Genomic DNA, 57671 nt, shown 5'->3' with positions numbered 1-57671 from the left:
GACCCCATGATTGCCGCGCGGCGCACCTTTCAAGGGGCATTGGCGGTCAGGCAGAACCTGATGGAAATGAGGCGCCGGCCAGATTGCGCGCGTAGCTTGCCGCCTCATGCGGGTTGATGTCGGCGGCACGGATCAGATTGTCGAAGTGCCGGGTCAGCGCCTGGACCGGCTGGGTGGCGTTCAGCACCACATACATGTCGCCGACATAGATGGCGGCGCGATAGGGACCGAAGATGGTCAGCGGGATCGAATAGCGCATGCGGCCATCATAGAGAAACAGCCGGAAGGTCGGATAGAGATCGTCAAGCAGCGTCGCCATATGGGCGAGCTGCTGCCGCCGGTCTGCTTCTGGAAAACGGTCCCAGACGCCCAGGCCGCGGGCAAAAATCTCCAGCGTGTGGCGCGGCATGCAGACCTCCATATCGGTCTCCGGGCGCCGGTTGTACTCAATGCGGTACTGGGTCTCGCTGGCCTGCGCCAGACGGCTGCGGTTGGTGATGTTGGCTTCGTAGTCGACCAGTTGGTGCGTGCGCAGAAGATCGGGAATGCCGGCCGGCACGTAGCGGATCTTGGTGCCCGCGGCTTCCGCGAACCATTTGGCGAGCAGCGTGCGGTCGAAACCGTCGGGCGCCTCCTCGATCTCAAGGCTTTCGCGGATTTCGCCAGTGACGCCTTCGTCCTGGGAGAGGCCAAGCAGCCAGTCCAGCGAGACCTTGAACTCGGCGGCGATGTTGAGCAGCGTTTCGGCGCGCGGCAGCCGCGTCGAGGCGCCCGACATCAGTTGCGACAGAGCCGATCGATCGATGCCGACTGCTGACGCGAAGGCCGACTGGTTAAGGTCGGACCGTGTCAGGAGCAGCTTGAGACGCTCCCGAAAGATGGCTGACAGATCCCGTTTGTCCACTGTTCGTCCTCCGCGCTCTTAGAGGAAAAATTTGCGCCAGAGCCGTCGAATCAGCGCTCCAGGCGTAAATGAATCCCTAAGGTTGTTTACAATGTGTAACATGTGCGGTCAAAAATGCGCAATCGCAACATTTTGTACACTTTGTCTCGTTGAGTGGAATCACGTCTCCTGACACAATGCTGTCAGGAATCAATTGGGGTTCCGGCGACTGAGGGACAGTGGTCGATAGCATGGCAGGCAAGAGCATCAAGCGACGCAACGCAGCGACCATCGAATGGCCGACCGTAGTCCTCGCCATCTTCTGTTACGGAACGTGGCTTGCCACCGGGCTCCTGCTCTGGCCCTCTTACCCGACCCTGGCTCTCGCTCTCCTCGGCTTTATCCTGGCTTTGCAGTCGTCGATCATGCACGAAGTGCTGCATGGCCATCCGACGCGCAGCGCGCTGATAAACGAAGCCTTCGTCTTCCTGCCGATCGGCCTGGTCTGGCCGTTCCGCCGTTTCAAGACGCTTCACCTGCGCCACCATGCCGATGAGCGGCTGACCGATCCGCTCGACGATCCGGAGAGCTACTACAAGGCGCTGTGGCACCATGACGATCTGCCGCCGGCGATGAAATTCCTGCTCAAGATCAACAACACCATGGCCGGCCGTTTCTTCCTCGGCCCCTGGCTGTCCTGCATCGGCTTCTTCATCGACGATGCCAAGCATGTCATTGCCGGCGACAAGGCGATCCGCAAGGGGTGGCTGTTGCACGCAGCCGGCCTCGCCATCGTGCTGCCGGTCGTACAGTTCGGCTTCGGCATCCCCGTATGGCTCTACATTCTGGGGCCGGTCTGGCTCGGTCAGTCGCTGATCGCGGTCCGCACCTTCGCCGAACATCAGTGGTCCGAGCACCCTGAAGGACGAACGGTAATCATCGAGCGCTCGCCGCTGTCGCTCCTGTTCCTCAACAACAATCTGCACTTCGTCCACCACAAGACCCCGACGGTGGCCTGGTACAAGCTGCCGAAGCTGTTTGCCGACCGCCGCGACGAGTGGCTGAAGATGAACAACGGCTATGCCTACCCGAACTATTTCGCGCTGATCAAAGCCTACGCCTTCAAGGCCAAGGAGCCGATCGTGCACCCGGTGTTGCGGCGCCAGGCCGAGCCGGGCAGGGCGTTCAAGCCGCGCATAAGGGCGCGTAGCGTCAGCGGGCTTGGCAGCGCGCCGGTTCCCGCCGAGCCGCCCAAGGAATAATTTCGCGCATCTGGGGACCCGTGTCGGCCAATTCTGATTGGACGCCGCGTTTGTGCGATCCATTCTTGAGACATGATGATTGAGTGTCGGCATGAGTGAATTGGTTGCGGCTTTGCCGATGTATGACTGGCCCGAAGCGCGCGGCGAGGTCGACGCGCAATGGGCAGCATTGCGCGATGCCTTCCGGCAAAAAGGCATCGACGCGCCGAGAACGATCGTGCGCCGCAATGGTGAGCTGCCAGCGGTGCCGGGCGGCATCCGTGATGCCGAGGGCAAGCTGATCACGCCCGACCCGGCGACGCTGCCGCCGAACGAACTCGATTTCCATAAGATCTGGCTGCATCCGGCGCTGTTGTTCGCGCAGACCTGTTGGGGGCCAATGGAGCTTGGCCTCTCCAGCCATGTGCAGGTGGTCGGCCAGCCAAGCTATGACGCCTATGAGGGCGGGCATGGCGAACTCTATTCGAGCGCGCTGGTGATGCGGGCAGGCGAGGGGCCACAGGTTCGCTCGCCAGCGGACGGCAAAGCCGTCCTGCCGCTCGATCTGATCCGCGGCAAGCGGTTCACCTATAATAGCCTCGATTCGATGTCGGGCATCATCGCGCTGACACGCGATCTGGAATCGGCAGGCGAAAGCCTCGATATCTTTTCCTCGCGCAGCGAAAGCGGTGGCCATCGCGGCTCGATCGTCACGGTCGCAGAGGGCCGCGCGGATGTCGCCGCAATCGACTGCGAGAGCTGGGCGCTGGCGCAGCGTTTCGAGCCAGCGGCGCGCAAGGTGGCTGTCGTCGGCTGGACGGCCCGGCGCAAAGGCCTGCCCTACATCACTGCCAGCACGACGCCGGAGTCCGTCAGGCTGATCATGGCCGACGTGGTAGCCTCTGACCTGTCATACACACCGTTCGCTAACTTTGCCCGTCGATAGACCCGAGGCCAATCTTTACGCGACCGTCATGATCTCCGTGCAGCCTGTGCCCAACGTCGCCGGGACAGCGCATATGACCCTTGCAACCGCGCAGAGATCGACATTTCGACTCTTGTTGTTGGCCTTCGGGCTGGCAACCATCCCATGCCTGCTTTTCCCACAGCTCGCGATCGTTGCGGCGATGAGCATCGTCGGCATCCCGTTTGCCATACTGATGGCGCTGATCCCGCCGGTCTTCCTGTTCCTGCTATTGACCGCGACAGTCAGCCTTGGCCTCCCAACCCAGCTGGCCTGGCTGACCAGCCCCTTGATTGCGGCGGCGCTGCTGGCCGTGCCACCTTTCCTGATCAACAGATCGATGGACCAGACCGCGGCTGCGCTGGTGTCCGGCGACCGCGACCAGGTCATACGACCTTTCAAGACTGGGACACTGGCGGTTCGCTCCGATCAATCTGTCTTCTGGACGAAAACCCAGACGCATTGCGACGATTTCTGCATGCGGGTGCTGCTGACCGGAAGTGCCCAGCGCATCATGGTCCTCGACTACGACAAGGAAATGCCTGAGGTCGATTTTTCGGCCACTGCCAGGACCTTCCGTATGGAGCGTCGAGCTTCCTGTCCGCCGGCCGAGCTCATCGATGCGCGTCCTCTCGATCTCGGCGGCCCCCAGAATTTCAATGCGCCGAAAGCCTCGGAGCGCATGCGGATCGAGATTGCCAGGGGCAATTGCCTGATCGAGGCCGAGGCGCCGCTTTCGGACGCCGATGCAGTGATCAGCACAGGACAGATCAAGCGTGGGCTGAGCGATTACGGGGCAGGGCTCGATCCGATGGCCGATACGGTGTCGGTCTATCGCATTTCCATGCAAGGCAAGCGCGGTGGTGTCTCCTCCGAGATCTATCGATCGACCGGTGTTGCTTCCCACCGGCTGTTGCCATTGCTTTTGCCGAGTTACGTGACCGGCTACCAATTCGACATTCGCATCGGGTTCCCGAGAACGCTCCGGCTGACGAATCTCGACCGGTTCGCCGCGCGACCGGATTGGAGCAGATTCGTCGTCAAGACGCTCGGCATGAAGCTTGCTCTGCCGGCTGGTTCGGAGGATGCCGCTGTTGTCCTGGCTGCGAAGCTCGGTCAGCCCCAGCCGATCGACGCCGTCACCAATTCCCTCGCCGAGGATTTCTTCAGCAGGCTGGGAGACAAGCGGACTGCGTCGCAGGCCGATATTGATCTCGCCGTAGCCGTGCTCAACGACCGGCGGTTGGACATCCCAAGGCATGTCTACTCGGCCGCGAGGCATGCGAAGGACGTGACGCCGCAGAGCATGGCGCGTCTTGCCGACGTGCTCTTCGCGAGGCTGTTCGAGCTGGACATCAAGGTCGGTAAATTCGGCAACATCGATGCACCGCTAGCCAGCGAGCTGGCTCTCGCTATCCAATACCTGCCCGACGACGTGATTCCAACGCATCGTGCCGATCTCGAAAAGTTGGCGAGGGATATCCCCCGGCGGGTGGCCGCCTATCGTGCCTTGACGAGGTTCTCGGCGCTTGGTGCCGGTGCCATCCCAACGATGCTCTATCTGATCGACGACGCTGTGCTGCAGCCACGCGACAAAGGCAATTTCTGGCAGCATTCGTATCTGGCTGGCGTGCTGGGCCTTTGCCAACTTGGAGAGCGGGGCGCTCCCGCCGTGCAGCCATTTCTGGAGCGCATCCGGTCGGGAACCATCCCGCTTTATGCCGGCTATGGCGATCTGGCGATCAACACGCTTGCCGGCTTGGGCGCCGACAAGGAGCGGACTTGGCAGGCTGTCTCGGCCAAGGACCAGACCATCAGTCGGGGGCGGTTCGATAGCGTCTTCGACCGGGCAAAGCGCAAGATCGATTGCCATTACTGAGAGCTCTGCCGTCAGTCGGCCAACAGCCTCGCATCCAACGGGTAGGTTGAAAGCTGCTCGTTGCCGGTTTCGGTGATCAGGATCTGGTCCTCGATCTTGACACCCTCGTGCCCGCCTAGCCTTCCGACATAGCTTTCAACGCACAGCACCATGCCCGGCTCCAGCACACCGTCCGGCGTGTCCGGCGTCCAGTCGCTGGCATGCGGCAGGGTCGGATATTCGTCGGCCAGACCGACGCCATGATAGAGCACGCCGTAGCGGGTCGGGAAGCAGTCTCCTGGCGGCACCACGGAGCGCTCGACCAGGTCGCGGAACGAGGTGCCCGGCTGCATCAATGCGGTGTTGTGAGCGATCTGGTCGGCGGCGATGCGGAAGAGATCGCGCTGTTCGTTCGACGGCCTTGCATCGCCGCACAGCCAGGTGCGCGACAGGTCGGCGCAGAAGCCGTAGGGACCGATCAGGTCGGTGTCGAAGGCGACGAGGTCGCCTTCCTCGATGACACGCGACGAGCATTCCTGGAACCACGGATTGGTGCGCGGCCCTGACGCCAGCAGCCGGGTTTCGATCCATTCGCCGCCGCGCGCAATATTGCCGCGGTGCAGTTCGGCCCACAATTCGTTTTCGGAGATGCCCGGCTTCAGCGCCTTCTCCATCTCGCCCATTGCCGCTTCGCAAGCGACGATGGCGCGGCGCATGGCGAGGATTTCGTCGGCCGACTTGATCAGCCGCGCATTTTCCATCACCGCTTCGCCATTGCCGATGGCAATACCGAGCCGGGCGAATTCCTCGACGCCTTCCGGGTTGATGTGGTCGATGGCGATGCGGCTGTTGCCGCCGCCATGTTCCCTGACCAGATCGGCGATGCCGGCAGCCCAGCGGCGGACCTTCTGTTCGGTCAGTTCGCCGCTATAGAGATACATCCACGATACTGCCGGCCGCACCTCGTCGACGACGCCGGAATGGTCGGACAGATGTTCGCAGGAGAAATAGTCGAACAGCACCACCGGTCCCTCGGTGGCGACGAAGCAGTGGCGGGTCGGATTATGCGCGACCCAGAGCTGCATGTTGGTCGAATCGGTGGCGTAGCGGATGTTGACCGGGTCGTAGAGCAGGGCGCCGGCATAGCCGCGGCGCTTCAGCTCGGCGCGGATGCGCTCGAGCCGGTATTTGCGCATTGCTGGAAGGTCGGGCGCGGCGATGCCTGCTGCTTGCCATTCGCTTTCAGCTTGCGCGCCGTAACCCAGCACATGCTGATTCAGCGACGCCGCCTTCTGGCGCGAGGCGTCGCGCAAGGCCTCGACCGAGCCCGGCTCGAACGGCATGATCTTGCGGTGATGACCGAACCCTTGCTTTTCCACCCGAGGCCTCCCTGCCGATGCTATTGTGGGGCTGCGCCTGCGGCCACTTTCTTCAGCCGCGTGACCGTCACTATGCGGGTGGGCGGGTCGCTGCCGAACAGCTGCGGCACAGCAAGCTGCTGCGGCGGGCCGTCCGCCACATAGCCAGCCTGATCCAGCAGCTCGAGGACGGCCTCGACATCCTCCATGTCGTTCGTCGTGACGAGCACCGCCGGCTCTTTCAGCAACTGGCTGAAGTCCGGCAACTCTTCATCGAGGACGATGAGATCGGGATCGATGACACGCAGATTGCCTAACCAGTGCCAGCTCGATACCGTTGTGCGGACTGGTCCGTTTGCCGTCAGCTGGGCGTAAAGAGCCTTGTAGTCCATGCGCACCATGCTGCCTCGGCTCGTGCCGCCATAAAGGTGCGCGTACCAGGTCACCGGCAGCACCAGGATGGCAAGCGTTGCGCCGACAAAGACGATGATGTCCTGCCACTTCCGTCCCCTGTCGCCCCGGGCGTCCATTCGCACGGCCAATGCAACCGGCAGCAGCACAAGCACGGGAAGCATCCAGCGGTCGCGAAACTGCGTTGCGCCGCTCGCCAGGACCAGCACGATGGTGATGGCGAGGGCAAAAGCGATGGTGCGCCACACCAGTTTTTCGGGCCACGGCGTCGGTTGCGGACTCGGCGCGGGCCTCTTCCATGCGATGAGGAAAGCCACCGCGAATATGCCGACCGGCAGCACCGCGAAATACAGCATCGCTTTACCCAGTCCGCGCATGCCGTTGAATGCCGTTGCTATCACGCCGCTTTCCCTGGTCATGCCGAAGCCGCGGGCGTGCGACAACAACTGGTCGGTGTGCGTCAGGCTCCAGTAGAGCGTCGGCAGGCAAAGCAGCAGCGCCACCGCCACGCTGATCACAAACCGGGGGGCCAAGATCACGTTACGTGTTTCGCGCAGCGACAGTGTGGACAGGATCAGCGCTGCGAAAAAAATCACATTGTTGTATTTCGACAGGATCGCGGCGGCGATGGCCACGCCGAAAAGCACATAAGCGGCGAGCGACCGCCGTTGCACCAGTTCGACGAGCGCAAGAAACAGCACCACTGAAAAACAGAAGGCGGCAATGGAGTGGGTGAGGGCATGCTGCATCTCCCACACCATCTGCGGAAACAACAGCAGGCCGAACATGGTGGCGGCGCCAGCCCGCGTGGAATAGCCGAGACGGCGGACAGCGGTGAAAGCCGACGCCAGCGCCACTCCGATCAGAAGATACTTCACGATCTTGAGCGCGAGGATATTCGTTCCGACCACGGCGGCGACGAGACGGGCAAGCCATGTGTAAAGCGGTGGCTGCGACCCGCCGTAGCCGGCCCAGAGATAGCGCATGTACATCAGCTGTTCGGAATCGTCGACGCCGACACCGGTTCCGACGATATGGGATGACAGCGTCATCACCGCGATCTGGACGAGGCAGTAGACCGCGAGACAGAAGAGCGCAGCGTTGAAGGGACCGACCTTGCCGTTGCAGAGCCAGTCCGTCCATTTCTCTAGATAGTGCAAGGGGATCGTCTTCTCATCGGGGGAAAAGCCTGCGGCCAGCTGCCGAAGGCCCCTTACATGATCTCTCGCGCGCTGTCGTCTTTTTAGGTCCGCATCTTCTCGCCGCTCGGATCGAATGGCGCCTCGACATTGATGCGGGCCGGGCGCCTGTGTCCGAGGATTTCGATCTCGAACAGGCCGGCGCTTTCATCCTCGGCGAGTGCAGCCGGCACGTAGCCCTGCGCCATCGACTTCCGCACATGATGCGCATAGCCGCCCGACGTGACCCAGCCGACCACGCGCCAGTCGCCATCGACGATGCCACGTACGGCCGAAGCCCCTTCCGCGGCTTTCGAACCGCGGACTTCCGTGCCCGCCGTGTCGAAACGCGGCGCGCCATAGCCATGCGGCTTTTCGACCGTGCCGTAATCCTTGCTGACCTTGGCCCAGATCGGCTCGTCGCCCATCACGTCGGCATCGGTCGCATCGACGATGAAAGAGACACGGCGCAGCTTTGGGCCTTCCGCCTGTTCCTTGGCGGCAGCTTCACGGCCGATGAAGTCGTTCTTCTCGAGCTTGATGAAGCGGTCCATCGAGCCTTCGAACGGCCCGTAGATCGGCCGCAGCTCGCGGAACCAGGTAGGGAAGTTCTTTTCCAGGCGCATCGACAGCAGGGCGCGCATGCCGAAATCGACCAGGCCGAACTCTTCCCCGGCGTCCTTGATCGCCCTGTAGACCAGGCGCTGATAGGCAGGCGCCATCCAGATCTCATAGCCGAGATCGCCGGTGTAGGTGATGCGGTTGACCATGCAGGGCGCGCCGCCGACCGCCATTTCGCGAAAATCCATGAAGCGGAAGGCTTTGGTCGAGATGTCGAAATCGACCAGCTTCTGCAAGAGGTCGCGCGATTTCGGACCGGCGATAGAGAGACCGACAAGCGTCTGGTCGAAGCGGTGGATGCGCACCGAGCCGTCCTTTGGCAGGTGCTTTTCGAACCAGCGCATGTGGTATTTCTGCGCGGCCGACGAACCCCAGATAATGAAGCGGTCTTCGCCGGCCTTGGCGATGGTGAAGTCGCCGATCAGCTTGCCGAATTCGTTGATCATCGGCGTCAGCACGATGCGGCCGATCTTCGGCATGCGGTTGGTCATCAGGCGGTTGAGGAAATCCTCAGCCGCAGGTCCCGACACTTCGTATTTGGCAAAGTTGGCGATCTCGGTAACGCCGACGCGTTCGCGCGTGGCCCGCACTTCCTCGCCGATCGGGCCGAAATCGTTGGAACGGTGGAAGGAGACGATGTCCTTCGGCTCCTTGCCCTTCGGCGCGAACCACAGCGGCGTTTCCAGACCCCAGCTGTCGCCCATGACGGCGTTGTTGGCGAGCATGGTGTCGTAGAGCGGCGTGGTCTGCGCCGGGCGTGCGGCCGGCAATTCCTCATTGGGGAAGCGAATGGAGAAGCGGCGCGAATAGTTTTCGCGCACCTTGGCGTTGGTGTAACGCAGGCCGGCCCACTCGCCGAAGCGGGCGACATCCATGCCCCAGACGTCGAAGCCCGGGTCGCCATGCACCATCCAGTTGGACAGTGCGAGACCGACGCCGCCGCCCTGGCTGAAGCCGGCCATGACGGCGCAGGCGCACCAGAAATTGGTCAGGCCCTGCACCGGTCCGACCAGCGGGTTGCCGTCGAGCGCGAAGGTGAACGGGCCGTTGATGATCTGCTTGATGCCGGCCTTCTCGATGCCGGGGAAGTGCTTGAAGCCGATCTCCAGCGACGGTGCGATACGGTCGAGGTCCGGCGGCAAGAGTTCATGGCCGAAATCCCACGGCGTGTTGACCGGCGACCACGGCTTGCAGGCCTTTTCATAAGTGCCGAGGAGGATGCCGTTGCGCTCCTGGCGGGTGTAGATCTCGCCCTTGAAGTCGAGCACGCCGATCATCTCGCGGCCGGTCGACTTGTTGAACTCCTCGACCTCCGGCATCGGCTCGGTGAGCAGGTACATATGCTCCATGGCCAGCACCGGCAGTTCGACGCCGACCATGCGGCCTATCTCGCGCGCCCACAGGCCGCCGCAATTGACGACATGCTCGGCATGGACCGTGCCCTGTTCGGTGACGACATTCCAGGTGCCGTCGGGCTGCTGCGTCAGGTCGACGACGCGGTTGCGCAGCACGATCTCGGCGCCGAGTTTCTTGGCCGCTTTGGAGTAGGCGATGGTGGTGCCGGACGGGTCGAGATGGCCTTCGACCGGATCCCACATGGCGCCGACGAAATTCGTCTCGTCCATCAGGGGAAACATCGCCTTGGCTTCGGAGGGCGTGATCAGCTCGGTGTCCATGCCGAGATAGCGGCCCTTGGCGTGGGCCAGGCGAAGAAAATCCATGCGCTCGGGCGTATCGGCCATCATCACGCCACCGGTCAAATGCAGCGAGCAGGATTGGCCGGAGATCTCCTCGATCTCCTTGTACAGCTGGACTGTGTAGGCCTGCAGCTTGGCGACGTTCGGGTCGCCGTTCAGCGTGTGGAAGCCACCGGCGGCATGCCAGGACGAGCCGGAGGTGAGCTCCGAGCGCTCGATCAGCATGATGTCGGTCCAGCCGGCCTTGGCCAGATGGTAGAGCACCGAACAGCCGACGACGCCGCCACCGATGACAACCGCTTTTACGTGAGATTTCATAAAGGTAGATCCGTTTTTGGGTAAATTGAATCAGGTGTTGGCCAGCGGCGTGACGAACGCTGCGCTCTGTGTCGTTCAGAAATCGGTCGGTGCGCCGCCTTCGGACGTGCGCTTTTCGACAAAGTCGTTGAGCTCTTCGCGGATCGCCGGGTCCATATAGGGTTCTTCGTAGGACGCCAGCCGTTCCTTCCAGACCTTGTTGGCCTTTTCCAGCGCGGTCGGCGAGCCGGCTTCCGCCCAGGTCTCGAAATTGCGCCAGTCGGAGAGGATGGGCGAGTAGAAGGCGGTTTTGTAGCGGTCCTGCGTGTGCTGGGTGCCGAAGAAATGGCCGCCGGGGCCGACCGACTGGATGGCGTCGAAGCCGAGCGCCTCGTCGGAGAGGTCGAGCGGGGTCAGGAATTCTGCCACCATCTGCAACAGGTCGATGTCCAGGATGGTCTTTTCGTAGGAGCAGCGCAGGCCGCCTTCCAGCCAGCCGGCGCCGTGCATCATCAGATTGCCGCCGCCCTGGATGGCGCCCCACAACGAGAACACGCTTTCATAGGCGGCCTGGGCGTCCACCGTGTTGGCTGCGCAGGTGTTGGAGGTGCGGTAGGGGATCTTGTAGCGGCGGGCAAGCTGGCCGCCGACCAGCTGTGCCTTCATGTATTCGGGCGTGCCGAAGGCCGGCGAACCGGACTTCATGTCGACATTGGAGGTGAAGCCGCCATAGCCGACCGGCGCGCCTTTTTTCACCATCTGCGCAAAGGCTATGCCCGACAGCGCCTCGGCATTCTGCTGCACCAGCGCGCCGGCAATGGTCACCGGCGCCATGGCGCCGGACAGGGTGAAGGGCGTGACGACGACGACCTGGCCCTTGCTCGACATCTGGATGATGCCTTCCATCATCGGCACGTCGAGCTTCAGCGGTGAATTGGTGTTGATGATGGTGAAGACGGACGGCTCTTCCAGCATCTGCTCGTGGCTGATGCCGCGCGCGATCCTGGCGATCTCGATGCCGTCGACATTGCGTTCCTTGCCGAGCGAATAGATGTGGAACACCTTGTCGGTCAGCGTGGCGAGGTCGCGGATGCATTCGAGATGGCGCACCGACGGGTGGATGTCGGTCGGCTCGACCGGATAGCCGCCGGTGCAGTTCAGAATGTTGTGCATCTGCGCCAGGCGCAGGAAGTTGCGGTAGTCGGCCTGGTTGCCCGGGCGGCGGCCGCGGTCGAGGTCGGAGCAGTTCGGCGCCGAGGCCATCATAGACAGGATCACATTGTTGCCGCCGAAGCGGACATTGTGCGCCGGGTTGCGGGCATGCAGCGTGAATTCCGAGGGGCAGTTCGAGATCAGATCGAGGATCATGTCGCTGTCGAAGCGCACCCGCTCGCTGCCCGCGGTCACGTCGGCGCCATGTTGCTTCATGATGCGGCGGGCTTCGTCGTGCAGCACGTCGACGCCGATTTCCCTTAAGACCCGCAGCGAGGCGAGATGGATCGATTCCAGCTCGTCGTCGGAGACCAGCTTGGTCGGCGTCAGCGGGTTCCTCAGTTGGCGGAAGGCCGGCTGCTCGAAGGCGGCCGAGCCGCCGGCGCGCTTGCCCGCGCGGCCACCGCGACGGGCGCGGTCGGTTGCCAAAGGCGGTTCGGCTGGGTGCAGGGCAGCGGTCATGGTGGTCCTCGTACAATGCTTGTAGCGGGCGGCATAATGGACCGGCTGACATCCGGCTATTGCGGAGGCGGCGACCACTAGGACGAGGGAAGCGACATGATCGAAGGGCAGTTCGGGACAGCTGACAAGCCTGAGGGAACAGGCTGACAGGACGCGCCCACCGAGCCGCTTGGCGCAAGGGGATTTGGTCCGCGGCTCTTCCTTTCCCTGAAACGAACCGCTAGCTCAGTGGTTTGCCGCTGGTGGGTCGGCAATTTACTGGAAAGGCAGCATGGCCGCGACCGAGTCGAGCGAGGGCGAAGCGGCGACGCAATGGGCGGCGCTTGCCGGCGTCACCGCGGCCCTTGCCATGTTCGGCGCCGCGCAAGGCTTGAGCTATCCGCTGTTCACGCTGTTGATGCAGCGCCAAGGCATGTCGCCGGCTTTGATTGGCCTTTCCGCCGCTATGATGCCGGTCGGCCTGATCCTGTCGGCGTCCTTCGTGCCGGCGGCCGTGCGGTTGTTCGGCGCCCGCAACCTCGCTGTCGGCTGTTCGCTGATCGGGGCGCTGTGCTTTCTGGGCATCGGCTATTTGCAGGACTGGGTCGCCTGGTTCGTCATCCGCTTTCTCGTCGGTGTGGTCATCAACCCGCTCTATGTGCTTGGCGAAGTGTGGGCGCTGTCGCTGGCGCCGCCATCGCGCCGCGGGCGGGTGATGGGCGTGTTCAATGCGCTGATGGGCGCCGGCTACGCGGCGGGGCCGCTCATCCTGATCACCGTCGGCGCCTCGGGATGGCCGCCCTTCATTGCCGCGATAGCAGGCTTTGGGCTCTGCGCGCTGATCCTGCGCGCGGTGTCGTCGAAGCTGACCGGCTTCGAGGATGACGGTCAGCCCGCCAGCGGCCTTTTCGGCTTTGCCAGGTTGGCGCCGGCACTGCTGCTGGCGGTGCTGGTTTCGGCGGCGGTGCAGCAGAGCACCTATGCGCTGATCCCGGTCTTCGGCGCCGGCTATTCGCTTCCCGAGGCAAAGCTCGCGGCGCTGGTGACGGCGCTGTCGGCCGGCAACATCCTTCTGCAGATTCCGCTCGGGCTGATGGCCGAACGCTTCGGCGGCCGGGCGATGATCGTCTTTTGCGCACTGGCAACGGCGGCGTGTGCGTTGTCGCTGCCGATGCTGATCACCACGCCGCTGGTATGGCCGGTGCTGGTGGTGATGGGCGCGGTCGGCTACGGCGTCTACACGATGGCGCTGGTCGAACTCGGCAGCCGCTTCAAGGGAACGGTGCTGGTCGCCGGCAACGCCGCCTTCGCGCTGATGTGGGGCGCCGGCGGCATTGTCGGCCCACCTGGTGCCGGTGCGTTGATGCAGGTCATCGGTCCGCTCGGCCTGCCGGTCGTCATCGCCGGCCTCGACGCGCTGCTGGTGAGCTTTGCGCTCTACCGATCCTTCAAGCGCCAAAACGCCTGACAGGCTTTTCCAGAGACAGGGCTTACTCCCGTCGGTGCTAATGACCTTACGTCACCATCTTGAATAAAACCGCCTGGGACGCGATGTAGGCAGGGCCGCCCGCCAATAGCTTGGAGACCATGCGTGACCCAATCGACGACAAGACGCCAGACGGATGCCGCTGCGGACGACAATTTCCTCTGGCTGGAGGACCGCACCGGCAAGGAGTCGCTCGACTGGGTGCACCGCCAGAACGAGCTGACGGTCGGCGAGTTGCAGGGCGACCCGTCCTACCAGGCAGCGTTCGAGACCGCGCTCGACCTGATGACGGCCGAAGACAACATCGCGGTCGGTGCTGCGCTCAACGGCCATGTCTACAATTTCTGGCAGGACAAGACCAATGTGCTCGGCCTCTGGCGCCGCACGACGGTCGCCTCCTACAAGACCGAGAAGCCGGACTGGGAAACGATCATCGACTTCGACGTGCTGTCGGCCAGGGAGGGTGTGAAGTGGGTGTTCAGCGGCGCCAGCCGCCTCTATCCCGATTTCAACCTTTGCCTGGTGGCGATGTCGCCGGATGGCGGCGATGCCAGCGAAATGCGCGAATTCGACATTGAGGCCAGATCCTTTGTCGAGGGCGGCTTCCGCGCTCCCGCCTCCAAATCCGGCTTTTCCTGGCTGGACAAGGACACGGTCCTTGTCTCCGCCGCCTTCGAGGAAGAGGACAAGACCCAGTCCGGCTATCCGCGCGTCGTCAAGCTGTGGAAACGCGGCACCCGCCTGGAAGACGCGACGCCGATCTTCGAGGCGGAGAAGCAGGATCTCGCGGCCGGTGTCGGGGTCGAATATGACGGCGACAGACAGTATTTGTTTCTGGCCCGCGCGATCGCCTTCTTTTCTTCGCACAGCTTCCTGCGCCTGCCATCGGGCGAGAACCGGCGCATCCCGCTGCCGGACGATGTTACCGACACCGCACTGTTCAAGGGCCGGTTTGTGTTCAGCGTGCGCAGCCCGTGGACCGCACCCGACGGCACCGAGTGCCAGCCTGACGGGCTCTATTCCCTGGATTTCGAACGCTGGATCGAGACCGGTGAACTGGGACCTGTCGAAACCATGCTCGAGCCGGCGCATCGCGTATCCATCGCCGGCATTGCCCGCACGCAGGACCGGCTGTTCATCAACCTGATGGACAATGTGCGCGGCAAGGTCATTGTCGCCGAGCGGAATGGGGAAGGCTGGTCGCTCAAGCCGGTGGCGCTACCTGAAAACGGCAATGTCGGGATCGCCCATGCCGAGCATTTCGGCTCCAGCGTTTCCTTCTCCTTCACCGATTTCCTGACGCCGAGCTCGATCATCTGGTCGGACGACGATGGCGAGACGCTGGCCACGGTGAAGTCGCAGCCGGCGCGTTTCGATGCAGCGCCGCTGATTTCCGAACAGTTCGAGGCGCGTTCGAAGGACGGCACGATGGTCCCGTATTTCGTCGTCAGGCGGCGGGACCAGAAAGGTCCGGTGCCGGCGCTGCTCTACGGCTATGGCGGCTTCGAAGTGCCGCTGCTGCCCGGCTATGCCGGCGTGCGTGGTAGGCTATGGCTGGAAAAGGGCAATGCCTATGTCCAGGCCTGCATCCGCGGCGGCGGTGAGTTCGGACCGGCCTGGCACCAGGCGGCGCTGAAGGGCAATCGCCAGAATGCCTTCGACGATTTCGCCGCGGTGGCGCAGGATGTCGTCAAGCGCGGCATCGCGACGGCCGGCTCGCTCGGCATCCAGGGCGGTTCGAATGGTGGTCTGCTGACCGGCGTGTCTCTGACCCAGCATCCCGAGCTGTTCGGCGCCGTCATCATCGAGGTGCCGCTGCTCGACATGTTGCGCTACACCGAACTACCGCCCGGCGCCTCGTGGATGGGCGAATATGGCGACCCGTCGAAGCCAGAAGAAGCCAAGTGGCTGGGCGCCTACTCGCCCTACCAGCATGTATCGGACGATGCCGCCTATCCGCCGGTGCTGTTGACGACGTCGACCGCGGACGATCGCGTCCATCCCGGCCATGCCCGCAAGATGGCGGCGCGATTGCAGGAAGCCGGCCACGGCAGGACGCTGTTCTTCGAGGAGACCGAGGGCGGCCATGGCGGGCGCGGCGATCGCCGGCCGCAGGCGGCGCAAACGGCGATGAAATACGTCTTCCTGCAAAGGGCGCTGTCCGCCAAAGCCTAGACGGATCCCCTCGTGGGCCAAGCAAAGGGTGGTTCACCTCGACCAGCCTTTGCTCTAAGATGCGGCCATGGCTCTTGTCAGGATCTTGGTCAGCGCCTTCGGGGCTCGCGTATTTCGGGTCGCGGTGACACCGTCACCGCGCACGCTGCGCGCCGAGCTTTTGCGGTTGTGCGCCCGCATCGGCTATTCGCCACCTGCCGTCCTCTGACGAATTCGCCCCGGCGCCGCCGGATTGATTTCAGAGGAAAGATCCAGACATGACCTATCAGAACTATTCGCTGAAGCAGCTTCAGCAGATCGACGCCGCGCATCATTTGCATCCCTTCACCGACCACAAGGAATTGCGCGAGACCGGCTCGCGTATCATCACCCATGCCAACGGCCCGTTCATCTACGATGCCGACGGCACCGAGATCCTCGACGGCATGGCCGGGCTGTGGTGCGTCAATGTCGGTTACGGCCGTGACGAGCTGGCCGACGCGGCCTACGCGCAGATGAAGGAATTGCCCTACTACAACTCATTCTTCAAATGCTCGACGCCGACGCCGGTGCTGTTGTCGAAGAAGCTGGCCGAGCTGGCGCCCAAGGGCATCGCCCAGGTGTTTTACGGCTCCTCCGGTTCGGAGGCCAACGACACGGCGCTGCGGCTCGTACGCCACTATTGGGCGCTGGAAGGCAAGCCCGAGAAGAACCGCATCATCTCGCGCAAGATGGGCTATCACGGTTCGACCATCGCCGGCACCTCGCTCGGTGGCATGGAACCGATGCACAAGCAGCTCGGCGGTGCTGTCCCCAACATCGTCCATGTGATGATGCCCTATGCCTATGAGCTGGCTCTGCCTGGCGAAAGCGACCATGATTTCGGCCTGCGCGCGGCAAAGGCCGTCGAAGACGCCATTCTCGAGGCCGGCGCCGACAAGGTCGCGGCCTTCATCGGCGAGCCGGTGATGGGGGCGGGCGGGGTGAAAATCCCGCCGATGAGCTACTGGCCGGAAGTGCAGCGCATCTGCCGCAAATACGATGTGCTCTTGATGCTGGACGAGGTCATCACCGGCTATGGCCGCACCGGCGAATGGTTCGCCGCGCAGACCTTCGGCATCGAGCCCGACACCATCACCACCGCCAAGGCGCTGACCTCAGGCTATCAGCCGCTTTCGGCCCTGCTGGTCGGCGACCGCATCACTGCGACGTTGGTCGAAAAAGGCGGCGAGTTCTACCACGGCTACACCTATTCCGGTCACCCGGTGGCCTGCGCGGTGGCGCTGAAGAACCTCGAGATCATGGAGCGCGAGGGCCTGGTCGGCCGGGTCAAGAACGACACCGGACCTTACTTCGCCCAGGCGCTGCAGGAGCGCATTGCCGGCCACGAGCTGGTCGGCGAGGTGCGTTCGATCGGGCTGATGGGGGCGATCGAGATTGTCAAGGACAAGGCGACCAAGGAGCGTTTCCTGCCGGCGGGTAGTGCTGCCGTCACCATTCGCGACCACGCTATCGCCCAGGGCCTGATGCTGCGCGCCACCGGCGACACGATGATCCTGTCGCCACCGCTGATCTGGACACGCGTGACGATCGACACGGCTTGCGACCGCATCGCCAGGGCGCTGGATCTGGCGCAAGCGGATCTGCGCAAGAAGTAGACGGAACGATCGCCGGGCGCCCTGCAAATCCGGGCGCCCGGCCTCAAACGCAACTTCCGCGGCGATAAGAGGGAACGAATAGCCCTCGACGCGCGTAGTGTTGCGGGACCGGCCAAGACCGGCTGCATTGGGGTCAGGATTTTCATGACAAAGACGGGCAAGAGCCGGCGGGCGCTGGAAGCGGCCGGGATAGGCCAGGATTTGATGCTGGCGCCGCTGGTGGCGATGATGCGCCTGCCGCTGATGGCCGCGGACGCACAGAGCGGCCGGGGCTGGAGCCCTGAAACCGCCCGCGCAGTGCAGGAGAAAGCTACGGCTGTTGCCGAAGGCGCGTTTGCCGCGCAAATGGCTCTGTTCCAGTCGGCCGCGCGCTTCTGGCCCGAGGTCCTCTCCGGCCGCACGCCGTCGCTGTTCGACGGCACCGCGGCGGCGAATTCGGTCAGCGCTGCGCTGAAACCCGCCAGCCGCGCGGTGAAAGCGAATTTTCGCCGGCTGTCGTCGAAAGGCTGATTGAGGCTTCGGCCCACGCTCTGTCCGACCTTGGCGAGGGGGTGAAAGCCGGTTTCCAGTTTGGCCACGCCTGCGCTAGACTCCCGCTAGGCAGTCTTTGCCGATGGGGGACATGATGGCAGTACAACCGCTCAACCAGCCCGCCGACATTCCGCCAGAACTCGACCGCTGGAACTGGGGCGCGTTTTTCCTCAACTGGATCTGGGGCCTCGCCAACAACACCTTCATCGCGCTGCTGATGTTCGTCCCACTGGTCAACATCGTCATGCTCTTCGTGCTGGGGGCCAAGGGCAGCCGCTGGGCGTGGCAGAATGTATCCTGGCGCGATGCCGAGCATTTCCGAAGGGTGCAACGCAACTGGGCGATCGCCGGGTTCAGCCTGTTCGTCATCGGGCTTTTCAGTATTGCCGCCGTGATCGTCGTCGTCCCTCGCATGATGAAAAATAGCGACGCCTACCGGCTAACCATGGAGACGGTGCGCGCCGATGACCGTGTCAAGGCCGCGCTTGGTGAAGATATTGACGCCGGCTATTGGGTGGTCGGCAGCGTTCAGATCTTTGGAAACGGCTTGGGCGACGCCCAGCTCAGCATTCCTGTCCACGGCAGCCGTGGATGGGGCTGGGTGATGTCGCATGCCATGCGCAACGCGGGGAAATGGAACCTGCGCCTGCTTGTCATTATGGCCGGAGGGGCGCCAATCGTGCTGGTCGACGAGGATCACATCGGCAGTCCAGCTGCGGCAACCAAAATATAATCGGACAACGTAGCAATAGTTCCCAGAAACGCAAAAACCGCGTCCCATCGGGAACGCGGCTTTGCCAGATACGCATGGCGTTTCGCCAACAATACACTTGCGAAACTTACGGGCTCCGGTACGCGAGACCTGATCCGGAGCGCCGGGCGGATGCGATATGTCCGCCTCGCCATCCGTTGTATAGGCACATCGTTACCGTCGGGTTATCGAGAGCTTAAGCAAATCTAAATTTGCAAATTTCTCGTGAGAGAAAAATCGATAAAACCGCTGCAAAATTCGAAACTTATAGAGAATTGCCGCGCAGGAAATTTATGATACCTGAGAAATCGGCGCCGCCGTTTCCTTGCGCGTTGAACAGCGCATAGAGCTGGGCCGCTTCGGCCCCCATCGGCGTCACCGCGCCGGCACTTTGCGCGGCTTCCTGGGACAGTTTCAGGTCCTTCAGCATGAGTGCCGCGGCAAAGCCGGGCTTGTAATCCCTGTTGGCCGGAGATGCCGGCACCGGGCCGGGCACCGGGCAGTAGGTGGTCAGCGACCAGCACTGGCCGGACGAGGTAGAGGCCACGTCGAACAGCGCCTGATGCGAGAGGCCGAGCTTTTCGGCCAGCACGAACGCTTCGGCGACGCCGATCATTGAAATGCCGAGCATCATGTTGTTGCAGATCTTGGCCGCCTGGCCGGCGCCGTCATCGCCGCAATGGACAATGCGGCCGGCCATCGGCTTGAGGATCGGTTCGGCGGCAGCAAAAGCTTCGCCGGAGCCTCCGGCCATGAAGGTGAGGGTGCCGGCGGCAGCGCCGCCGGTGCCGCCGGAGACCGGTGCATCGATCGAATGCAGCCCGTGCTTCCTTGCAACGGCATGCGCCTTACGGGCCGACTCGACATCGATGGTCGAGGAATCGATGAACAGTGCGCCTTGCTTGGCCTTGGGCGCGATGTCTTCGTAGACCGAGAGCACATGCTTGCCGGCGGGAAGCATCGTAATCACCACATCGGCGTCTTTTACCGCGCCAACGGCATTGGCCATGACAATGACGCCGTGCTCCCGCGCAACCGTCAGATTCTCCGGCATCAGATCAAAGCCGTGCACCGTATGCCCCGCCTTGACCAAATTGGCGGCCATTGGATTGCCCATATTGCCGAGGCCGATGAAGGCGATCGTCGTCATTGTTCTCTCCCGGTATGCTGGCTTTAACGGCCGATCAGTGCCCGCGCTATGATCACGCGCATGATCTCGTTGGTGCCTTCGAGGATCTGATGGACGCGCAGGTCGCGGACCAGTTTTTCGATTCCGTAATCGTGCAGATAGCCATAGCCGCCATGCAGTTGCAGCGCCTCGTTGGCAACGTTGAAGCCGATATCGGTGACGAAGCGCTTGGCCATCGCCGACCATTTGCCGGCGTCCGCCGCCTTGCGGTCGAGTTTCGAGGCGGCGGCGTAAAGAAAGATGCGCGCCGCCTGCAGTTCCGTCTCCATGTCGGCCAGCCTGAACTGCAGCGCCTGGAAATGGTTGATCTTCGAGCCGAAGGCCTTGCGCTCTGCCGTATAAGCCAACGCCTTGTCGAGCGCGGATTGCGCGCCGCCGAGCGAGCAGGCGGCGATGTTGAGCCGGCCGCCATCGAGGCCGGCCATGGCGATGCCGAAACCCGCGCCTTCGCCCGACAGCAGGTTTTGCGCCGGCACCTTGCAGTCTTCAAAAATGACCTGGCGGGTCGACTGCATGTGCCAGCCCATCTTGTGCTCGTTGGCGCCGAAGGCGAGGCCGGGCGCGTCCTTGGTCACGACGAAGGTGGAAATGCCCTTCGGACCATCGGCGCCGGTGCGCGCCATGACGATATAGAGGTCGCTGTCGCCGGCGCCGGAAATGAACTGCTTGGCGCCGTTGAGCACATAGCCGTCGCCGTCCTTCACCGCGCGCGTCTTCAGCGCCGCGGCGTCGGAGCCGGAGCCCGGTTCGGTCAGGCAGTAGCTTGCCAGCCATTCCATCGAGGTCAGCTTCGGCAGGAAGCGCTGGCGCTGCTCGTCGCTGCCGAAGCGGTCGATCATCGACGCCGCCATGTTGTGGATCGAGATGAAGGAGGAGAAGGCCGGATCGGCGTGCGCCAGCGCCTCGAAGATCAGCACGGCGTCGAGCCGGCCGAGCGCGGAACCGCCGACATCGTCCCTGACATAGATGCCGCCGAGGCCGAGCGGACCGGTCTCGCGGATCACATCGGCGGGAAAGTGTTTTGCGCGGTCCCATTCGAGCGCATTCGGCGCGACGCGATCGGCGGCGAAGGCCTGGGCCATCTCCTGGATAGCGCGCTGCTCCTCGTTGAGTTCGAACTGGCTGGTGCTCGCATCGACCGCGGCGTCCATGGCGTGCTCCCTGTGTTTCCTGGGCGGAGTTGGCCTGCTGGCCTGTTGTTTTTGGCTTTGCGCGCCGCCCAATCTAGACCAATGATGCCGCCGCGCAACCCGGCCTGCTGCGCAGCGGCTGTGCATGAATGACCAACGGAGCAGAGAGTGCCGACATATTTCGATCAACTGCTCGACCGCTTCCATGTCTATCTCCGGGGTGTGGACAACGCACTCGTGCGGGACGCTGTCGCCCGGATCGCCTGGACAATGCCGGCTCGTCCGCTCGAACCGCATCCGCTGCCTTGCGTTGGTCTGCTCGACCGAATCGTCAAACTGGCGCCGCCGGACGCACAGCCGCTGGTGCAGCTGCTGGCGGACCGTCGGGGCGATCTGTGCTGGGGGCAGACCTACAATGCGGCGGATTTCGGCGAAGCGTTCCTGCAGAAATATGGCTGGCTGGAGGTCTTTGGGCTGCGCGGTCATTTCGCCAATGACGAGGCCGCGGCCGGATTGCTGATCCTGGGACCCGGCATTACCTATCCCGACCATCATCATATTGCAGAGGAAATCTACATTCCACTGACCGGCGGCACAGAATGGCGCACGGGCGATGGCGGCTTTACCGTCCGACAGGCGGGCGAGGTGATCCATCACGCCTCCAATGTCAGCCACGCCATGCGCACCGGCAGCGAGCCGCTGCTTGCGCTCTACATCTGGCGCGGTGGGCCGCTGGCGCAGAAGTCGACCATTCCCGGCGCGCAGGGCAGGGTCTGAGCCATGGCCAAGGCGATCATGCTGCAAGGCACGGGCTCGGATGTCGGCAAGACTGTCCTGGTGGCGGGGCTATGCCGCGCAGCCAGGAAGCGCGGGCTGAAGGTCAGGCCGTTCAAGCCACAGAACATGTCCAACAATGCCGCGGTGGCCGACATTCCCGGTGAGAGCGGCGGTGGCGAGATCGGTCGCGGGCAGTGGCTGCAGGCGCTAGCCTGCGGGATCGCGCCTAGCGTCCACATGAACCCGGTGCTGCTCAAGCCGCAGACCGATGTCGGGGCGCAGGTCATCGTCCAGGGCAAGGTGTTCGGCGAGGCGCGGGCGCGTGACTACCAGGCGCTGAAAGGCCGGCTGATGGATGCTGTGCTGGACTCCTGGGCGAAGGTCGGCGAGGGCGCCGACCTTGTCATCGTCGAAGGGGCCGGCTCGCCGGCCGAAATCAACCTGCGCAGCCGCGACATTGCCAATATGGGCTTTGCCACGCGCGCCGATGTGCCCGTCATCCTGGTCGGCGACATCGACCGCGGCGGCGTCATCGCTTCCGTCGCCGGCACGCATCTGATCCTGCCGGAAGAGGACCGACGAATGATCGTCGGTTACCTCATCAACAAGTTCCGCGGTGACGTCTCGCTTTTCGACGACGGCATCAAGGCGATCGATCAATTCACCGGCTGGCGCTGCTTCGGCGTCGTTCCGTGGCTGAAGGCGGCGGCGCGATTGCCTTCGGAGGATTCCGTAGTGCTCGAACGCTTGGCTTCAGGCGGGAAACGGGCGCTGAAAGTCGCAGTGCCGATGCTTGGCCGCATCGCCAATTTCGACGATCTCGATCCGCTCAAGTCCGAACCGCAGGTCGAAGTGGTGTTCGTGCCGCCGGGACAGTACCTGCCTGAGGATGCCGGCCTGGTGGTCATTCCCGGCTCGAAGTCGACGATCGGCGATCTCATTAAGTTCCGCGAGAATGGCTGGGACCGCGATCTTCTGGCGCACCGAAAACGCGGCGGCCATGTCGTCGGCATCTGCGGCGGCTTCCAGATGCTCGGCCGCATGGTGCGCGATCCCGATGGCATCGAGGGCACCGTCACCGAAGCGGAAGGCCTTGGCCTGCTCGACATCGAGACGGTGATGGAACTGGAAAAGACGGTGCGCAATTCAAGCGCGCGCTCAGTGCCGTTCGGCCTGCCGCTCGAGGGCTACGAAATTCATCTCGGCCGCACCACCGGGCCGGACACCGCGCGGCCATCCGCCGTGATCAACGGTGCCGATGACGGCGCCATCTCCGCCGACGGCAAGGTTTTCGGCACCTACCTGCATGGCTTGTTTTCCGCCGACGCTTTCCGCGCAGCATATCTTGCCAGCCTTGGCGTCAAGGGCGGCGGCATCGACTATCGTGCCGAAGTGGAGAAGGCGCTGGACGAGATAGCAGCCGAGCTGGAGACGCATCTCGACTGCGACGCGATTTTCGGCCTGGCACGGTAGTTGATATGCCCGCTTTGGTGATTAGTTGACAGGCCTGTCCTGTCGTCATCCTCGGGTCTCCGCGACGGAGCTGCGCTCCTGCTTCGCCCGTGGATGACGAAATTCAGATGCTTTAGCTAACCTTCAGCGTCGGCAATGAGGCTCACGCCTTCTCGCCCGCTTTCGGCCAATACGTCCCGAACGACCAGACATTGCCTTCGGGGTCGCGGCAGATGAATTCGCGGCTGCCATAGTCGCGGTCGGTCAGTTCCTGGATGATGGTGGCGCCGGCCTTCTTCGCCCTGGCATGGGCGGCATCGGCATCGTCGACGGCGACATAGATCGACTTGCCGCCGCCGGAGCCGGGCTCGCCGACCATCTTGCCGTAATCGTCGCTGCGCGCTGTACCCAGCATGATCATCGAGGAGCCGAAGGTGAGTTCGGCATGGTGCACGATGTCGCCCTCGCCGTAGCGGGCGCGGACCTCGAAGCCGAAGGCCTCGCACAGCCAATCGATCATTTTTCCTGCATTCTTGTAGCGCAGGGCAGGGTAGAGCCGGGGCGCTTCGCCGGTGGTGGGCACGGAAACCTCCTTCATCTGATTGGGCCGATAACCCACTTTGTTCGAAGGCCGTTCCGCAGTCTTGAAGAAATGTTACCTCAGCGCCGTTGGGGGATCGCCGGCGAGCTGACGGAACTCGCGCACCAGATGCGCCTGGTCGGCATAGCCGCAATCGGCGGCGATATCGGCCCAGTCGCTTTGGTCCTGCCTCGACAGGCCGAGCGCACGGTTGAAGCGGACGATACGCGACAGCGTCTTCGGCCCGATGCCGGTCGCGTCGGAGAATTTGCCGGCGAGATGCTTGCGGCTCCAGCCCAGTTTTTCGGCAATAGAGGAAATACGGGTTCGGCCGCCGGACGCGATAATACGCTCATAAGCCCATACGATTTCGGGCGAGGTTTCAGCGGCTTTGCCGAGACGGGTTGTGACGAATGTTTCGGCGATGTCGAAACGTGTCGACCAGTCCAGGGCATTGCCGAGCCTTTCACGCAGCGCCATGCCCTCGGCGCCAAGCACATCGTCGAGCACGATCATACTGTCGGTCAGCTCGCTCATCGGGAGGCCGAAGAAGCGGCGGGCGCCGAGCGGGGTGAAGTTAATCTGCACGCAGCAGGCGTCGCCGAACGATTCGATGATCACCGGGCCGGCAAACAGGCCGGCGGCGAAACTGGCGAAACGGTCATTGTCGCCGGGGTTGCGGCCAAGGCCGATGGCGAAGGGTTCGGCGAAGCTGATCACCAGCGGCACGGTCAGCGAGGCATATTCGATGTTGCGGAAACGGCCGGCCGCGGTTTCGCGATAGCCGCAAATGTCCGACACAATGCCTTGTAGCTCGGAAGGCGGCGCCCGCCGGCGCATCTCGAACCGTCCAGCGATGGAGCGGTCCTGTTCCTTGCGGCGCTGCATCTCGATCGGCATCGGCCATCCTTTTGCCGACCGAATCTAGCAGACGCCCTGATCTGAATCAAAACGGGCCGAAAGCAAAAGCGCCCGGCTTTTGGCCGGGCGCTTCGGTTGCCCTGAGATATGCGTGCTCAGGCGCCACGCATCATGCAGCCGGCGGCAAGCACGATATAGGCGATGAGCACAATCCAGACCGACGCCAAGGGAATAAACGCAAGAACGCCAAGCGCGGCGAGAACGCCGATGATGGCGATGATAAGGGATATGATGAAAATAAGCTGAGTGGGTGCACTAAGATTCATGTGTGGTCCCTCCAACATGATTCGTACAACCACATTCTATCAGGCGTGGGCTCATACACCAATTAGCTGGCGTAATGGGTTTGCAGGATCGGCCAGCAGCTTGACCGCCAGCGCCAGGCAGATGATCACCAGCAGCGGCTTGATCAGCCTTGCGCCGATGCGGATGGCGAGGCTGGCGCCGAGACGCGCGCCGAGGAACTGGGCGACGCCCATCATCAGCCCGATCTTCCAGTAGATGACGCCGGCCACGGCAAAGACGATGAAGCCGCCAATGTTGGAGGCGAAATTGAGCAGCTTGGTGTGGGCCGTCGCCTTTAGCACGCCGAAGCCGGCGAGGCTGACGAAGGCAAGCATGTAGAAGGAGCCGGCGCCGGGTCCGAACAGGCCGTCATAGAAGCCGACCGCAGGTGCGATCGTCAGCCCGAACAGGAAGGGTGACAGACGCTCGGCGCGGTCGACATCATTCATGTTGGGCTTCACGGCGAAGTAGATCGCGATGGCAATCAAAAGCAGCGGCAGCAGCGCCCGCAAGAGATCGCCGGGCACGAAGGCCGCCAGCAAGGCACCGACGGCACTGCCGGCAAGGGCCAGAAGTGCGGACGGCAGCTGGCGGCGCAGATCGACATGGCCATTCATGGCGTAGTGGATGGTCGCCGACGCGGTGCCGAAAATGCCCTGCAGCTTGTTGGTTCCAAGGGCTGCGACCGGCGGGAAACCGGCAAGCAGCAAGGCTGGAATGGTGATCAGGCCGCCGCCGCCGGCTATCGAATCGACAAAGCCGGCTGCAAAGGCGGCGAAGGCAAGCATGATGACGGTCTGGGTGGCGAGGTCGAACATCGGGATTTTCTGGGCATTCCGGCGGGAAAAGAGATGCCGCGCCTTCGATCATGGCGACCCGGTTTGCGCAAGACCGAATCCGCGCTACGTCTATCCAGGCACGTTGCTCTTGGATTTCCTGTAGTGCATGTCATTATCCCGAAGCCGCTGCGCACTTGGGGTCATAGGCGATGGGCGGACTAGTAAAAGGGACGCTGTTGGCGATGGCATTGCTCGACCAGATACGCTCGATCTTCGATGGCGACCCCGGCGTGCGCAAGGTTGCCGATGACCCGGTGCTGTCGGCGGAACTCTTGATGCTGTTTCGCATGATCCTGGCCGATGGCTCGGTGTCGGAGAGCGAGATGGTTGCCTTCCGGCGCATCTGCAAGGACGCTTTCGGCATCCCGGAAACCAGCATCGACGCAGTCATCGAATATCTCAACGAGTTCGGCTACGAGACCAACGGTTCGCAGGCCATCGCTCTGTTTCGCGATCTCGATGTCGAGCGGCGCAAGCTGCTGGCGCTCCACATGGCGGAAATCGCCAAGGCCGATTCGAAACTGGCCGAGAGCGAGGTGCGGCTGCTGCGCCGCACGCTCGACCTGCTCGACATCAGCCCGGTCGATGTGGTGAAGCCGGAGGAGTAAGCCCGCCCGGCCAGCTGGGTCCCCGCTGCTTCGCTGCGTCCTTAGCCCTTCGGGCGTTCAGCTCCCTTCAAAAGGTCCACTGGACCTTTTGATCCGCCCGAAGGCGGACCGGGGCTTCACCGTTCGTGACCTTTCATCGTGCCACTGGCACGGTGAATTCGCCGCGCGAACCGGCCACTCACCCTTGCTCTTGCATCCGGTGTGCGATCGCCCGATGCAAATCTGGCGCTGCCGCCACCAGCGCTTTGGCGGCCTCCGATTGCGGATGGTCGAGCACATCGCCGGTCTTGCCGCGCTCGACGATGCTGCCGTCATGCATGACCAGCACCTCGTCGGTGATGGCGCGGGCGACTGTCAGATCGTGGGTGATGAAGAGGTAGGCGATGCCGAGCTTCTGGTTGAGTTCGGCGAACAGGTCGAGGATCTGGGCGCGGATCGAGACGTCGAGCGCCGAGACCGGCTCGTCGGCGACGACCAGCTTCGGCCTGGTGATGATGGCGCGGGCGATCGACAGGCGCTGGCGCTGGCCGCCGGAAAATTCATGCGGATATTTGTCCATGTCGCTGACGCCGAGGCCGACCTCATGCAGCGCATGCGCCACCATCTCGCGGAGCTCGGCCGGCGTTGGTTTCTTCTCCAGCACATGCAGCGGTTCGGCCACCAGTTTCTCGACCTTCTGGCGCGGGTCGAAGGAGCCGTAAGGGTCCTGGAACACCACCTGCATGTCGCGTCGCGCGGATTTGAGCTCCGCCTCGCTCCTGCCGGTGATGGTCTGGCCGCGAAAGCGGATCGTTCCCGATGTCGATTTGTCGAGCGCCAGGATCATGCGGGCAAGCGTTGACTTGCCGCAACCGGAGCGGCCGACCAGCGCCACAGACTGACCGGGCGTCAGCGATAAGGAAACGTCGTCGACGGCGCGGATTGGGGGAGCGGGTTTGAACAGGGATGTACGCCGTCCCAGATAGTCACGCGTCACGCCTTCGACCTCAAGCAGCGGTTTGCCCTGGACCGCGGCATGGCTTTTGGGGCGTGCCGGCACGTGCATGGAGGCCAGCGCCAGCTGTCGTGTGTAGGGATGAAGCTGTTCCGACAGTGTCCGCGCGGTGTCGCCGGCCTCCATCACCTCGCCATGGCGCAGGATGGTGATGCGGTCGGCCATTTCGGTGACGACGGCAAGGTCGTGCGAGATCAACAGCAGCCCCATGCGGCTTTCGCTGACAAGGCCGCGCAGCAAGTCGAGAATCTGCGCCTGCAGCACCACGTCGAGTGCCGTCGTCGGCTCGTCGGCGATAAGCAGCTTGGGTTTCAACGCGCAGGCAATGGCGATGACGACGCGCTGGCGCTGGCCGCCCGACAGTTCGTGAGGATAGCGCGACAGCGGGAATTTGGCTTGCGGAAGGCCGACCCGGTCGAGCATTTTACGCGCCCGGTCTTCTGCGTCGGCGCGGCTGGCCTTGGTGTGCCAGCGTATGCCTTCGGCGACCTGTTCGCCGATGGTCTTTACCGGGTTGAGCGCCGTCATCGGCTCCTGGAAGACCATGCCGATGTCGTCGCCGCGCAGGGCGCACATCTGGTCCTCGGTGGCCGCCAGGATGTCGATGCCGTCGAAGGCGACGCGCCCGCTGGCGCGCGCCGCATGCGGCAGAAGCTGCATGACCGTCAGCGCCGTCATCGACTTGCCGGAGCCGGATTCTCCGACCAGCCCCATCACCTCGCCGGGCGTCACAGAGAGTTCGACCCCCTTCAGGATCGGCGTGTCGCCGATCGAAAGCGACAGGTTCTCGATCTCGAGCAAGCTCATCGCTGCCGCCGCGATTTCGGATCGAGGATGTCGGCGATGCCGTCGCCGAGCAGATTGAGGCCGAGCACGGTGATGACGATGGCCATGCCCGGGAAAATCGCCATCCACGGCGCCACCACCATGCGCGTCTGCGCGTCGAACAGCATACGGCCCCAGCTCGGCATTGGCGGCTGGGCGCCGAGGCCGAGATAGGAGAGGCCGGCTTCCGCGAGGATGCCGAGCGCGAACTGGATGGTGCCTTGCACCAGAAGCAGCGTGGCGATGTTGGGCAGCACGTGCTCGATGCTGATCTGGGTCTTGCTCTTGCCGGCGGCACGCGCAGCGAAAATGAACTCGCGCGGCCAGATTGCCAGCGCCCCGGCGCGCGCCACGCGGGCAAACACCGGAATGTTGAAGATGCCGATGGCGATGATGGCGTTGACCGCGCCCGGCCCGAAGATAGCGGTGATCATGATTGCCGACAGCAGCGCCGGGAAGGCGAAGACGAGGTCGTTCAGCCGCATCAGCGCCTCGTCGACAAAACCGCCGCACGCCGCGGCGAAGGCGCCGAGCGGCACGCCGACACCCATGCCGATACCGACCGCGACCAGCGCCACGGCGATCGAATTGCGGGCGCCGACCATGATCATCGACAGGATGTCGCGGCCGAAATGGTCGGTGCCGAACCAGTGCGCCGCAGAGGGCGCCAGCGTCTTGTCCGAGATCACCAGTTTGGTCACGTCGTAAGGCGTCCAGACATAGGAGATGAGCGCCATTGCAGCCACGAACATGGTGATGGCGAAACCGACGAGGAAGGAGCGGTTACGAAATGCCTTGGCCAGAATGCTGCCCAACGTTTCCTGCGGGATGTCGATGTGCAGTGTCATTGCCGGCCTCGAAGGCGCGGATCGACGATGGCATAGGAGATGTCGACAACGAGATTGACCGCAATGACGGCGACGACCAGCAGCATGACGATGCTTTCGACGACAATCAGGTCGCGCTGGGTGATCGCCTGGAACACCAGCCGTCCCAGACCGGGCAGATAGAAGACGTTTTCGATGATGATGGTGCCGGCGAGCAGGAAGGCGAATTGCAGACCCAGAATGGTCAGCACCGGGATCATCGCATTGCGCAGCGCGTGCCGCCACAGCACGGCGCGGTAGGGCAGGCCCTTGGCGCGGGCGGTGCGGATATAGTCCTCGTTCAGCACCTCGATCAGCGCCGAGCGGGCAACGCGGGCCAGGATCGCCGCCTGCGGCAGAGCAAGTGCTAGGGCCGGCAGCAGCAGCGATTTCAGCGCCGGCCAGACACCGGCACCCCAGCCGGGAAAGCCGCCGGCCGGTGCCAGTCGCAGCCAGACGGCAAAGAGGTAGATCAGCATCAGCGCGAACCAGAAGTTCGGCACGGCGACGCCGAGCTGGGCCATACCCATGGCAAAGGTGTCGCCGGCCCGACCGCGCCGGCTGGCGGAATAAAGCCCGACCGGGATGGCGATGACGGTGGACAGCGCCAGCGCGATCAGCGCCAGCGGCAGTGAAACCGCCATGCGCTCGCGCACCAGGTCGATGACCGGCACCGAATAGGTGTAGGAGCGGCCGAAATCGAGGCTGAGCAGGCCGCCGACCCAGGAGAGGTAACGCAGGACAAGCGGCGCGTTGAGGCCCATCTGGTTGCGCAGCAGCTCGACCTGCTCGGCGCTGGCGTTGAGACCCAGCATCAGCCGCGCCGGGTCGCCGGGCAGGATTTCGAGCACGGCGAAGACGACCATCGAAGCCAGGATCAAGGTCGCGATGGCGATGGCGAGGCGTTTGAGGAGGTAGGCGGTCAATCCGTCCACTTCACCTTGGTCAGATCATTCGCCTGGATTGGCGCGTTCTCCCACAGCCCCTGCAGCTTGGCGTCCCACACGCCCACCTTCGGTAGTTCGTAGAGGAAGCCGACCACGGCATCGTCGGCCAGGATCTTCTGCGCTTCGCCCAGCAGCGTGTTGCGCTTGGCGTCGTCGGAGGTGAGGTTCAGTTCGGTGATGATCTTGTCGAAAGCCGGGTTGTCATAGTTGAAGTAATAATCCTTGCGCGAATAAATATCGATGTCATTTGGCTCGGTGTGGGAGACGATGGTCAGGTCGTAATCCTTCTTGGTGAACACCTGATCCAGCCACTGCGCCCATTCGACGGGGACGATCTCAAGGTCGATGCCGACATCGCGCAGCTGCGAGGCAATGATCTCGCCGCCGAGCCTCGCATAGGAGGGCGGCGGCAGTTTCAGCGTCGCCTTGAAGCCATTGTCAAGGCCGGCCTGCTTCAGCAGTTCCTTGGCCTTGTCGACATTATGCGGATAGAGGCCGGTGAGGTCGACATAGGCCTTGCTGGCGGGCGACATATGCGAGCCGATCGGCACGCCGAGGCCGGCCGAGGCGCCGTCGATGATCGCCTTGCGGTCGAGCGCGAAGGCAATCGCCTGCCGCACCTCGAGTTTGTCGAAAGGTGGCTTCTTGTTGTTGATCGACAGGATGGTTTCGCCCTCGGTCGAGCCGATCACCACATGGAAGCGCGGGTCGTCCTTTACCTGGGCGACGCTGTCGGGATCGAAGAAGGGGAAAGCCTGGATATCGCCGGAGAGCAGCGCCGGCACGGCGGCCGCAGCATCGGGGACGATGCGGAACTCGGCCTTGTCGAGGAACACCGGAGCGCCCCAGTAATTGTCCGATTTGACCAATGTGATCGACGAGCCCTTGGCCCAGCTCTGAAATTTGAACGGGCCGGTGCCGATTGGCTTTTCCTTGTTGGTCTCGGCGCTCTCCGGCGTCACGATCACCGCGTCGCCCCAGCCCATATTGTAGAGGAACGACCCTTGTGGGTTCTTCAGCGTCACCTTCACTGTCGCCGGATCGACGACTTCGATCGTGTCGATGGCCGCGAACAGGCCCTTTTGCGCGTTGACCGAATTGTCGGCGCGGGCGCGGTCGAGCGAGAATTTCACGTCGCTGGCGTCGAAATCGGTGCCGTCATGGAATTTGACGCCGGTGTGCAGCTTGAAGGTGTAGACCTTGCCGTCGTCCGAGATGGCCCAGCTTTCGGCGAGATCGGGCAGCACTTCTCCGTTCGGACCGATGCGGGTCAGGCCCTCGAAGACGTTGGCGTAGAGCACTTCGTCGATCGCCGCGGCGGCACCGGCGGTCGGATCGAGATGCGGCGGTTCGAGCGGAATGCCGATAACCAGGTCGGTACGCGCGGCAAATGCCTGACTGCCGGTTGCGAGCGCCAACAGCGCGGCGGCAAGAATGGTTTTCCACAATTTCATCGTGCAACTCCCAATGCTCGAACCCTGGTGCGATAGAAGCGTGATTTCGAGGTGGAGTAAATTGCGTTTCGTGCTCTGCAACGGCGCCGGGAGGAATGTTTTCAGCTGATGCCGGTGGGATCAGCCGGTAGCCGTTCCTCTTAGCAGCACGTTCAGCCCGATCGCCATCACTTTGGCCGACTCCACCATGTCCGAAATCCCGACCCATTCGTCGGGTCGGTGGGCGAGATCGAGAATACCCGGACCGTAGGCGATGCAATCATAAATGTGGCCGATGCGGGCAATGTGCTTCTGGTCGTAAGTGCCTGGCGAAATGACATAATCCGGTTCGCGGTCGAAGATCGCCATGATGCCTTGGGCCACAGCCTGGACCACCGGCGCATCGCGCTCGGTCATCAGCGGCAGCACCTCCATCAGGTCGCGGATTTCGTAGTCGAATTTTTTGCGCTCGCGCTTCAACCGGTCGAGGATATCGGTCACCTCGCTTTTGACCGTGGCAAGATCTTCCTCAAGCAGGAAGCGGCGGTCGATGGTCAGCCGGCAGGCATCCGGCACGTTGGGCGAGGGCAGGCCGGGGCGAAAATCCTCGGTCTGGCCGCCATGGATCGAGTTGATGTTCATGGTCGAGCGCTTTGCGCCTTCGGGCACCACCGGCATGCGCGTCACCTTGCGGTCGAGCGCCGGGAACAGTTCGTCCTCGAAGGCCTGCAGCACAGCGCCCATATGGCGCACCGCGTTGTCGCCCAGGAACGGCATCGAGCCATGCGCGATCTCGCCCTTGGTCTCGATCTCCGCCCACCAGACGCCGCGATGGCCAAGGCAGATGCGGTCCTTGTTCAGCGGCTCGGGGATGATGACGTGGTCGACCCTGGGTTTGGAGAAATAGCCAAGTTTCGCCAAGTGGGCGACGCCGCCGAAGCCGCCGGACTCCTCGTCGACCGTGCCGGAGATTTCGATGGCGCCGGGAAAGTCGGGGAAAACCTCCATAAAGGCCTCGGCAGCGATGATCGAGGCGGCGAGGCCTCCCTTCATGTCGCAGGCGCCGCGGCCGTAAACCTTGCCGTCCTTCACCAGGCCGGCAAAGGGATCGACGCTCCAGCCTTCACCGGCTTCGACGACATCGATATGCGAGTTGAAATGGACGCAGGCGCCCGGCACGCGGCCGTCGAAGCGGGCGACGACATTGACGCGCGGGTAGCGGTCGGTGTCTCCGGGCGTGCCCTCGGCGCGGATGAATTCGGTTTCGAAGCCAAGTTTCCTTAGCCGTGCACCGATATATTCGGCGCAGGGGCGATAGGCTTCGCCCGGTGGATTGATGGTCGGGAAGCGGATCAGGTCGGCGGTCAGTGCAACCAGTTCATCGGAACGGTCGTCGATCGCTTTGAAGAGTCGTTCGTTCATCAGGGGAGTTGAGCAACGAACGGGTGGTTTTTGCAAGTGTCACGCCGCAAGCGCCGAAACTACGGGTTGCGGCGGCAACTATGGCGGGAAATCGTTCAAATTCGCTGCTTTAGATTGGCGATTTTATCAAGGAGTGTGTGTTAGATCACTCACCTGTCGTTAAAAAGATGAAAAACCGCGTGATGACAGAGCAGGCAAGGGGCATCAAAGGGGTTTGATCTCATGACTAAAATCGTTCTCATGGCAGCAGCTTTTGCTGCGATGCTGTTCGGCACGTCCATCGAAAGCAGGGCTGCTTCGCTGGTCGCCAGCATCGACGTCTCTTCGCAGACCATGACCGTCAGCCAATATGGCCAAGTGCTTTATCGCTGGAGCGTGTCCACCGCCCGCAGCGGCTACTTCACACCGCGGGGCACCTATCGGCCGCAGCGGACGGCGAGGATGTGGTATTCGAAAAAATACCACATGTCGCCAATGCCTTACTCGGTGTTCTTCCATGGCGGCTACGCCATCCACGGCACCGGCGCAGTCCGGCAGCTTGGGCGTCCGGCCTCGCATGGCTGCGTGCGGTTGCACACGGCAAATGCGGCGGTCTTCTATTCGATGGTGCGCGAAGTCGGCTTCGGCAATACGCGGATCGTGGTGATGAACTGACGAGCTAAGATTGACGCTGCCGCTGGCCGGCAGCGTCCTTTGCCTGTCCGCGACGGCGCCGACGCCGGCCGCTGATTTCCCACCTCTTGTGGAACCACATCCACTGTCCCGGGTCCTCTCGAACCCAGCGCTCGACGACGTCGGCGAGCAGTTGGGTGGTGGCTGGGACGTCGACACTGCCGCTCTCATTGCGCGGTAGAGTGAGCTTGTCTTCGATCTCGAGGCGGAAGCGGTTGCCCGGCAACCGGACGCAGCGCGCCGGATAGACATTGCAATCATAGTGGCGGGCCAGCATGCCCAGAACCGGATTGCTCTGGCACGGGCGGCCGAAGAAGGTCGTCTCCAGCCCGCTGGAGAATTTCTGGTCGACCAGGACGCCGATATTGCCGCCATTTTCGAGAATGGACGCCAGCGCGAAGGAGGCGCCGGTGGAGGAGGGCAGCAGCGCGCCCATGCTCGAGCGCCGCGTCGAGTGGATGTAGTCGGCGAGGTACGGGTTGTTGGGCGGGCGAAACAGTGCCGTGATCTTCATGCCGAAAGTGGCGGCCGCCACCGGCAAAAGCTCGAAATTGCCGAGATGGCCGGTGAACAGGATGTGGGGCTTCTCCTCGCCGGCGATATCGAGGAAATGCTCGGCGCCACGAACCTCGATCCGGCCGGGTTTGGTTGCCTTCGGATCGTAGTCGAAAAGCGCATCGAGGAAGATGTATTCCGCGGCAAGCCGGGCCATGTTGCCCCACATGTCGGAGGCGATGGCCTCGATCTCGACATCGCTCTTTTCGGGATAGGCGAGGCGCAGATTGTTGATGGCGACGCGGTGGCGTCCGACGCGCGGACCGATCCGCCGAGCGGCGCGGTCGGCAAAATTGAGCGCGCTGTCGGCAGGCAAAAGGCGCAGCAGCGAAATGATCGTCATCGCCGCGCGCGCCACCAGCCAGTGCTCCATCTGGCGCAGTCTTCGGCCATAGCGGAACATGAAGTCCCGGCGGGCTTTCTTGAACACCTTGCCGACCATCGTCTTAGGAAACGCGCAGGATAATCTTGCCGAACACGTCGCGGCCTTCCATGCGCTTCAGCGCGGCGTCGATACCGTCGAAGCCGACTTCGGTGTCGATGACCGGCGCTACCTGTCCCGCCGCCATCTTCTGCATGGCGTTGGCCATGTTCTCCATGCGGCAGCCGAAGGATCCGAGCAGCTTCAACTGCTGCTGGAAGAGCTGCATCAGATTGATCTGCGTCGAGACGCCGGAGGTCGAGCCGCAGGTAACCAGGCGACCGCCGCGCTTCAGGCACAGCATCGAGGCGGCAAAGGTGTCGGCGCCGACATGTTCGAAGACGACGTCGACGCCCTTCTTTTTGGTCAGCTTGCGCACGACGCCTTCGAAACGGTCGTCACGGTAGTTGATGACATGGTCGGCGCCGAGCGCCTTGGCCCTGTCGATCTTGTCGTTCGAGCCGACCGTGGTGATGATGATGCAGCCCATGCGCTTGGCCAGCTGGATGGCCGCCGAGCCGATGCCGGAACCACCGGCATGGATGAGGATTGTCTCGCCCGGCTGCAGCTTCGCATTGTCGAACAGCATGTGCTCGACCGTGCCGAAGGTGACGGGGGCGACGGCGGCGCCGACATCGGTCACGCCGGGCGGGGCGGGGACGAGCAGGCGCGCCGGCAGGTTGATCTTCTCCTGGGCGAAGCCGTCGAGATGGAAGCCGTGCACGCCTGAAACATGTTCGCAGAGATTGTCACGGCCTTCGCGGCAGGCGCGGCAGAGGCCGCAGGTGCGGGCGCCATAGATCGACACCAATTGTCCCGGCAACAGGCTGGAAACGCCGGGGCCGACGGCCTCGACCTCACCCGACGCTTCGGCGCCGACGACCAGCGGCAGCTTGCGCTTGGCGAAGGCCATGCCGCGCCAGCCCCAGACGTCGATGTGGTTCAATGCCACCGCCTTGATGCGCAGCGTGACCTCGCCGAGCGCGGGGGGCGGCGGGGGCGGCAGGTCCACCGTTTCAAGACGGCGGTCCTCTATAAGTTGCAGTGCGCGCATAGGGCCTGTCGGTTCTGTTGGAGCGGAAGTGGCGACTTAAAAACGCGTGGCGCGTTTTAAGTCTTTGATTTTGTTCATGTCGTTTTCCCAAAACCGCATCGCACTTTTGGGCGACATGAATTAGACCGGTTCCCGCGCCATGACAAGGCAGGTGTTCTGGCCGCCGAAGCCGAAGGAGTTCGACAAAACCGTGCCGACTTCGGCATTGCGCTTCTTGTTCGGCACCACGTCGAGCACGATCGCCGGGTCGGGATTGTCGTAGTTGATGGTCGGCGGAATGACGCTTTCGCGCATGGTCATCAACGAAAAAGCCGCCTCGACGGCGCCCGCCGCCGACAGCGTGTGGCCGATCATCGACTTGTTGGACGAGATCGGCATCGAGCCGATCCGCTCGCCGAACACGGTCGACAGGGACAGATGCTCCATCTTGTCGTTTTCCGGGGTCGAGGTGCCGTGGGCGTTGACGTAGTCGATCTCGTCTTCGCTCAAGCCGGCATCGGCAAGGGCGGCGCGCACGGCCGCGATTGCCGACGAACCGTCGGGCTTGGAGCGGGTGCGGTGGAAATCGTCGGCCTTTTCGCCGCAGCCGCGCAGGATGCCGAGAACGCTGGCGCCACGTGCAAGGGCAGCCTCAAGCGATTCCAGCACCAGCGCGCCGGAGCCTTCGGCCAGCACAAAGCCGTCGCGGTCCTTGGAAAAGGGCTTCGAGGCTTTTTCCGGAATGTCGTTGTGGGTCGACAGAGCCGACAGCAGCGAGAAGCGGATCAGGGCCTCGGCGGTTGCCGAGCCGTCGGCGCCGATCGACAGCGCCCGATCGCATTCGCCGCGACGGATCGCCTCGACGCCGAGCTGGATAGCGGTGGCGCCCGAGGCGCAGGCGGTCGACAGCGTGATCGGCAGGCCGCGCGTGCCAAAGCGGTCGGCCAGCCGGTCGGCGATCGAGCCGAACTGCGTGGTTTCGAAAATGTCCAATTCCTTCAGGCCGCGCGCGACCCGCAGCAGCCTTTCGGCGCCGGCGTCCTTGCCGTCGGAATTGTAGAGCGAGAAGCGGTCGTGCCAGTCGAGCTCGACCGGTGGCGAGGCGAGGAAGAGCGGGCCGCCGAAGTCAGAGGAATCGAGGCCGGATTCGGCCACGGCCTCATCTGCTGCGGTTTCGGCCAACTCGTAGGTCAGCAGGCTGGCACCCTTTGAGCTTGAATCGAGGAAGTCGACCATGCCGGAGATGCGGGTGTTAAGGTGATCGACAGGAAAGCGGGTGATCGGGTGGATGCCCGACTTGCCCGAGGTCAGCGCCGTCCAATTGTCTGCCTTGCCGACGCCAAGCGAAGTCACCACGCCGATGCCGGTGACGGCGACGATCGGCCTGCCCATGTGATCTCTGAGATTGGCCATCCGGAACCTCTTAATTTTGCAGCACGACCGCGCAGCACTGCTTCAAGCAGCGTTGACCAGCGCCATGCCCTCGAATTGGTGATAGCCGATCGCCGTTGCAAGCACGGTTTGCGGGATGCCTTCGAACGGCTTCTCGGCAGCGGCGTCGAAAACGGGGTAGGCGGCCTTGCGGTCGACGGCCAGGGCCGCGAGCGCCACGGCGAACGGAAACTGCGCTTCCTTCATATGCCCGGTCAGTGTCGCGAAGCCGCGCGCCGATATCGCCGGATTGGCATCGAGCGCTGCCTTCTCGGCTGATGTTGCCGTGTGCGCGCCGGAAGCGCCCGACAGGGCAAGCAGCTTGCCGCTGGGGAGTGCCGCCTGTTTGAGCAAGGCCGCGATCTCGGCGTCGAGTTCGCCGCGCGAGCGCCTGGCGCGGCCGGAGACCACCGGTCCGAGTTCGGCATAGATCTTGCGGCCACGGCTTTGCGCGTGCTCGCGCTGTTCCAGCACCAGGAAGGCGCCGCCTGAGCCGGAGACCAGGCCGCCACCCTCGGCGCCCCGTCTTTGCCAGACGGGCTTCCACGGGCCGCGATGCAGATAGCCCGCCAACTCATAGCCCAGCAGCATGTCGGAATGCTCGGTCTGGAAGGCGCCGCCGACCAGTATATGCGTCGACTGGCCGGAGCGGATGCGCGCGGCGGCCGTTTCGACGGCAGCGACGCCGGCCCCTTCCTCGCCCATGAAGGTCCTGGACGATCCGGTGACCTTGTGGACAATGGAGATGTTGCCGGCGAGCAAATTGGAAAGCTGGGCCAGGAAGAGCGTCGGCCGCAATTCGGTGGTCAGCTTCTCGTTGAGCAGCACGTCGCGGTCGTTGCGGCTTTCGGAAGCGGCCAGGATGGCGGCGTCGACGGCCTCGTCGCGCTCGCCGCCGCCGGCGGCCACCACCATGTCCATGGTCGTGCAGAGCTCGTCATTGCCCTTGATGCCGGCATCGTCAAGCGCAAGACCGGCGGCATAGGTGCCGAGCCGTTGCCAGGTTTCCATCTGCCGCTGGTCGCCGCGCTTGGCGATCTGCAGGTTCCAGTCGATCTCGGGCAGCGGATGGACGGTGTAGGGCGCAAAGCGCGCGGCTTCGAGCACCGGCTGCAGGCCCGGCTGGGCCAGCTTCTGCCAGTGTGCGTCAGGGCCTTCTCCAAGCGAAGAGACAAGGCCAATGCCAGTGATGACGACGTCGCGGGGGCTGCTCATGAGCGGCTTTGTGGGTCAGGCGGGGCAGCCCGTCAAGGCCGCGCGCCAGCCGATATCAGGCGGCCTTGGCGGCGACCAGCGCGTCGATCTTGGCGCACAGGTTCTTCATGACGAAGTAATCGTCGGTCGAGGCCTTGCCGTCATTGACTTCCTGCGTCCACTTTTCCAGCGGCACCTTGATGCCGAATTCCTTGTCGATGGCAAAGACGATGTCGAGGAAATCGAGGCTGTCGATGCCGAGATCGTCGATCGTGTGGCTCTCGGGGGTGATGGTGTCGATATCGATCTCGCTGGTGTCGGCAATGATCTTGGCGACTTTCTCGAACGTGGTGGACAAGGGCTCTTCCTTCGGTTGCGGGCGGAATCTGTCCGCATCTGGTTTGGGCGCTGTCTAATCGGTTTTTCCCGGCAGGAAAAGGCCTGATGCGCCGGGCGCAGATGGGGAGGGGTCTCAAGAAACGCAAGAAGGGCCGCCGGCTGACCCGGCGGCCCTTCCATTGACGTCGCGTCAGCTCAGCTTTCGCGCAGCTTGACGATGTCGTTCAGCAGTCCACCCGTCCCGTTGTGGACGGTCAGCCGCTCGACCTTGCCGGCGATGGTCTCCAGAGCCTCAAGCTCCTTCAGCCGCAGCATCACCGGGTTCTCCGCCATCACCCTGGCCGTGTTAAGCAGGGAACGCGTGGCGTTCGTCTCCTCGCGGCGGCGGATGACGTTGGCCTCGGCCTGCTTTTCGGCCGAAACCACCTGGTTGAGGATTTCGCGCATCTCGCCCGGCAGGATCACATCCTTGAGGGCGATATCGCTGACCTCGACCCCGATCGCGGCCATGTCGGCACGGACCTTGGCCGCCGCCTCTTCATCGACCGTCACCTTCTTTTCAAGGATCTGGTCGAGCGTCAGCGCGCCAAGCGTCTTGCGGAAGGCGTACTGCAGGGCGCGGTAGAGGGCTTCGGAGAAGTCCTTCACCGTGCTCACCGCCTTGACCGGGTCGACGACCTGGTATTCGGCGGCGATGTTGACGCGGATCGTCACGCGATCCTTGGTCAGCACTTCCTGCCCGGCGACATCGAGCGACTGGCGCTTGAGGTCGACCACCTTCACCTGCACCATGCGTCCGACATTCCAGAACGCATGCACGCCGGCGGCGAGCGTGCGCACCAGCACACCGTCGACAAACAGCAGTCCGGCCTGGCCATCGACGACCGGATGGACGGACATCAATTCCGTCTTCCGGGCCTGGCCAAGCCGGCGCATGACCGCCGGGTCGATGGCGAGGTCGACCGACGTGTCGACCAACGTCACCTTCCACGGACCGGCATCCGTCCACAGCACCAGCTTGCGGTCCGGCGCGAGAACGGCATGGAGGTTGCCGTCACGCTCGATGACGGCGATATCCGTGCGCCCGGTGCGAACGACGGTGAAATGACGCGCAGCCACGTCCGGGAGCTTGTCGAACAACGCCTTCTCGTATGCCGAAACGAATTCCGGGTTCTTCAGATCGTGCCGCGATACTTCGAGGTTGCCGCGCCGATTGACGAGCGAATGCTCGCCCGGCAGCAGGACAGCCTTGATCTCCCCCTTGTAGAGGGTGAGGGCACGTTCGTTTTCCCTTACGAGGACGCGCTCGCGTCCAAGAACCTTGTCGAGAATGGTCGTCATTGTCGTACTCCTGTCGGGCATGGCCCCATGCGAGGCGTCAAGTCATGCGTCGATCTTCCCTTTCGTTTCTCGTTTCACGTCGTTCGTACTTCCAAACCCGGACACGAATGATCCGGGGACCGGTGGCATCAAATCGCGGCGGACCATCGGGAGCGGATCGCGAGGCAGCGAAGCGGGCGCCGGAGACCTTGGCCTCCATTGCCGGCGACACTGCGCCTTGATCGTCACCGCGGGCCTGGCCGCGAGCCGATGGCGTCAGACCGTTCGAACCGGCCTTGGCCCATGGGCTTCGGCGGCTCGTCAGGTCTTCAGCATTCCGGTCCCCGGACCGTTTTTTCAGATAACACCGTGAAAGGGTGGTGGCCTGTCAGCCATTGGAGAAGGATTCGAACCTTCGACCGTCAGATTATGAGTCTGATGCTCTACCCAAACTGAGCTATCCGTGGTGCAGACAGCAGGATTCGAACCTGCGACCTCCGGATCCAAATCCGGCGCTCTCCCAGACTGAGCTACATCCGCGATCCCAATCCCCAAAACGGCGCCGTATACAGGGCGGCAGAGCCGCCTGCACGGGCGGAGACGAAAGCTCCAACCGTTGTGCTCGCTTCGGTTTTCGTGACCGGGAGCGCGCCTATAGACCCTGCGACGGGTTGTCGCAAGCGGCATTGTGGCGGCGAATTTGCGGCTTCTTTCGGTGGTGATATTTCGGCAACAGTGCCAGGTTCGTCAGAAGGTGACGCGGCCGAGCACGCGCAGGCCGTCGCCCTGCGGCTCGACCACCACCGCTTCGCCTTCGCGCGGCGACACGCCGGTCAGGGCAACGATGTTTTCCAGATGAGTGACCATGACCAGATTGTCGGAGCCAGTATAGGCGCGGATTTCCTTCAGGACCGCATCTAGCTGCGCGGCCTTCTCTTTCGGATCGGTTTTCAGGAGATCGAGCGGCGCGAAAGGCTCGGGGTCGGCTTCGAAGGCGATGCGGGCGGTGTCGAGGCAGCGGCAATAGCGGCTGGACATAACACGCTCGACCGGGGCGGCTCGGGCGCCGAACAAGGCGCCAATCTTGTTCGCCTGCTGCTTGCCGCGTGCTGACAGATTGACCTGGGTGGCGCAGTTGTCGATGTCGAAATTGGCCGGATCGGTGGTGCCAGTGACCAGCGCATGGCGCAGCAGCACGACACGGCCGCCGTCCCGCAGCAGCGCCCAACCGGCGTCCGTCGCATGGGCGACGGCGGGAACAGCAAGCAGAAACAGCGCCAGCACAAATCGAATCATCTGATACCTTCCGAGAGCCGGATGTCGGCCCCGGTCATTCGCATATAGGGATCGGAAAGCCGGCACAAAGACAAGTGAAAGGCGGACCAAAGCGCGTCGCGCCCGAAACGGATTCACGCGACGCGCTTTGGATTTTGTTTTTATGCATGTCGTTGTCCCAAAACCGGGGTCACTTTTGGGCGACATGCATTGGCGCCCGCAACTTCACTTTTTCGCCATCTGCTTCTTCGCCAGCTCGATCTTCTGGTCGGTGAGCGGGATGGGGATCGTGTAGCCGGCTTCAGTAAAGCCCTGCTTGGCGTTCTCGAAGAATTCGATCGCCTTGAGATATTCCGACTTGCCTGCGCCGTAGCTGGCGCGGTTCCAGTGGACGTCGCCGAGATTGTTCTGTTCGAAGGCCCACTGCAGCGGCTGGCTTTCGCGCGTAAACACCTTCAGTGTCGCCGTGAACGCCGCTTCGGCGTCGTTGAGATATTTGTCGGTCCGCTGGAGATTGCCGAGATTGAGCAGGCTCATACCGATGCCATTTTGAGCATTGGCCCAGTCGACCGGTGCGGCCTCGATGGTGAGTATTTCAAGCGCTGCCCTCCGCGCGGTGATCGAATCCTGCAAGATCTTGGCATCGCCATTGCTCATGCTCAACCAGTGCAGCGTCGAGCCCAGGCCGGCTTGGGCCAGTGCCCATTGCCGCGGGTTCGTCTCGCGCTTGTATTCGCGCAACGCATTGCCGTAGGCGTCGACCGCATCACTGTAGTGCTCGGGCTTGTCGGTCACGCCGCCCAGCAGTTGCAGCGTGTTGCCGAGATTGTAGTAGCTCATCGCCCAGTCCTGCGGGAACTTCCGCCTGACATAGACCTGCCGTGCCGCCTGGAAGGCTGCCGCCGACTGTTCCAGCTTGGCCGCGTCGCGCGTGCGCTGGCCGAGCGTCTGGTAGATCGAGCCGAGATTGTTCTGTGCCGAGGCCCAGTCCATCGGAAAGCGCTGGCGGGTGAACACCGTCAGCGCGTCGTCATAGGCAGCCGCAGCTTCTTCAAGCGTAGCCGTGCCCATGTCGAAGCGGGCGACACCGCTCAGCGCATTTCCGAGATTGAGGCGGCTTGTCGCCCAGGACACCGGGAACGTCTCACGGGTCCGCACCTCGAGCGCGGCGCGGAAAGCATCGGCTGCCTCGTTGATCTTGGCCTTGTCGCTGAATTGGATGCCTGAAGTCACCAGCGTGTTGCCGAGATTGTTCTGGACCATCGCCCATTCAACGGGTGTTTTTGCGCGCGTGTATTCCTGTAGCGCCAGCCGATAGGCGGCTTCGGCTTCGGCCAGGCGTTCGCCGCTCGGTTCGCGCTCGGACAGGGCGTAGAGCGCGAGGCCGAGATTGTTCTGCGACGAGGCCCAGTCGAGCGGCAGTTTTTCGCGCGGGCGCTTTTCCAAGGTGGCGCGCATGGCCGCCACGGCCTGATTGAGGCGGGCCGGGTCGCTCTCGCGCTCGCCGATCTTTAGGAGGACATTGCCCAGATTGTTCTGCGCGGCGGCCCAGTTCGGGTCGTCCTTTTCGCGCTCGAAGACGGCAAGCGAGTCGCGAAAGATCTGCGCGGCCTCTTCGAGATGCGCGGTCTCGACCTCGCGCTCGCCGATGTTCTGGAGCACCACTGCCATATTGTTGCGGGTGATGGCCCAGTCGCGGTTTTGTTCGCCATTGGGAATGAAGTTCAAGATGACGCGGTAGGCTTCTATCGCCTGCTGCAAGGCGTCGAGATCGCCGCTGGCGTAGCCATAGGCGTTCAGCGCCTCGGCCTCCTGGTTCTTGTAGTTCCAGCGCAGTTTTTCGTCCCACTTCTCGACCAGCGAGAACGCCTTGGCATAGTCGTCGGCGGCGGATTTGTAGTCGAAGACCAGTGCGGCGGCGTCGGCGCGTTTGGCATAGATGGCGGCATCGGCGATGCGCTTTTGCTTGACCAGATCCTCGGCCTCGTCGACCGCACCGCTGTTTTCCTCGACCCGGCCGACAGCGTCATCGAGGAATTTGCGCGCCGTCACCATGGCGCCTTGGCCAATGGCCTTGTCGGCGGACGCGACCAGCCGACTGATCTCGGGGTCGTCGGTGCGCAGCGCTGCGCGTTCGGCCATCATCTTCTTCAGGCGCTCGGCCTGACCGTCGAGCACCTTTTGCAGGTCGTTCGGATCCTCGGGGATTTTCTCCGTGCCGAGCGCCTTCAGCACGCCGTAGAGCGCGTCGAGCGGCACACCGTCCTTGAGCGAGGCCAGCTCCACTTGCGCCCGCTTTGGGTCGGGGAGGTCGGAAATGGTCAGCAGCAATTGCCGCCTTTCGCCAGTGATCAAGCCGTCATCGCCCGTCGGCTCCGGCGGCGCGACGCCGAAATAGAGCAGACGGCGCAGGCTCTCGCTGACCCAGGGGCGTTGCTTCGCCTTGGTGTCGAGATAGACCTCTTCGGTCACCATGCGCATGACCGAGCCGAATTCGGTGCCCTTCATCGCGGTGAGATGGCGCAGCAAGGCTGCAGCATAGGGACTGTTTTCGCCGGCCGCGCCATCGAGCGCCGGGCGGCCCGGTTCGGCGGCAAAGCCGACAACCGTGCCCAGGCTGGCATCCTCCGCCGTTACATTGTTGAGCGCCTTCGCTCCACGCACCGGTTCCAGTCCGCCGGCGCCGATGGGCTCGGCGGACGCCGTCGGCGCCCGGCGCACGACTGCGTCGGCCGGAAACGGATTGGTGCGGCAGGCATCGAGCAGCACGATGGTCACCGGCACGGTCTTCTTCAGCTCGTCCATGACGGTGGAAATCGGCACCAGCGCCTCACCGGCATTCTTCAGCGAGGAGACATCGGCATCGACCGGCACCAGATAGTTCTCGCCGCCGGCTTCGATGCCGTGGCCGGAATAATAGATGAAGGCGACGTCGGCGCCTTCGGCATCCTCGACGAAGCGGTCGAGGTCGCGCTTCAGCTTGGCGGCATCACGGTCGGTGACGTTGCGGGCGTCGAAGCCGAGGTCAGTCAGCATCTTGGCCATGTCGCGGGCGTCGTTGGCCGGATTGGCAAGGGCTGCGATATGGTCGTAGTTCGACTGACCGATGATCAGCGCCACGCCCTTGAGGCTTCTGGTCTCAGTTGCCTGAGCCACAGATACGGCAAGGCAAAGCAGCACGGTGACGAAAGCCGCCAGCCTCGGGACAAGATTGCCTTTCAAGGTGCCGTCAAAGGCCATTTGTCGTGTCGTCCGCCCAATGATCCAAACCCTCTATAAGCCTGCCAGCCGACGATGATCAAATTCGGGCGCGATTGCGCCGCGACCATGGCTCGCTTATCCCTCGGGAAATGTCGCCGCTCACCGAAACCGTCCTCTTCGTCTTCAGTCTTGTCGCGCTCGGCTATGTCGCCGGGTTGACCGGCTATCTCAAGCCGGCGAGCGGCGAGGGCATCGCCGAATTCGCCGTCAACGTGGCGATGCCGCTGCTTCTGTTCCAGACGATGGTGCGGTCCGACTTCCACGGCGTGGCGCCATGGCCGCTGTGGTTTGCCTATTTCGCGGCGGTCGCCATCACCTGGGCCACCGGCCACCTGGTCACCACCCGTGTCTTCGGCCGCGACGCCCGTGCTGGTGTGGTCGGCGGCGTGTCGTCGGCGTTTTCCAATGTGGTGTTGCTCGGCGCGCCTTTCATCTTGGGCATATTCGGAGCGGATGGCTTCGAGGTGCTGTCTCTGCTGGTCTCGGTGCATCTGCCGATCATGCTGATGGCCTCGATCGTCCTGTTCGAGATATTCGGGCGCGGCAGCGGCGAACCAGTACATCCCTTGCGCGTTGTCCGCCGCTTCCTCAGGCGGTTGTTCATGAATCCGTTGGTCATCGGCATTCTGGCGGGGCTTGCCTGGCGCATCACCGGTGCGCCGCTGCCTGATGTCGCCATGCGTCTGGTCGATGCGCTGGCCGCTACGGCGGCGCCGGTGGCGCTGTTCGCCATGGGGCTCAGCCTGCGCCGCTTCGGCATTTCGGGCAATGTCAGGCCGGCGCTCGTGCTTTCGGCCCTGAAACTGTTCCTGATGCCGGCGCTGGTGCTGGTCTTCGTCTGGCTGCTCGGCCTGCCGCCCTTGACGGCCAAGGTGGCTGTGATGGTGGCGGCGATGCCATCCGGGGTCAATTCCTATCTGATCGCCGTGCAGTTCAACACCGGCCAGGCGCTGGCGTCGAACCAGATGACCATCGCCACGGCTTGTGCCGCTTTTACGACGACCTTCTGGCTGACGGTTGTGGTTCATGTCTTTGGTTAGGGCTCGGCTCTCGTCTTGTGCTGGCCCAACCCCTATATGCCATCTTGCAATTGCTTGCGGGGCTTGCCCTAGGTAAAGAGCAATGGCTCCAGCGTGCCGGCACCGCCGCCTTGTGCACGCTCATCGAAGAGATCCAGAAACCGGCCCGTCAGTGCGCCGAACGGAGGCTAGACCATGCTTCAGAAAACCAGCCATTTCATGCGCCAGGCCAATCTCATCAATGGCGAATGGGTTCAGGCCGACAGCGGCCAGACGGTCGACGTCAACAACCCGGCCACCGGCCTCAAGATCGGCACCGTGCCGAAGTCGGGCAAGGCGGAAACCCGCCGCGCGATCGAAGCCGCCGCTGAGGCCTTCAAGACCTGGCGCAAGACCACTGCGCTCGAGCGCTCGAAGCTCTTGCGCAAGCTGCATGACGCGATGATGGACAATCAGGACGTGCTGGCCGAACTACTCACCATCGAGCAGGGCAAGTCGCTGTTTGAATCCAAGGGCGAGATCGGTTCGGCCGCAGCCTACATCCTGTGGTTTGCCGAGGAAGGTCGCCGTACCTATGGCGACGTCGTGCCGTCGCCGTGGGGCGATCGCCGCATCCTGGTGACCAAGGAGCCGGTCGGCGTCATCGCCGCCATCACGCCGTGGAATTTCCCGTCGTCGATGCTCGCCCGCAAGCTCGGCCCCGCACTTGCCGCCGGCTGCACCGCCGTGGTCAAGCCGGCCTCGCAGACGCCTTACTCGGGTCTCGCCTGGGGCGCCCTTGCCGAGGAGGTCGGCTTCCCCAAGGGCGTCGTCAACATCCTGACCGGTTCGGCCGCCGAAATCGGCGACGAGATCTGCGCCAACCCGTTGATATCGAAGATCACCTTCACCGGTTCGACCGAGGTCGGCAAGATTCTGATCCAGAAATCGTCGGTGACCGTCAAGAAAGTGTCGATGGAACTCGGCGGCAACGCGCCGTTCCTGGTCTTTGACGACGCCGACCTCGACCGCGCCGTCGCCGGTGCGATCACTGCGAAGTACCGTAATTCCGGCCAGACCTGCGTGTGCACCAACCGCTTCCTCGTTCAGGCCGGCATCTACGACAAGTTTGTCGAGAAGCTGGTCGCGGCCAGCAATGCCCTGAAGGTTGGCTCGGGCCTGGAAGAGGGCGTGCAGCAGGGGCCGCTGATCGACGTGAAGGCGGTCGAGAAGGTCGAGGAATTCATCGCCGACGCCACGTCCAAGGGCGGCAAGGTCGTTGCTGGCGGCAAGCGCCATGCGCTTGGCGGCTCATTCTTCCAGCCGACGGTCATCGCCAATGCGAAGCCTGAGATGCGCTTCATGAAGGAAGAGATTTTTGGCCCGATCGCCCCGGTGTTCAAGTTCGAGACCGAGGAAGAGGCTGTCGCGCTCGCCAATGATACCGAGTTCGGCCTTGCCGCCTATTTCTACACCGGGGATCTCGGCCGCGCCTTCCGGGTCATGGAAGGTCTGAAATACGGCATGGTCGGCGTCAATGAAGGCCTGATCACCACGCCGGAAGCGCCGTTCGGCGGCGTCAAGGAATCGGGCCTCGGCAAGGAAGGCGGACATCAGGGGATCGAGGACTATCTCGACACCAAATATGTCTGCATCGGCGGCCTCGGCATCTAAACCATTGACGGGCAGGCCGCATGCCTGCCCCTGCCCGACGACATTCAGCCGGCCCAGAGCGGTTCACCGTTTCACGGAAGACCGCTCTATTTCTTTGTTTGACGCAATTCCTGACGGAAACCGTTTCACACTTTTCCTGGAATTGCTCTAAGTCCGTAGATCGACGAAACAGCATTTGGGTATAGCGATGAAGGACGGCGAGGTCTTCGGTACGACGCAGGCGGGCGAACCGGTGCGCCGTTTTACCATCCGTGGCGGCGGCATCAGCGCCAACATCATCGGGCTCGGCGCGATCATCCAGGATCTGCGGCTTGCCGGCCATGACGCGCCGCTGGTGCTGGGTTATGACCGCTTCGAGCCTTATGAGACCGACCGGGCCTTCTTCGGCGCGATCGTCGGCCGCTATGCCAACCGCATCCACGACGGCCGCTTCACCATCGCCGGCCAGCGCTACCAGACGGAACCCAATTTCCTGGGCAAGCACACGCTGCACGGCGGTTCGCAGGGCTATTTCCACCGGCCATGGACGGTTTCGCTGCACGGCAGGGATTTTGTCACGCTGACCTTGCACGATCCCGACGGCACGATGGGCTTCCCCGGCGCGCTCGATGTCACCTGCACCTACCGGCTGAAGATCCCCGGCACGCTCTCGATGGAACTGACCGCCACCTGCGAGGAGCCGACGCTGTGCAATCTGGCGCAGCATTCCTATTTCAATCTCGACGATGGCGGTACCACTGACATTCTCGATCACCGGCTGATGCTGAATGCCGGCGCCTATACGCCGGTCGATGCCGAGATGATCCCGACCGGCGTGGTCAAGCCTGTCGACGGCACCCCCTTCGACTTCCGCCAGGCGCGGCCGCTGCGCATGGAAACGGAAGGCGAGCAGCTCCCTTACGACGTCAATTTCTGCCTTGCGTCCAGCCGTGGCCCGCTTCACCAGGTGGCATGGGCGCAAGGCGCAAATTCAGGCGTCGAGATGGAAGTCTGGACCACCGAGCCCGGCCTGCAGCTATACACCGGCCAGTATGTCACGCCGACGTCGGGCGGTCTGGACGGGCGGCGCTACAAGGCGTTTTCCGGCTTTTGCCTCGAAGCACAGGCCTGGCCCGATGCGCCGAACCGGCCCTATTTCCCGCAGGCCACGCTGTGGCCCGGCCAGATCTATCATCAGGTGACGGAATACCGGTTCCGCTTGCCTTGAGGTCTTAGCCCTCGAAAGCGGTTCTAAGAACCTCGAACGGCGCCAACGCGCCGCGCACCTGCACGACGGCGGCGGCAACGCGATGCGCCCGCTGCACGGCGTCCGCCGGCGCATGGCCGGCAAGCCGGGCGGCGAGATAGCCGCCATTGAAGGAATCGCCGGCGCCGGTGGTGTCGACGGGGGTGGCGACATGCTGGGCCGGAACCGGCTGCAGGGTTCCCCCGGTGGCGATCAGTGCCGGCTCCTCGCCATTCTTGACGACGACTTCGCCGACCAGTTTTCCCATCCGCTCGGCGGTCACCTGGGGTGCCGCATCGCGGAATAGCATCTGCTCGTCGGGGAAGGTCGGCAGCGCGATGTCGGTGACGGCAAGTGCGTCGAGAATCGCGGCTTGCGCCTCCTCGCGGCTCTGCCACAGGCGCGGCCGGTAGTTGGGGTCGAAGGCGACGAGTGAACCGGCAGCGCGCGCCTTGGCTACTTCTGCCAGCAACGTCTTGCGCCCGGTGGCGTCCAGAATTGCCAAAGTGATTCCGGAGAAATACACAAGCGCCTGGTTTTCAAGGCTTTTTGCCAGGGCGGCCGGGTCCGAGGCAAGCCGCCTGGCAGCCGCGTCGCTGCGCCAATAGGTGAAAGCGCGTTCGGCGCCGGTCAAGGTGATGGCGTAAAGGCCGGGCCGCGCGCCTGGGATGACCAAGCTGGCGCCGATGCCGATGCCGTTTTCGGCGAAGAACGAGATCTGGCCCTGCGAGAAGGGATCGTCGCCGAAGGCAGAGACGTAAGTAGCGGGCCGCTCGCCGCTCAGCGCATGCAGTGCCCACAATGTGTTGAACGTGTCGCCGGCAAAGCCCATGCGCCAGTTCGGCCCGGCCTGGCCGGACAGTTCGAGCATGCACTCACCTATCGAAGCGACGCCGTCTGCTGCCATGGCTCTCCCTCATGCACAAACCCAGAGACCCGGTGCTGTAGCTTTTTGCGACCGGCAGCGCCATGCTTGGCGGCGGCGGAATTTTGCGCCAGAAGCGTTTTCCCACAGAAGCGGCGGGACGCGAATTGCTCCCCGAGACGTTATGTTTGGAAGAGGAACCGGTTTGGCATCGATATGGCGTTATCTTCTTGCGGGCCTTGGTCTGGCCGCTCTGCTGGCCGCCATACTGGCAATCGTCTATCTGACCGCGCCGCAGTCGGCGCCGGGTCCGGATATTTCGCGCACGAAGAAGACCGACAATGGGCTGTATGTGGCAAGCTTCGTGCCGGAACGGGGCGTGGTGCGGCAGGGCGAACTGGAATCCTGGTTGCTGACGTTGAAGACAAAGACAGGGGCTTCGGTGGAGCGGGCCGCGATTGCCATCTCGGGTGGCATGCCGCAACACAGTCACGGCCTGCCGACCAGCCCGCAGGTAACCGACTATCTGGGCGAGGGTCGTTACCGCATCGAGGGGCTGAAATTCACCATGAGCGGCTGGTGGCAATTTCGTTTCGCCATCTCGTCCGGCGCCGGCTCCGACACGGTGCTTTTCAACGTGGTGCTGTGAGCGGTCGATGAGGCAGGTTGTGCGCTTTGCCGTTCTGATGGTGATGGCGATGCTTGCCGGGTGTGGCAAGCCGGAGTTTTCCGATGCCGAGAAGAAAACCATCGCCTCGCTGGCACTGAATACCTTGCCGGCGCTGAAGCCCGACACCACCAACAGCTTTGCCGACGTGCCGGCTGCCGCGGCGCTGGGCTCCACTCTATTCTTCGACCAGGGCATGAGCCACGACGGCAGCGTATCCTGCTCGACCTGCCACAAGATCGACCGCCAGTTCCAGGACGACCTTCCGCAGGCCGTCGGTGTCGGCCGCACCAACCGGCGTTCGATGCCGCTGGCCGGCGTGGCGCGCAATCCGTGGTTCTTCTGGGACGGAAGGCGCGACAGCCTGTGGGCGCAGGCGCTGACGCCGCTGGAAAACCCGCTCGAACAGGCGGGAAACCGCGCCGCCTTCGCGCATTACATCCAGAACCGTTTCGGCGCCCGCTACGAGCGCATCTTCGGGCCACTGCCTGATCTTTCCGCCGTGCCGGCCAACGCCAGCCCGCTTGGCAGTGAAGCCGAGCAAGCTTCATGGAAGGCTATGAGCGCCGCCCAGATGGACGACGTCAATCGCGTCTTTTCCAACATCGGCAAGGCGATCGCGGCCTTCGAACGGTCCATCGAGCCGGGAGAGACGCGCTTCGACCGCTTTGCCATCGACCTCGCGTCCGGCGCCAAGCCGAAAGCCGATGATGCCTTTTCGCCGGAGGAAATCCTTGGGCTGAAACTGTTCATCGGCAAGGCCAATTGCGTTACGTGCCATAATGGCCCGCGCTTTACCGACAACAGTTTCCACAACACCGGCGTGCCGCCCGTCAAGGACCTGCCGCTGGATCGCGGCCGTTTTGATGCAGTGGCTCAAGTCGCGGCCGATCCGTTCAACTGCTTCGGCGCCTTCCGTGATGGTGACGCAGGCGCCTGCGGCGAGCTGCGCTTCATGGTCAAGGCCGCGCCCGAACTGATGCGCGCCTACAAGACGCCGTCGCTCAGGGGAGCCGCGACGCGGCCACCCTATATGCATGCCGGCCAGTTCTCCTCGCTGGAGGAGGTGGTGGCGCATTATGCCAAGGCGGAGGCGAGCGTCGAGGGCACCTCCGAAGTTCACCCGCTGCAACTGTCGGATCGGGAACGCGCGGCGCTGGTGGCGTTTTTGAAGACGTTGTCGGACTGAGGAGTCAGCGGTCCTTGACCGTTTCCATCGCCACGAAGGTCGAGGTCTGGGCGACGTGGGGCAGGGCCGAGATGCGCTCGCCGAGAACGCGGCGGTAGGCGGCGATGTCGGTGGTGCGGACCTTCAGGAGATAGTCGAAGCTCGACGCCATCATGTGGCACTGCTCGATCTCTGGCACCGCCTGCACCGCGCGGTTGAAAGCGTCGAGCGCGGCGGAGCGTGTATCCGACAGCTTGACCTGGACGAAGGCGACATGGCCCTCGCCCATGCGCTCGCGGTCGATGATCGCCTGGTAGCCCCTGATATAGCCGTCCTTCTCCAGGCGCTTCACCCGCGCCTGCACCGGCGTTTTCGATAGCCCGACCTTGCCGGCCAGTTCCGACATGGACAACCGTCCGTCGCGCGCCAGAGACGACAGGATGTTTTTGTCGATGCGGTCCAATTGGTCTTCAGTCACGGATATCATAGTCCATTTGATGACAATTCGATCACAATGATAGATCGGCCAGCCTGTCATGTCGATTTCTTTGGACCGGCCGAAAATACGGCTCTGTGCTAGCTTGCACCATTCGGTCCGGCGAACGCCGGCCCGCTCCCAGATGCTCGCTCCGCAGGGACCGCCATGCCGCTCGATACCATCCGCCAGCAGATCCGCGCCAACTACCTGCCCGACGAAGACGCGGCTGTGAAGCGTCTAGCTGCGGCAACAGAATTTTCCGCCGATGACCGCAAAGCGATCTCGGCCCGCGCCGCCGATCTTGTGCGGGCGGTGCGCGGTTCGTCCGATCCCAGGCTGATGGAGGTGTTTCTCTCGGCCTACGGTCTCTCCACCAAGGAAGGCGTGGCGCTGATGTGTCTGGCCGAGGCGCTGCTGCGCGTGCCCGACACCGAGACCATGGACGATCTCATCGCCGACAAGATTGCGCCGCATGACTGGTCGGCCCATTCAGGTGGTTCGAGCTCGATCTTCGTCAATGCCTCGACCTGGGCGCTGATGCTGACCGGCCGCGTGCTCGACGAGGGCGAGGGCGGCATTGAAGGCACGCTGCGCTCGATGGTGCGCCGGCTGGGCGAACCGGTCATCCGCAAGGCGGTGGCCGCCGCCATGCGCGAAATGGGCGAGCAGTTCGTGCTCGGCCGCACCATTGCGGAAGCCGTCAAGCGCGGCAAGGCGATGATCCAGAAAGGTTATCTCTATTCCTTCGACATGCTGGGCGAGGCAGCCCGCACCGAGGCCGATGCGCTGCGCTACCTCAAGGCCTATGCCGACGCGATTTCCTCGCTCGATTCAGGCTCGAACGGTCCCGATATCAGGCAGAACCACGGCATCTCGGTCAAGCTGTCGGCGCTGCATCCGCGCTACGAAGAGGCGCAGAAGGAAAAGATGCTGCCGGTAATGGCCGAGCGGCTGCTGTCGCTGGCGCTGGCAGCGCGGCATTCGCGCATGGGCCTCAACATCGACGCCGAGGAGGCCGACCGGCTCGACCTGTCGCTGGATGTCATCGAGAAGGTGTTGTCCGAGCCGGAGCTCGCCGGCTGGAACGGGTTTGGTGTGGTGGTGCAAGCGTACGGGCCACGCGCTGCCTTCACCATCGACTGGCTCTATGCACTGGCGAAAAAGTACAACCGCAACATCATGGTACGGCTGGTCAAGGGCGCCTATTGGGACACCGAGATCAAGCGGGCGCAGACGCTCGGGCTTTCAGGCTACCCCGTCTTCACCCGCAAGGCCAACACCGATGTTTCCTACATCGCCTGCGCCAAAAAACTGCTTGGCATGACCGACCGCATCTATCCGCAATTCGCGACCCATAACGCTCACACCGTTGCCGCCATCCTGTCGATGGCTGACAACCGCGACGCCTTCGAGTTCCAGCGTCTGCACGGCATGGGCGAGGCGCTGCATGAGACGGTGCGCCAGGCCGAAGGCACGCGCTGCCGCATCTATGCGCCGGTCGGCGCGCATTCCGATCTTTTGGCCTATCTGGTCCGCCGCCTGCTGGAGAATGGCGCCAACTCCTCCTTCGTCCACCAGCTGACCGACGAGGATGTCGAGCCGGAGGATATAGCGCGTGATCCGCTCGAGACCGTGCAGAGTCAGGGGCCTGCCGCCAATCCGGCAATCGCTCGCCCTGCGACGATCTTCGGCGCCGGGCGGCGCAACTCGAAGGGGTTCGACATCACCGATCCGGTGACGCTGGCGGCGATCGACAAGGCCAAGGCGGCCTTTGCCGGGCCTGAGCGCTGGCATGCCAAGCCGATCACGCGTGCGGCCGGCTACGGCAAGCAGCGCCCGGTGGTCAATCCGGCGAAGCCTGCCGAAGTCGTCGGCACCGTCAGCGAAGCGGCAGCCAAGCAGGTCGCGACGGCTGTGCGCTTTGCGGTGGAAGCGCAGCCGGCCTGGGCAAAGCGCCCCGTCGCCGAGCGCGCCGCCATCCTCAACCGCGCCGCCGACCTCTATGAGGCCAACGCCGTCGAGTTCTTCGCGCTCGCCACCAGGGAAGCCGGCAAGTCGCTGGCCGACGGCATCGCCGAAGTGCGCGAAGCCGTCGACTTTCTGCGCTATTACGCTGCCGAGGCGGCGGACAACGAAGCGGGCACGCAAGCACGCGGGGCGATCGTCTGCATCTCGCCGTGGAATTTCCCGCTCGCCATCTTCACCGGCCAGATCGCGGCAGCGCTGGTTACCGGCAATTCGGTTATCGCCAAGCCAGCCGAACAGACGCCACTGATCGCCTTCCGCGCCGTCGAACTCTTGCGCGAAGCCGGCGTGCCGGAGGATGTCATCCAGCTTCTGCCCGGCGATGGCCCGTCGGTCGGCGGACCGCTGACTGCGGATCCGCGCATCGCCGGCGTCTGCTTCACCGGCTCGACCGAGGTCGCCAAGCTGATCGAGAAGCAGCTGGCCGAGACAGCCGCGCCCGACGCCATGCTGATTGCAGAGACCGGCGGTCTCAATGCCATGATCGTCGATTCCACCGCGCTGCCCGAACAGGCGGTGCGCGATATTCTCGCCTCGGCCTTCCAGAGTGCCGGCCAGCGCTGCTCGGCGCTGCGCGTGCTCTATATGCAGAAGGATGTCGAGAAGAAGATGCTGGAGATGCTGAAGGGCGCCATGGAGGCGCTCACCATCGGCGATCCCTGGCAGATATCGACCGATGTCGGACCGGTCATCGACGACGAGGCCCAGGCTTCGATCCGCGACTATTGCACCACGATGGGCCTGCAGGGGCGGCTGATCGCCAAGCTCGAAGCGCCGAAAGATGGCCGCTTCGTTGCGCCGCATGTGTTCCGCGTCAAAGGCATCGAGGAGATGGAGCGCGAAGTGTTCGGCCCGGTGCTGCACGTCGCCAGCTTCGACGCCGACGGGATCGATGCCGTCATCGCCGCCATCAACCGCAAGGGCTACGGCCTGACCTTCGGTCTGCACACCCGCATCGAGGGCCGCGTCCAGCATTTCGTCGACGGCATTCATGCCGGCAACATCTATGTCAACCGCAACCAGATCGGCGCCGTCGTCGGTTCACAGCCATTCGGCGGCGAGGGGCTTTCGGGCACCGGCCCGAAGGCCGGCGGGCCGCACTATCTCCGGCGGTTCCGCAAGGGGCCGGAGGCCGGCACCGAGATTGCCGAGGGCCGCAAGGTGACGGCGACCGAACTCGCCGACAATCTGCCCGATCCGACGCTTGGCGGCTGGTCGACGCGGCCGGACCGCATCGCCATTTTGAGAAAACATCTGCGCGGCAAGGGTGCGGCAGCGATAGGCGCTGCCGCCGGCATCGATTTCGGCCAGGTCGATCTGCCCGGACCGACCGGCGAGGCCAACACGCTGTCGCTGTCGCCGCGCGGCCGGGTGCTGTGCCTCGGACCTGATGCCGACACGCTGCTTGCCCAGGCGATCCAGGCGCTGGCCGCAGGAAACGCGGTGCTGGCGGTCGCGCCAGGCGCGCCGGCAGCACTGTCGGCGCTGACCGGCAAGGGGCTGCCGCTGGCTGCTATCGATGGCCGGGCCGATCCGGTCGAGGCACGTTCGCTGCGCGTCGATGTCGTCGCCTTCTCGGGCAAGCCCGAGGCAGCCCGCATCGTGCGCAAGGTGATCGCCAACCGGAGCGGTCCGATCGTGCCGCTGGTCAGCGAAGTGCTCAATCCGGCGGCCTATGCGCATGAACGCGCCGTCTGCGTTGACACCACCGCTGCCGGCGGCAACGCCAGCCTGCTGGCCGCGGCGTAGGGGACTTTTCGCGGCTCGCTTGCCTGCGTCTGGTTGCAAGGATATGCGCTGATATAGACAGCAACTCGAGTGGGCCAAGCCGAACAGATGGAAGAGAAGCGCCCACCGTTTGAGCTGCCGTGCGTGGCCGTGGTCATCACCTGCTACAATTACCGGCCCTATGTCGAACAGGCGATCCGTTCGGTGTTGACGCAGACCTACCGGAATTGGGAATGCGTCATCGTCGACGATGCCTCGACCGACGGCTCGGCCGAGCATGTCCGCCAGCTTCTCCAGACCATCGACGATCCGCGCCTTCGCCAACTGGTGCGCCAGCACAATGGCGGGCAGATCGCAGGCTTCCGCGATGGCTTTGCCGCGACCGATGCGCCTTTCATCGCATTTCTCGATGCCGATGACGTCTGGCTGCCGGACTTTCTCCTCGCGCATCTGTCGACCCATCTCAACACGACGCATTCGGCCGCGCTGTCCAGCTCCGACGTTTTTCTGGTCGATGGCAACGACACTTTGCTCGCCGGTACTTTCCTTGTGTTGCGCAAACCGCGTTCCGGGCCGGAACGCAATGGCGTCGCCATTGGCCCTAGCGGCCAGCTTTCCAGCATGGCGCCAGGGATCGCCTATGCATCGCAGCATCCGGTGACCTATTTTGCTCCGACCGTGTCCGGCTGGCTGTGGTCGCCATGCTCGGCCATCCTGTACCGGCGTGGTGCGCTGGAGCCGGTATTGTCGTTCCCTTTCAAGGCCAAAGTGGGGACCGACTACCTGACGGCAACATGTGCGCATATGGCCGGTGGCAGCCTCATCTTGTCCGAATGTCTCGGTCTCTATCGCCTGCACGGGTCCAACCTATCCACCAGCACTGCCTTTGCCGGTGGTCCTGTGCTGCAAACGCCTGGCTTCAGAACCTACAGGAGCGTCCTGGCTGCGGATGTCGTCGACTATGTGCTGGCGAATTCAGCCTGGCTCAGCGATGTCAACGGGCGCAATTTCATACCCGCATTCCTGAAGCAGCATGTGCGCCAATTCAGGGAGATCGCCCGCGATCCGCGCCTTGTGCGTTATCTGACCCGCGGACAGCCTTTGCAACGGCTGCGCCTGCACATTGCCGGATGGTTGCGGCGGCTGGGTGGCCCGGCTCGACGCGATAAATGACAAGAGCGCCTGAGGTTCTCACGCTCGAGTGGCGTCAGGCGCCCTCGACGACCGAAAAGCCTTCGAAATGCGGATGGCCGAGATAGTGCACCTTCGAGGTGCCGGTGTTGCGGTGGGCGGCGCGAAAATTCTCGGATCTGGTCCAGGCGACGAAATCCTCGTGACTTGCCCACACCGTGTGCGAGGCAAACAGTGTGTAACCCTCGGTCTCGTTGACCGGGCCGCGCAGCAAGTGGAACTCCCTGAAACCCTTCATCTCCGAAAGGCTGGAATCACGGTTCTTCCAGACATCCTCGAAGGCGGCCTCCGAGCCGTTCTGGACCTTGAAGCGGTTCATGGCGATGTACATTGGCTTCCTTTCGATACCGATGAGTTGTGTTTGATGAGCCGCTACGGCTGCGGCGGTGGAGGTTTTCTTAAAATGGACCGATCCGCGCCCTGAACACCCAACTCGACCTGCCGGTTTCCGTTGGAATGGGCGGGAATGGAGCTTGCTGACGCACCAGCTTCAAAGCGAATTCGTCAAGCTCGGCAGACCCTGAACTTTCGGCAAGCTGTACGTCGCCGACGCTGCCATCGGCCATGACGACGAAAACGACCCTGGCATTGTTTTGAGCCTTTGCCTGCACCGCTTTGGAAACGCGGCGGTTGGCCTTGGCAAGTTTCTTTTGAATTTCACCGCTGTAGCGGGATTCCATCGCATTGCCGGCCGCAGCCTGCTTCTTGCCCTTGCTGGCAACCACCGATGCGTCGCGCTCCTCGCCGTCCGCCGCGCCGCGCGAATCGTTGGTGTTGCTTGTTCCTCCGACTCCAGCTGATGCGCTTGGCCTTGCAGTCGGGACTGGTGGCTGGGCAACAGGGGTTTCTGCGGGAGGTGCGTCTGCAGGCGACGCCTCGGTGCTTTGCGTCTGAGCCGCGGGCGCTGTCGGCGGCTCGCTGCTTTTGGTGACACTCTGGTCGTCCTGGCGAGGGGTGGCGGCGGTCAACATGTCGGGAGTGTCGATTGCTTGTTTGACGGCTTCCGGTGGCGACTTAGGAGCCTCGGGCTGCTCTACCGGTTGTGGTGCCTCGGCCGGCGGCGCGGGTGGAACGGCCTTGGGTTCGGGCGGTCGCGGGTCCGACACCAGGGTGACATCCACCGCGCCGGGCGCCTGGCCGTC

The 57671-nt window shown here is 63.4% G+C and carries 48 protein-coding genes and 2 tRNA genes (1 of these 50 running past the window's edge); 20 read left to right on the top strand and 30 right to left on the bottom strand.

The window, feature by feature from the left end; genetic code table 11:
• Positions 1-46 precede the first annotated feature (46 nt).
• Positions 47-904: a helix-turn-helix domain-containing protein gene (locus tag ACWGTO_RS08080; RefSeq protein ID WP_454574331.1), complete on the bottom strand. Its 858-nt coding sequence runs from the start codon at positions 902-904 to the stop codon at positions 47-49.
• 230 nt (positions 905-1134) lie between these two features.
• On the opposite strand from ACWGTO_RS08080, the gene ACWGTO_RS08075 reads away from it, so the two are divergent.
• The 3 genes from ACWGTO_RS08075 to ACWGTO_RS08065 all read left to right on the top strand — a co-directional run bounded on the left by ACWGTO_RS08075 (position 1135) and on the right by ACWGTO_RS08065 (position 4967).
• A complete protein-coding gene (locus tag ACWGTO_RS08075) occupies positions 1135-2145 on the top strand; it encodes a fatty acid desaturase (RefSeq protein ID WP_454574330.1) in 1011 nt (336 codons plus the stop codon).
• 91 nt (positions 2146-2236) lie between these two features.
• The gene (locus ACWGTO_RS08070) at positions 2237-3070 is read left to right on the top strand and encodes a phosphate/phosphite/phosphonate ABC transporter substrate-binding protein (protein WP_454574329.1); all 834 of its coding nucleotides are present in this window, start codon (positions 2237-2239) and stop codon (positions 3068-3070) included.
• A 73-nt stretch (positions 3071-3143) separates the two neighbouring features.
• Positions 3144-4967: a hypothetical protein gene (locus tag ACWGTO_RS08065; protein ID WP_454574328.1), complete on the top strand. Its 1824-nt coding sequence runs from the start codon at positions 3144-3146 to the stop codon at positions 4965-4967.
• 11 nt (positions 4968-4978) lie between these two features.
• Here ACWGTO_RS08065 and ACWGTO_RS08060 read toward each other — a convergent pair whose 3' ends face one another.
• The 4 genes from ACWGTO_RS08060 to ACWGTO_RS08045 form a co-directional block, all read right to left on the bottom strand.
• A complete protein-coding gene (locus ACWGTO_RS08060) occupies positions 4979-6289 on the bottom strand; it encodes a M24 family metallopeptidase (protein WP_454574384.1) in 1311 nt (436 codons plus the stop codon).
• Between the two features lie 56 nt (positions 6290-6345).
• The gene (locus ACWGTO_RS08055; protein ID WP_454574327.1) at positions 6346-7707 is read right to left on the bottom strand and encodes an ArnT family glycosyltransferase; all 1362 of its coding nucleotides are present in this window, start codon (positions 7705-7707) and stop codon (positions 6346-6348) included.
• Positions 7708-7958: 251 nt separating this feature from the next.
• The gene (locus tag ACWGTO_RS08050; RefSeq protein ID WP_454574326.1) at positions 7959-10529 is read right to left on the bottom strand and encodes a GcvT family protein; all 2571 of its coding nucleotides are present in this window, start codon (positions 10527-10529) and stop codon (positions 7959-7961) included.
• Between the two features lie 75 nt (positions 10530-10604).
• Positions 10605-12182, bottom strand: a complete 1578-nt coding sequence (locus ACWGTO_RS08045) for a trimethylamine methyltransferase family protein (protein WP_454574325.1) — start codon at positions 12180-12182, stop codon at positions 10605-10607.
• 271 nt (positions 12183-12453) lie between these two features.
• On the opposite strand from ACWGTO_RS08045, the gene ACWGTO_RS08040 reads away from it, so the two are divergent.
• From ACWGTO_RS08040 to ACWGTO_RS08015, 6 genes are all read left to right on the top strand, one after another.
• Positions 12454-13629, top strand: a complete 1176-nt coding sequence (locus tag ACWGTO_RS08040) for an MFS transporter (RefSeq protein WP_454574324.1) — start codon at positions 12454-12456, stop codon at positions 13627-13629.
• 123 nt (positions 13630-13752) lie between these two features.
• Complete coding sequence (locus ACWGTO_RS08035) at positions 13753-15822, top strand: prolyl oligopeptidase family serine peptidase (RefSeq protein WP_454574323.1); 2070 nt, start codon at positions 13753-13755, stop codon at positions 15820-15822.
• Positions 15823-15889: 67 nt separating this feature from the next.
• Positions 15890-16030 (top strand): capsid protein, encoded by a 141-nt coding sequence (locus ACWGTO_RS08030; protein WP_112565294.1) that lies wholly within the window; start codon positions 15890-15892, stop codon positions 16028-16030.
• Between the two features lie 49 nt (positions 16031-16079).
• Positions 16080-17459 (top strand): aspartate aminotransferase family protein, encoded by a 1380-nt coding sequence (locus tag ACWGTO_RS08025; RefSeq protein WP_454574322.1) that lies wholly within the window; start codon positions 16080-16082, stop codon positions 17457-17459.
• A gap of 144 nt (positions 17460-17603) precedes the next feature.
• The gene (locus ACWGTO_RS08020; protein WP_454574321.1) at positions 17604-17969 is read left to right on the top strand and encodes a hypothetical protein; all 366 of its coding nucleotides are present in this window, start codon (positions 17604-17606) and stop codon (positions 17967-17969) included.
• Positions 17970-18072: 103 nt separating this feature from the next.
• The gene (locus ACWGTO_RS08015; RefSeq protein WP_454574320.1) at positions 18073-18723 is read left to right on the top strand and encodes a cytochrome c oxidase assembly factor Coa1 family protein; all 651 of its coding nucleotides are present in this window, start codon (positions 18073-18075) and stop codon (positions 18721-18723) included.
• 283 nt (positions 18724-19006) lie between these two features.
• On the opposite strand, the gene mmsB is transcribed toward ACWGTO_RS08015, so the two are convergent.
• Positions 19007-19891 (bottom strand): 3-hydroxyisobutyrate dehydrogenase, encoded by an 885-nt coding sequence (mmsB, locus tag ACWGTO_RS08010; protein ID WP_454574319.1) that lies wholly within the window; start codon positions 19889-19891, stop codon positions 19007-19009.
• 23 nt (positions 19892-19914) lie between these two features.
• Positions 19915-21081, bottom strand: a complete 1167-nt coding sequence (locus ACWGTO_RS08005; RefSeq protein ID WP_454574318.1) for an isobutyryl-CoA dehydrogenase — start codon at positions 21079-21081, stop codon at positions 19915-19917.
• 147 nt (positions 21082-21228) lie between these two features.
• Between ACWGTO_RS08005 and ACWGTO_RS08000 the strand changes: the two genes are divergently transcribed.
• Complete coding sequence (locus tag ACWGTO_RS08000; RefSeq protein WP_454574317.1) at positions 21229-21837, top strand: dimethylsulfonioproprionate lyase family protein; 609 nt, start codon at positions 21229-21231, stop codon at positions 21835-21837.
• A gap of 3 nt (positions 21838-21840) precedes the next feature.
• Entirely contained in the window at positions 21841-23310 is a 1470-nt protein-coding gene (locus tag ACWGTO_RS07995) for a cobyric acid synthase (RefSeq protein ID WP_454574316.1), read from the top strand.
• Positions 23311-23452: 142 nt separating this feature from the next.
• On the opposite strand, the gene ACWGTO_RS07990 is transcribed toward ACWGTO_RS07995, so the two are convergent.
• The 4 genes from ACWGTO_RS07990 to ACWGTO_RS07975 all read right to left on the bottom strand — a co-directional run bounded on the left by ACWGTO_RS07990 (position 23453) and on the right by ACWGTO_RS07975 (position 25893).
• Positions 23453-23872, bottom strand: coding sequence for a VOC family protein (locus tag ACWGTO_RS07990; protein WP_454574315.1), 420 nt, complete (start codon positions 23870-23872; stop codon positions 23453-23455).
• A gap of 72 nt (positions 23873-23944) precedes the next feature.
• Positions 23945-24769, bottom strand: a complete 825-nt coding sequence (locus ACWGTO_RS07985) for a helix-turn-helix domain-containing protein (protein ID WP_454574314.1) — start codon at positions 24767-24769, stop codon at positions 23945-23947.
• Between the two features lie 116 nt (positions 24770-24885).
• Positions 24886-25056, bottom strand: coding sequence for a hypothetical protein (locus tag ACWGTO_RS07980; protein WP_454574313.1), 171 nt, complete (start codon positions 25054-25056; stop codon positions 24886-24888).
• 51 nt (positions 25057-25107) lie between these two features.
• Positions 25108-25893 (bottom strand): TSUP family transporter, encoded by a 786-nt coding sequence (locus tag ACWGTO_RS07975; RefSeq protein ID WP_454574312.1) that lies wholly within the window; start codon positions 25891-25893, stop codon positions 25108-25110.
• Between the two features lie 197 nt (positions 25894-26090).
• On the opposite strand from ACWGTO_RS07975, the gene ACWGTO_RS07970 reads away from it, so the two are divergent.
• Positions 26091-26522 (top strand): TerB family tellurite resistance protein, encoded by a 432-nt coding sequence (locus ACWGTO_RS07970; RefSeq protein ID WP_454574383.1) that lies wholly within the window; start codon positions 26091-26093, stop codon positions 26520-26522.
• A 178-nt stretch (positions 26523-26700) separates the two neighbouring features.
• Here ACWGTO_RS07970 and ACWGTO_RS07965 read toward each other — a convergent pair whose 3' ends face one another.
• The 5 genes from ACWGTO_RS07965 to ACWGTO_RS07945 all read right to left on the bottom strand — a co-directional run bounded on the left by ACWGTO_RS07965 (position 26701) and on the right by ACWGTO_RS07945 (position 33009).
• A complete protein-coding gene (locus ACWGTO_RS07965; RefSeq protein ID WP_454574311.1) occupies positions 26701-28323 on the bottom strand; it encodes an ABC transporter ATP-binding protein in 1623 nt (540 codons plus the stop codon).
• A complete protein-coding gene (locus tag ACWGTO_RS07960; RefSeq protein WP_454574310.1) occupies positions 28320-29189 on the bottom strand; it encodes an ABC transporter permease in 870 nt (289 codons plus the stop codon). The genes ACWGTO_RS07965 and ACWGTO_RS07960 overlap by 4 nt, the downstream gene beginning before the upstream one ends.
• The gene (locus tag ACWGTO_RS07955) at positions 29186-30133 is read right to left on the bottom strand and encodes an ABC transporter permease (RefSeq protein WP_454574309.1); all 948 of its coding nucleotides are present in this window, start codon (positions 30131-30133) and stop codon (positions 29186-29188) included. The genes ACWGTO_RS07960 and ACWGTO_RS07955 overlap by 4 nt, the downstream gene beginning before the upstream one ends.
• A complete protein-coding gene (locus ACWGTO_RS07950) occupies positions 30130-31608 on the bottom strand; it encodes an ABC transporter substrate-binding protein (protein WP_454574308.1) in 1479 nt (492 codons plus the stop codon). The genes ACWGTO_RS07955 and ACWGTO_RS07950 overlap by 4 nt, the downstream gene beginning before the upstream one ends.
• A 120-nt stretch (positions 31609-31728) precedes the next feature.
• On the bottom strand, positions 31729-33009 hold the full coding sequence (locus ACWGTO_RS07945) for an acetylornithine deacetylase/succinyl-diaminopimelate desuccinylase family protein (protein ID WP_454574307.1): 1281 nt from the start codon (positions 33007-33009) through the stop codon (positions 31729-31731).
• A 222-nt stretch (positions 33010-33231) separates the two neighbouring features.
• Between ACWGTO_RS07945 and ACWGTO_RS07940 the strand changes: the two genes are divergently transcribed.
• Complete coding sequence (locus tag ACWGTO_RS07940; protein WP_454574306.1) at positions 33232-33663, top strand: L,D-transpeptidase; 432 nt, start codon at positions 33232-33234, stop codon at positions 33661-33663.
• 4 nt (positions 33664-33667) lie between these two features.
• Here ACWGTO_RS07940 and ACWGTO_RS07935 read toward each other — a convergent pair whose 3' ends face one another.
• The 10 genes from ACWGTO_RS07935 to ACWGTO_RS07890 form a co-directional block, all read right to left on the bottom strand.
• Positions 33668-34678, bottom strand: a complete 1011-nt coding sequence (locus ACWGTO_RS07935; RefSeq protein ID WP_454574305.1) for a lipid A biosynthesis lauroyl acyltransferase — start codon at positions 34676-34678, stop codon at positions 33668-33670.
• A 4-nt stretch (positions 34679-34682) separates the two neighbouring features.
• Entirely contained in the window at positions 34683-35711 is a 1029-nt protein-coding gene (locus ACWGTO_RS07930) for a zinc-binding dehydrogenase (RefSeq protein WP_454574304.1), read from the bottom strand.
• Between the two features lie 120 nt (positions 35712-35831).
• Positions 35832-37103 (bottom strand): beta-ketoacyl-ACP synthase, encoded by a 1272-nt coding sequence (locus ACWGTO_RS07925; RefSeq protein WP_454574303.1) that lies wholly within the window; start codon positions 37101-37103, stop codon positions 35832-35834.
• Positions 37104-37145: 42 nt separating this feature from the next.
• Positions 37146-38336 carry a beta-ketoacyl-ACP synthase gene (locus tag ACWGTO_RS07920; protein WP_454574302.1) on the bottom strand — a complete coding sequence of 397 codons (1191 nt, stop codon included), beginning with the start codon at positions 38334-38336 and terminating at the stop codon, positions 37146-37148.
• 55 nt (positions 38337-38391) lie between these two features.
• Entirely contained in the window at positions 38392-38673 is a 282-nt protein-coding gene (locus ACWGTO_RS07915) for an acyl carrier protein (protein WP_027167184.1), read from the bottom strand.
• A gap of 176 nt (positions 38674-38849) precedes the next feature.
• Complete coding sequence (locus ACWGTO_RS07910; protein WP_454574301.1) at positions 38850-39995, bottom strand: slipin family protein; 1146 nt, start codon at positions 39993-39995, stop codon at positions 38850-38852.
• A 375-nt stretch (positions 39996-40370) separates the two neighbouring features.
• A tRNA-Met gene (locus ACWGTO_RS07905) sits at positions 40371-40437 on the bottom strand.
• Between the two features lies 1 nt (position 40438).
• A tRNA-OTHER gene (locus tag ACWGTO_RS07900) sits at positions 40439-40514 on the bottom strand.
• Positions 40515-40721: 207 nt separating this feature from the next.
• Positions 40722-41270, bottom strand: coding sequence for a histidine phosphatase family protein (locus tag ACWGTO_RS07895; RefSeq protein ID WP_454574300.1), 549 nt, complete (start codon positions 41268-41270; stop codon positions 40722-40724).
• A gap of 204 nt (positions 41271-41474) precedes the next feature.
• A complete protein-coding gene (locus ACWGTO_RS07890; protein ID WP_454574299.1) occupies positions 41475-44489 on the bottom strand; it encodes a caspase family protein in 3015 nt (1004 codons plus the stop codon).
• A gap of 110 nt (positions 44490-44599) precedes the next feature.
• Between ACWGTO_RS07890 and ACWGTO_RS07885 the strand changes: the two genes are divergently transcribed.
• The 3 genes from ACWGTO_RS07885 to ACWGTO_RS07875 all read left to right on the top strand — a co-directional run bounded on the left by ACWGTO_RS07885 (position 44600) and on the right by ACWGTO_RS07875 (position 48389).
• On the top strand, positions 44600-45550 hold the full coding sequence (locus ACWGTO_RS07885) for an AEC family transporter (RefSeq protein ID WP_454574298.1): 951 nt from the start codon (positions 44600-44602) through the stop codon (positions 45548-45550).
• A 174-nt stretch (positions 45551-45724) separates the two neighbouring features.
• Positions 45725-47182, top strand: coding sequence for an NAD-dependent succinate-semialdehyde dehydrogenase (locus tag ACWGTO_RS07880; RefSeq protein WP_454574297.1), 1458 nt, complete (start codon positions 45725-45727; stop codon positions 47180-47182).
• A 181-nt stretch (positions 47183-47363) separates the two neighbouring features.
• Positions 47364-48389 (top strand): aldose epimerase family protein, encoded by a 1026-nt coding sequence (locus ACWGTO_RS07875; protein WP_454574382.1) that lies wholly within the window; start codon positions 47364-47366, stop codon positions 48387-48389.
• A 4-nt stretch (positions 48390-48393) separates the two neighbouring features.
• On the opposite strand, the gene ACWGTO_RS07870 is transcribed toward ACWGTO_RS07875, so the two are convergent.
• A complete protein-coding gene (locus ACWGTO_RS07870; protein WP_454574296.1) occupies positions 48394-49314 on the bottom strand; it encodes a sugar kinase in 921 nt (306 codons plus the stop codon).
• 163 nt (positions 49315-49477) lie between these two features.
• On the opposite strand from ACWGTO_RS07870, the gene ACWGTO_RS07865 reads away from it, so the two are divergent.
• Both ACWGTO_RS07865 and ACWGTO_RS07860 read left to right on the top strand, forming a co-directional pair.
• Positions 49478-49921 (top strand): FixH family protein, encoded by a 444-nt coding sequence (locus tag ACWGTO_RS07865; RefSeq protein ID WP_454574295.1) that lies wholly within the window; start codon positions 49478-49480, stop codon positions 49919-49921.
• 7 nt (positions 49922-49928) lie between these two features.
• Positions 49929-51128 (top strand): cytochrome-c peroxidase, encoded by a 1200-nt coding sequence (locus ACWGTO_RS07860; protein ID WP_454574294.1) that lies wholly within the window; start codon positions 49929-49931, stop codon positions 51126-51128.
• Between the two features lie 4 nt (positions 51129-51132).
• Here the strand turns inward: ACWGTO_RS07860 and ACWGTO_RS07855 are convergent, their stop codons facing one another.
• Positions 51133-51594 carry an Lrp/AsnC family transcriptional regulator gene (locus tag ACWGTO_RS07855; RefSeq protein ID WP_454574293.1) on the bottom strand — a complete coding sequence of 154 codons (462 nt, stop codon included), beginning with the start codon at positions 51592-51594 and terminating at the stop codon, positions 51133-51135.
• A 156-nt stretch (positions 51595-51750) separates the two neighbouring features.
• Between ACWGTO_RS07855 and putA the strand changes: the two genes are divergently transcribed.
• Both putA and ACWGTO_RS07845 read left to right on the top strand, forming a co-directional pair.
• On the top strand, positions 51751-55359 hold the full coding sequence (gene putA / locus ACWGTO_RS07850; RefSeq protein WP_454574292.1) for a bifunctional proline dehydrogenase/L-glutamate gamma-semialdehyde dehydrogenase PutA: 3609 nt from the start codon (positions 51751-51753) through the stop codon (positions 55357-55359).
• Positions 55360-55482: 123 nt separating this feature from the next.
• Positions 55483-56511 (top strand): glycosyltransferase, encoded by a 1029-nt coding sequence (locus tag ACWGTO_RS07845; protein WP_454574291.1) that lies wholly within the window; start codon positions 55483-55485, stop codon positions 56509-56511.
• 34 nt (positions 56512-56545) lie between these two features.
• Here ACWGTO_RS07845 and ACWGTO_RS07840 read toward each other — a convergent pair whose 3' ends face one another.
• Positions 56546-56860 (bottom strand): antibiotic biosynthesis monooxygenase family protein, encoded by a 315-nt coding sequence (locus ACWGTO_RS07840; protein WP_454574290.1) that lies wholly within the window; start codon positions 56858-56860, stop codon positions 56546-56548.
• Between the two features lie 67 nt (positions 56861-56927).
• Positions 56928-57671: the 3' portion of a TonB family protein gene (locus ACWGTO_RS07835; RefSeq protein WP_454574289.1), read on the bottom strand. Its footprint extends 249 nt past the window's final position; 744 of the gene's 993 nt are visible here — the last part of the coding sequence; the start codon falls outside the window, past its right edge; its stop codon occupies positions 56928-56930.

Source organism: Mesorhizobium sp. PL10, assembly GCF_053714315.1.
Note: the sequence above shows the minus strand (reverse complement) of the source record. Positions and strands in the feature narration are given on the sequence as shown.

Excerpts from the sequence above, each read along its gene's own strand:
- ACWGTO_RS08075 (WP_454574330.1), top strand. The coding sequence starts at position 1,135 with ATGGCAGGCAAGAGCATCAAGCGACGCAACGCAGCGACCATCGAATGG.
- ACWGTO_RS08070 (WP_454574329.1), top strand. The coding sequence starts at position 2,237 with ATGAGTGAATTGGTTGCGGCTTTGCCGATGTATGACTGGCCCGAAGCG.
- ACWGTO_RS08065 (WP_454574328.1), top strand. The coding sequence starts at position 3,144 with ATGACCCTTGCAACCGCGCAGAGATCGACATTTCGACTCTTGTTGTTG.
- ACWGTO_RS08060 (WP_454574384.1), bottom strand. The coding sequence starts at position 6,289 with ATGCCGTTCGAGCCGGGCTCGGTCGAGGCCTTGCGCGACGCCTCGCGC.
- ACWGTO_RS08055 (WP_454574327.1), bottom strand. The coding sequence starts at position 7,707 with ATGTACATGCGCTATCTCTGGGCCGGCTACGGCGGGTCGCAGCCACCG.
- ACWGTO_RS08050 (WP_454574326.1), bottom strand. The coding sequence starts at position 10,529 with ATGAAATCTCACGTAAAAGCGGTTGTCATCGGTGGCGGCGTCGTCGGC.
- ACWGTO_RS08045 (WP_454574325.1), bottom strand. The coding sequence starts at position 12,182 with ATGACCGCTGCCCTGCACCCAGCCGAACCGCCTTTGGCAACCGACCGC.
- ACWGTO_RS08040 (WP_454574324.1), top strand. The coding sequence starts at position 12,454 with ATGGCCGCGACCGAGTCGAGCGAGGGCGAAGCGGCGACGCAATGGGCG.
- ACWGTO_RS08030 (WP_112565294.1), top strand. The coding sequence starts at position 15,890 with ATGGCTCTTGTCAGGATCTTGGTCAGCGCCTTCGGGGCTCGCGTATTT.
- ACWGTO_RS08025 (WP_454574322.1), top strand. The coding sequence starts at position 16,080 with ATGACCTATCAGAACTATTCGCTGAAGCAGCTTCAGCAGATCGACGCC.
- ACWGTO_RS08020 (WP_454574321.1), top strand. The coding sequence starts at position 17,604 with ATGACAAAGACGGGCAAGAGCCGGCGGGCGCTGGAAGCGGCCGGGATA.
- ACWGTO_RS08015 (WP_454574320.1), top strand. The coding sequence starts at position 18,073 with ATGGGGGACATGATGGCAGTACAACCGCTCAACCAGCCCGCCGACATT.
- mmsB (WP_454574319.1), bottom strand. The coding sequence starts at position 19,891 with ATGACGACGATCGCCTTCATCGGCCTCGGCAATATGGGCAATCCAATG.
- ACWGTO_RS08005 (WP_454574318.1), bottom strand. The coding sequence starts at position 21,081 with ATGGACGCCGCGGTCGATGCGAGCACCAGCCAGTTCGAACTCAACGAG.
- ACWGTO_RS07995 (WP_454574316.1), top strand. The coding sequence starts at position 21,841 with ATGGCCAAGGCGATCATGCTGCAAGGCACGGGCTCGGATGTCGGCAAG.
- ACWGTO_RS07985 (WP_454574314.1), bottom strand. The coding sequence starts at position 24,769 with ATGCCGATCGAGATGCAGCGCCGCAAGGAACAGGACCGCTCCATCGCT.
- ACWGTO_RS07980 (WP_454574313.1), bottom strand. The coding sequence starts at position 25,056 with ATGAATCTTAGTGCACCCACTCAGCTTATTTTCATCATATCCCTTATC.
- ACWGTO_RS07975 (WP_454574312.1), bottom strand. The coding sequence starts at position 25,893 with ATGTTCGACCTCGCCACCCAGACCGTCATCATGCTTGCCTTCGCCGCC.
- ACWGTO_RS07965 (WP_454574311.1), bottom strand. The coding sequence starts at position 28,323 with ATGAGCTTGCTCGAGATCGAGAACCTGTCGCTTTCGATCGGCGACACG.
- ACWGTO_RS07960 (WP_454574310.1), bottom strand. The coding sequence starts at position 29,189 with ATGACACTGCACATCGACATCCCGCAGGAAACGTTGGGCAGCATTCTG.
- ACWGTO_RS07950 (WP_454574308.1), bottom strand. The coding sequence starts at position 31,608 with ATGAAATTGTGGAAAACCATTCTTGCCGCCGCGCTGTTGGCGCTCGCA.
- ACWGTO_RS07945 (WP_454574307.1), bottom strand. The coding sequence starts at position 33,009 with ATGAACGAACGACTCTTCAAAGCGATCGACGACCGTTCCGATGAACTG.
- ACWGTO_RS07940 (WP_454574306.1), top strand. The coding sequence starts at position 33,232 with ATGACTAAAATCGTTCTCATGGCAGCAGCTTTTGCTGCGATGCTGTTC.
- ACWGTO_RS07935 (WP_454574305.1), bottom strand. The coding sequence starts at position 34,678 with ATGGTCGGCAAGGTGTTCAAGAAAGCCCGCCGGGACTTCATGTTCCGC.
- ACWGTO_RS07930 (WP_454574304.1), bottom strand. The coding sequence starts at position 35,711 with ATGCGCGCACTGCAACTTATAGAGGACCGCCGTCTTGAAACGGTGGAC.
- ACWGTO_RS07925 (WP_454574303.1), bottom strand. The coding sequence starts at position 37,103 with ATGGCCAATCTCAGAGATCACATGGGCAGGCCGATCGTCGCCGTCACC.
- ACWGTO_RS07920 (WP_454574302.1), bottom strand. The coding sequence starts at position 38,336 with ATGAGCAGCCCCCGCGACGTCGTCATCACTGGCATTGGCCTTGTCTCT.
- ACWGTO_RS07910 (WP_454574301.1), bottom strand. The coding sequence starts at position 39,995 with ATGACGACCATTCTCGACAAGGTTCTTGGACGCGAGCGCGTCCTCGTA.
- ACWGTO_RS07895 (WP_454574300.1), bottom strand. The coding sequence starts at position 41,270 with ATGATTCGATTTGTGCTGGCGCTGTTTCTGCTTGCTGTTCCCGCCGTC.
- ACWGTO_RS07890 (WP_454574299.1), bottom strand. The coding sequence starts at position 44,489 with ATGGCCTTTGACGGCACCTTGAAAGGCAATCTTGTCCCGAGGCTGGCG.
- ACWGTO_RS07885 (WP_454574298.1), top strand. The coding sequence starts at position 44,600 with ATGTCGCCGCTCACCGAAACCGTCCTCTTCGTCTTCAGTCTTGTCGCG.
- ACWGTO_RS07880 (WP_454574297.1), top strand. The coding sequence starts at position 45,725 with ATGCTTCAGAAAACCAGCCATTTCATGCGCCAGGCCAATCTCATCAAT.
- ACWGTO_RS07870 (WP_454574296.1), bottom strand. The coding sequence starts at position 49,314 with ATGGCAGCAGACGGCGTCGCTTCGATAGGTGAGTGCATGCTCGAACTG.
- ACWGTO_RS07860 (WP_454574294.1), top strand. The coding sequence starts at position 49,929 with ATGAGGCAGGTTGTGCGCTTTGCCGTTCTGATGGTGATGGCGATGCTT.
- ACWGTO_RS07855 (WP_454574293.1), bottom strand. The coding sequence starts at position 51,594 with ATGATATCCGTGACTGAAGACCAATTGGACCGCATCGACAAAAACATC.
- putA (WP_454574292.1), top strand. The coding sequence starts at position 51,751 with ATGCCGCTCGATACCATCCGCCAGCAGATCCGCGCCAACTACCTGCCC.
- ACWGTO_RS07840 (WP_454574290.1), bottom strand. The coding sequence starts at position 56,860 with ATGTACATCGCCATGAACCGCTTCAAGGTCCAGAACGGCTCGGAGGCC.